This window comes from Leisingera sp. SA32 (genome assembly GCF_056033425.1).
Genome location: NZ_JBVYHB010000013.1, coordinates 1 through 55587 on the forward strand (window position 1 = coordinate 1; position 55587 = coordinate 55587).

The window sequence follows — 55587 nt, forward strand, 5'->3', positions numbered from 1 at the left end:
TGAACCGCGCCGGGTTTGCCGGAGGCTGATTTCAGTTAGTTACGCGGCTCGTGCCTCAGTTTCCAGAGCGGCGTAGAAATTGGCCTCTGCTTCTGCCGGCGGAATGTTCCCGATAGGCTCGAGCAGACGGCGGTTGTTGAACCAGTCCACCCATTCGAGTGTTGCGTATTCCACCGCTTCGAAGTTTCGCCAAGGACCGCGGCGGTGAATGACCTCGGCCTTGAAGAGACCGTTGATCGTTTCGGCCAGCGCGTTGTCATAGCTGTCCCCAACGCTGCCGACAGAGGGCTCGATACCAGCTTCTCCCAACCGCTCTGTGTACTTGATCGACAGGTATTGGCTGCCGCGGTCGGAGTGGTGAACAAGCCCCATCGCCTTTGTCGGCCGCCGCTCGTGAACAGCCTGCTCCAGCGCATCGAGAACGAACCCGGCATGCGCCGAGGTGCTGACACGCCAACCAACGATCTTGCGGGCATAGGCATCGACAACGAAGGCGACATAGGTGAACCCCTTCCAGGTGGCGACATAGGTGAAATCGCTCACCCGGAGCATATTTGGAGCAGGCACCCGGAATTGCCGGTTCACTTTATCCAGCGGGCATGGGGCCTTCTTGTCGGGCACAGTCGTCTTGTGCGGCTTGCCCCGGATGATACCTTGAATACCCATGCTCCTCATCAGCCGGGCGACCGTGCAGCGGGCGACGTCGAAACCTTCCCGTTGCAATTGCCGCCAGACCTTCCGCACGCCATAGACTCGCCAGTTCTCTTCGAAAACCCGCCGGATCTCGGGCCGCAATGCCGCGTCACGCCGGGCACGGTCCGACCACCGGGCCGGATCAGCCCGCTTCGCCAGGTGGTCGTAATACGTGGAAGGGGCAATCGGCAGGACAGTGCAGATCGGCTCGACCCCATACTCCGCGCGATGCATGTCGATAAATGACACCATCACTTCGACCGGCGGTCGAGCTCCGCCATCGCAAAATACGCTGATGCCTTGCGGAGGATCTCGTTCGCCTGGCGCAGCTCGCGGTTCTCCCGCTCCAGCGCCTTCAGTTTGTCGGCCACATCGGTTGGAACGCCCGCCCGCTTGCCGCTGTCGACCTCTGCCTTCTTCACCCACTCATTCAGAGTGTGCGCCGAACAGCCGATCTTCGCGGAGATCGACATGATCGCCTGCCAGCGGGAACTGTGCTGGCCCTGGTTGTCCAGCACCAGGCGCACCGCACGCTCGCGAACCTCAGAAGAATACTTGTTTGTTGTCTTGCTCATTGTGGCTTCATCCTACTCAGGAGTTGAAGCCTCCGGCAAACCCGGTGCGGTTCACAGCAGAGACGTCACCGGAGCAGCCAATGGCGGCAATCACCGGCCGCACTGCAGCATTCTTGACCGTTGGTAGATGGCGACTCGGGGCCGACCCTACTAGAGCGAGTTTGGTACGGTTGCGAAATGCTACAACTGCTCGCCCGATATGATGGGCTCACTGCCGCCTTGCGGCGCCGCGGGGCGCTGATCCGCGGTCTAGATGGCTGCCGGCACTTCCGCAGGTGACCGCAGGCAGCCCAATCACGACATTCGAACTTGGCGCAGGGAAGGCTCCGTTGTAGTGGCAAAACACTTCCCGAGGGCGGACCTTCGAGTTGCTCAGATGGCCAAGGCGATGCTGCGCCTGACAAGGATGTCAGCGAAGCGCAGAATGCTTCTTTTGGGAAGTCTGCGGATCTGCCATACGGACGGCGGTTCCATGCCACAGAAGCAATGAAAAGACCAGACCTTCGCCTCAGATGCAGCCGCCAGGCATCATCGAAAGGAAGGGATGCGGGACATCCGCCAATCACCTATACAGTTCAGCCCGTGAAGCTTGAGGAGCACTTTCTAGCTTTCCGGACAGCAGTCGATGTGCATTGACACGCTCAATGATTGACTTCAGGCACTTGGGAGCTACAGCACAACAATCATTCAAAAACGAACTCAGGTATTCGTTTGCAAATTGTTCAGGTTACGGAACCGTATGGATATCGTCGTCATCACCACCGTCATGGCATCGCTCTTCCTGGTGATCGGGCTGGCCGAGCCGATGGCTGCAAGGTTGCGCTTGCCGTACAGCGTGATTCTCGCGGTTCTTGGAAGCCTGATTGCGGTCGGGGCGGCATTCTTCCTGCACACTGAACTTACAGATGCGTTGAACCCGGTGGCCGAGGCGATCTTGGGGCTGCCGATCCGGTCTAATGTGTTCCTGTATGTGTTTCTGCCTACACTGCTGTTTCAGGCGACGCTCGGGATGGAGCTCAGGCGGATGCTGGATGATTGGGTGCCCATTCTCATGCTGGCCGTCGTCGCGGTGGTGGTCGCGACCCTGAGCGTTGGATATGCGCTGGCCTGGACAAGCGCGCTGCCGCTTACAGCCTGTCTGTTGATCGGCGCCATTGTTTCGACAACGGACCCGTCGGCGGTGGTATCGATCTTTCGCTCGATCTCCGCACCGCGCCGTCTTGCCCGTATCATCGAAGGAGAAAGCCTGCTGAACGATGCCGCAGCCATTGCGCTGTTCGGGCTGTTTATAGGCTTTGTCATGCTGGGGCTGCCGAATCCAAATCTGTTAGACTCGCTGGCGCGTTTTCCACTCCTGATCCTTGGCGGCGCAGGGACAGGCTGGCTGTTGGCGCGGATTGCAGTCTGGATCATGGGGGTGTTCCGCCGCCATGAGCTGGCGCAAGTATCCATCTCTGCGGCATTGCCATATCTTGCGTACATCATTGCCGAACAAAGTGTCGGAGCCTCAGGTGTAATTGCGGTCGTCGCCAGCGGTCTGACACTGAACCTCACAGCACCTGGGCGGCTGCCGCCGCAGGCCTGGGCCAACATGCGCGAACTCTGGGATGTCCTGGCTCATTGGGCTGGCGCGTTGATTTTTATCCTGGCAGCGCTGCTGATCCCCCGCTTGCTGGAAGAGGTGGTGCTGCAGGATATACTGCTTGTCGGTGTTGTTGTCCTAGCGGCGATTGCGGCGCGGGCGGTGATCCTGTTTGGGCTGCTTCCGCTTCTGACCAAAGCCAAGCTGTCACCGAAAGTCGAGCGCCCCTACCGGGTGGCGATCCTGTGGGGCGGGCTGCGCGGCGCCGTGACGCTGGCGCTGGCCCTCGCGGTCACAGAAAGCTTCCGCGTGCCCGACGGAATCCAACGGATAGTAGGCATCTTGGCGACCGGGTTCACCCTGTTTACGCTGCTCGTGCAGGGGACGACGCTCCGCTGGGTCATCGGGCGTTTAGGCCTCGATCAGCTTTCGCCGATCGATCAAGCCCTGTCCCGGCAGGTTGTGGCTGTGGCTCTTCAGTCCGTGCGAGAAAATGTCGCCAAAACGAATGACAGTTACGACCTAAGCAGGGATACTGTCCGGAAAGAAGCAATCCAGTTTGGCGACCGTCTGGAGGCCGCGGTAAAGGCTGCCGAGGACAGTTCCGATATCCTGGACCGCGACCGGATCACACTCGGGCTGATTGCCCTGGCCGGGCACGAGCGTGACAGCATTCTGGAAAGAGTGCGCGAACAGACCATGTCGGCGCGTATGGCAGAGCTTGCACTTGCGGATGCGGACCGGCTGATCGAAAGCGTGCGTCTGCATGGCCGCAGCGGCTATCAGCGAGCAGCCCGGCGCAGCTTGGCCTATGGCCCGATCTTCCGGACCACGGTGTGGCTCAACGCACGGCTGGGCATTTCCGGCCCCTTGGCGCGGATCACGGCCGACAGGTTCGAACTGCTGCTATCACAGCGGTTGATCCTACGCGACCTTGGAGCCTTTATCGACAACCGCATTCGCCGCATTCATGGCCGCCGGGTGGCCGAGCTAATGGGTGAGCTGCTGTCACGGCGCGTGGAAGCCGTCGAGACGGCGCTTGAAGGCCTGCGGCTGCAGTATCCGGGCTATGCCGAGGAACTGGAGCACCGTTTCATCCGGCGCACCGCATTGCGGCTGGAAGAGCGCGAATACGTCATGATGCGCGAAGACGGGTTGGTTGGTGCTGAGGTCTATTTGTCATTGATGCAGGATCTTGAGGTTCGGCGCGAGCAGGCGGAAGAGCGTCCTCACCTTGATATTGCGCTGCAAAAATCTGCCCTTGTGCGCCAGATGCCGTTGTTTTCCGATCTGGATGAAAAGGCGGTCAAGCGTTTGGCGCAACTTCTCAGAACGCGATATGTCAATGCAGGTGAGGTGGTGCTTCGCAAGGCATCTCCGGTTCGCAGCGTGTTCTTCATTGCGTCTGGAGCTGTAGAGGTTGAGGCCGCCCGCCAGACTTGGCGGCTGGGACGCGGGGACATGTTTGGACAGATGGCCATTCTGGCCAAAAGAGCGCTGCCCACTGAAGTGCGGGCAATTGCGCCCACCACACTGCTGGAACTGGATGAAATCCGGTTCAGAAGATTGCTGAAACGAAGCCAGACTCTGCGTGCGGCAGTATCGGAGAACGCCCGTAAAAGGGGCGTAATCCTGCCGGACCTTGATTGAGCGTATTGGGCAAGTAGGCGGGATTGACAACGTGGCTGCCAAGCGCCAGATGGCAAGTATGGAAAACCGCGCCCAGTTGACCTTTGCCTGTATCAGGACCGTATTGGTGCTGGCGTTTCTGATCGCGGGAGTTCTGGGGCAAACAATCCGCCAACCCCAGATCGTCTCATCTGTCCAGATTGAGCAGATGCAGAACCCTCTGGTTCACATTTCCAGCGCGGCGGACAAGGAACGGGCAAGGATGCCGCGGTCCGTTCCAGCGGCGGCAGCAAGCGGTCCGGCTGACGATGATGCCGTTCTGCAAGCCTCGGCAGGGCAGCACGCGCTCCCTGTGCGCCGTATTCTTCTGTTGGCAGCGCCGCGCGCGCCGCCACTTTCCTCGTCAACGATCCCCCTAGCGTACCAGTCTCGTGCGCCCCCTTCTGACATGATCTGACAATAAGCCTCTGTGCCCCCACTTGCGCGGGTTCTCAGGCGTTTGCCTTCCCAAATGCTTATTACCGGAAACCGGCAGGGTCGCCAGGGCTGAGCGCCCGCACCTGCCGAGGAGAGATCATGAAACGACCGACTATCCTTAAACGCCTCGGCGTTTGGGGCATCTGCCTACTGTGTATGTGGCTGGCACTGCCCAACCTATTTTACGCGCGCATGGAAGCGCTCCACATTGCAACTGAACAAAGCCAAGAGACGAGGTGGCAGAACTGGCTGCCATCCGGGCTGATCAAGCTTGGCCTTGACCTGCGCGGCGGCGCGCATTTGCTTGCTGAAGTCGACGTGGCGGATGCAATTGATCAGCGTCTAGCAGCACTGTGGCCGTCTCTACGGGATGCCTTGCGCGACGGAGGGGGCGGTTCTGTTCAGGTCAGAAAGCTGCACGCTCAGTCCGGTGTGCTGCGCATTGCTGTGTCGCCCGCCAGTTTTGCGCACCAGGCACAGGAGATTGCAGAGAGTTTTGCCACCCAGGTCACAGCCCCCGCGGGCAGAAGCGGCTTGGATCTTGAGGCTTCTGCAAAAGATGGCGTTCTAGAGGTGCGATATTCTCTTGCAGGCAATGAGGCTCTGACCAACCAGCTTGTTTCGCAAAGCTTGGAAACGGTTCGGCACAGAATTGACGAGGCCGGGACCAGAGAGCCGACGATCCTGCGTCAGGGACAGGATCGCATTGTGATTGAGGTGCCGGGGTTTTCCGATGCCGATGCCTTGAAGGACCTTATCGGAACAACCGCTCAACTGTCGTTCCATCCAGTTCTGCAGGCTTCCGGTGCAGCGCGTGGTGACACGCTGACCTTGCCGCAGGTCGGCAACCCCCAAGTGACCTACCGTCTTGACCCCAGGCCAGTCGCGTCAGGAGACCAATTGACGGATGCGCAAGCAAGTTATGACCAGAACGGACGTCCTGCGGTGTCATTTCGGTTGGACACGGCCGGCGCCAGGGCTTTCGGTGATTTCACGGCGACCCACATCGGCAGTCCCTTTGCCATTGTGCTGGACGGTGAGGTGCTGTCCGCGCCGGTGATCCAGTCCCACATTCCGGGCGGCAGCGGCATCATCACCGGTCAGTTCACAGTTGACGAGACCACGCATTTGGCGACCATGCTGCGGTCTGGCTCTCTTCCGGCAAAGCTGACCTTTCTTGAAGAAAAGACGGTTGGCCCAGAGCTTGGCAGCGACAGCATCGCGGCGGGGCTTCGGGCTGCCATGGTTGGCTTGGCAGCTGTCTGCGTTCTGATGGCGACCTGCTATGGCGGAATGGGACTGGTGGCCGTGGCCGCGCTGGCGGTCAATATGGTGATCCTAATAGCTGTGCTCACGCTCGTGGGCGCGACCCTGACCCTGCCGGGGATAGCGGGCATCGTACTGACGCTGGGCATGGCAGTAGACGCAAATGTGTTGATTTTTGAACGCATACGCGAGGAAGCGAATGGCGAGAAAAACCTGTGGCGCGCTGTTGGAAAGGGGTTCGGCAAGGCATTTTCCTCGATCCTCGATGCAAACCTTACAGGATTGCTGACAGCCGGGCTGATGTTCTGGCTGGGAGCCGGGCCGGTGCGCGGATTTGCTGTAACGCTGGGACTGGGCATCCTGACATCCATGTTCACGGCACTGGTGGTCACAAAACTCATCCTGCAAACCTGGCTGGAATGGCGCCGCCCTGCGCGGCTGCCTATTAGAGGAGTGTTTCAGTTCCTTGGGCGCCAGTCGGCAATCGACTTCTTCCGATTGCAATGGGTGACTTGCGGCGCTTCGGCCATGGCAATACTGGCCTCAATCCTGCTGGTCGCGACGCTTGGCCTGAACCTGGGAATAGATTTCACGGGGGGAACCAGCCTGCGGATAGAAACTCCGAATGCCCTGCAGCTTGAGGATTACCGAACGTCTCTGAATGAACTGGGCCTTTCCGATACGGTCGCCTCAGAGGTGTTTGGAACCGGTAGCGATAGTGGCGCCAATACCGCCAGTCTACGCATCGCTGCCGGTGGTGAAGATGGCGCGGCGCTTTCGTCCGGACAGCTACAGCAAGTGCGCGCAGCGTTGCTTCAGATTGATCCCGATCTTAGCTTCACAGCAAGCGAAAGCATCGGCGGCAAGGTGTCTCCGCAGCTCATTCGAGCCGCGGTTCTGGCGATTGCGGGCGGCGTTATGGCAATCCTCGGCTATGTCTGGATACGTTTTGAATGGCAGTTTGCGGTTGGCGCTATTGCGGCACTTATCCATGATATCCTGCTGACACTCGGACTGTTTGCACTGCTTGGATTGAAAATCGATCTGGCCTTCGTGGCGGCTCTGCTTACGATCCTGGGCTATTCGATCAATGACACTGTTGTCGTCTTTGACCGTGTTCGGGAGAACCTGAGGCGTCATACAACCAAACCATTGCGCGCCGTGCTGAATCTCTCAGCCAATGAAACCCTGAGCCGGACGCTGATGACCTCGGCGACCACCTTGGCTGCCTTGCTGGCCCTATTGGTGTTCGGCGGGGATGTGATTCGAGGCTTTGCCTTGGCCATCGCCTTCGGTGTGGCCGTTGGCACATACTCGTCGGTCTATGTCGCGATGAACATCGTCCTGTCCCTCGGCGTTGATCGCAGCCTGCCAGAAACCCGCATTCCCGCCGGACCATTCGACCACGTCGAAGCTTAAACCTCCGCTCTCCGCCCGGACCGCGAGTCGGAATGGGCGGGGGTATGAATCTCCAATCTGTTCAGGAGAAGGTTTGTGCGTACTGAACACTCCAGCCAGCGCGCGCGAAAGACCGCGGGGACCAATATCCCGGTCTGGGACCGGCGCCGCCCGAAGACGCGGTTCTCCGGCCTGTTGGCCTGCGCCTGCTGCGGCGGCGGCTTTGCGAAGATCTCCAAAGACAGCTTCGGCTGCTCCCCGGCCCGGAACACGGGCGCCGCAGTCTGCAGCAACATGCGCACGATCAAACAGCCCGACCTGGAAGCCCGCGTTCTGGATGCGCTGGCGAACCAGCTAATGGATCCGGAGGCGGTGCAGGTCTTCTGCGAAGAATACACCGCGGAACGCAACCGGCTGAACGCCGAAGTCGCCGGGAAGCCTTCCTGCCTTCTACGAGGCACCCGTCGCACCGGGAAACGACCCTTCACGGTCTGCTCCTCCTGACAGCATCGCAGCCCAGTTCCCAAACGGATGTCTTCCTAGGCTCAGGACCCATTGATTTCCGGTAGGTGGCGTGATTCACGGTTCGAAAAATGAGCGGTGATATGTCTGATCTTTTCTGGCTGACGGATGCGCAGATGGCCCGTCTTGAGCCTTATTTTCCAAAGTCCCACGGCAAGCCGCGTGTTGATGACCGGCGTGTTTTGAGCGGAATTATCTTCATCAATCGCAATGGCTTGCGCTACCGTGATGCTCCCAAAGATTACGGCCCGCGCAAGACCTTGTACAAGCGTTGGAAGCGGTGGAGCGACAAGGGCATCTTTGCCCAGATGATGGCCGGTCTGGCTGCTGATCACAGTGAGGAAAAGACCGTGATGATCGACGCAACTGACCTGAAAGCACACCGTACAGCCTCCAGTCTTGGGGTTAAAAAGGGGGGCGTGGGCGTCTGATCGGGCGCACTAAGGGCGGCATGAACGCCAAGCTGCACGCAATCTGTGACAGCCAGGGGCGTCCACTGAACCTGTTCGCGACCGCCGGACAGGTCAGTGATTACACCGGTGCAGAGGCGCTGCTGAGTGGCCTGCCTGACGTCCAGTGGCTTCTCGGAGATCGCGAATATGATGCCGATTGGTTTAGAGAAGCGTTGAAAGACAAAGGGATACGCGCCTGCATCCCCGGCCGAAAGCAGCGCAAGAAAGCCATCAGATACGACAAACGCCGATATAAGCGGCGCAACCGCATTGCGATTATGTTCGGCAGGCTGAAGGACTGGCGGCGGGTTGCGCCACGATACGACAGATGCCCAAAAGTCTTCCTGTCAGCAATCGCGCTTGCAGCTCTCGTTATCTACTGGCTTTGAAACTCAATGAGTCCAGAGCCTAGGCGCTGGGCGTGCGATGGACTACTGCGCCCCGCAACCCGGCTTCATTGGCAGTGGAGGAATGATGAGAGAACCACCGCGTCTATTGAAGTGTGGATCGAAACACGCCACGCCTTACGCCTGAACTATCGCAGCCGATCACCCGGCACAGATTGGATGGGCTTTGATTACCCGGTCTTGATGGATTGGACCTCTTGCCACTTCGGCGGCGAAGCCCTTGGTTCCGCTGCCCAGCAAAGGGCTGTGGAAACCGCGCTGCCAAGCTGTTTGGAGGAGCGTATTCGCATTTCGGCGCTGCCATGACCTCGCCTACCCTTCACAGCAAGAATCTGCCCCCAACCGCGCAGCACGGCGCTGCGAACGCCTACGGGCGCGCCTTGGTTGGCATGGTGGTATATTTGACTTCCCGGAGGGCAAACCGAAAGGAACGCACTGGCGAACCTATGAACGCTTGCGACGCAACGCAGATGATGCCGCGCGGGAAGCCTGCGCCTTGTTCTTGGAGCGCTACGGACACGACCCCGCGACTAGACGCTTGATTACGAGCCTGATGGATTTTGACGACACAGCGACACGTCAAAGGGGGACTAAAAGGGGGACTCGGCGCGCACCCCCTGAAAATACCTGATATTTATCATGTAGTTGAGGTGGTTAAGTGGTGCCCCCACACGGACTCGAACCGCGGACCTACTGATTACAAATCAGTTGCTCTACCAGCTGAGCTATAGGGGCACTCTCAAAACGATAATCCGGCTCGGCACACATGCGCCCTAACCACCGGCAAGGTGGCCTGCGGATCAATTGCGCGACTGGTACTAAACCCCGCAATGACCGTCAAGTCGCTAACCGACCCGCGCGTAGAAAGTTTTTGGCGCGGGCCAGGATGGCGTCAAGCGGCGCAGGGCAAGGCCGTGCGACCGTGTCAGGGGCGCGGCTGACCATTTCGGCCGAAGGTTAGCGTTTCGGTGCTGAGATCATCATAGGTAAGTTCGACCGTGACCGCGCCGATGGTCCCCGGCGGGTAGCCGCGATAGGGCGTCCCGTCCCCGGGCTTGATCATATTGGGAACCGCCTCGTCTAGATGGCAGGCGGGCAGCGGCCAGATCTCTGGCATGGCGCCATTTACCCCCAGCCGTATCTGCAACAGGCCGCAGCGCCAGGACCACAGATGGGTCACATAGAGCAGATCCTGCCCGTTGAACGCCCGCACGTGGATCCAGCTGCCCCGGGTGGCGGTGAGGATGGGCCGCACCTCCAGCGCGGTGGTGAAGCGGCCCGAAGCCACCTGCGGCTCCGCCAGCAGGGCCGGGACGGTGGGCGGTGGCGCGACTGTCAGGGCGGGCAACCGGGCCTTGGGGGCAACTTCCGGCGCAGGCTCAGCTGGCGCGGATGATGCGGCAGGCGCGGAAGACGAAGGTGCGGTCAGAACCGGCGTCTGGGCCGCGGCCGCAAGGATCGTCAGAATCACGTCAAGCATCGCATCTCTCCCCATGACACGCCGGGGCACGCGGGCTGGCGGCGGCCAGAATCCCGCCCGTAGCGGTTGCACGGCCCGGCGTTGGCGCGTAGCTGTTTCGTGAAGCAAGTCTAGCCGCCAAGCTGCGGCGGAACACGGGGAAAACCATGGCAGATGCCCCCTTCAACATTCTGATCGTTGGCCAGGCTGGCCGGTTGCAGTTCGAGGCCGTGCTGTTTGCGGCCTCGCTGCGCCGCTGTTCGCCCGGATTTTCCGGCCAGCTCTACGTGGCGGTGCCGCAGCCCGGGCCCTTGTGGGAGAAGGATCCGAGCATCCGGAACCCACAGGTTCTGGCCGCGCTGGAGGAGCTTGGGGCGAAGATCCTGCCTTTTGACAGCCAGGTGTTCGGCAGCGCCTACCCCTATGGCAACAAGATCGAGGCGTTGCAGGTGATGCCGGAGGGCCAACCCTTCGTGTTCTTCGACACCGACACGCTGATCACCGGCGAGCTGACGGAGGTGCCGTTTGACTTCTCCCGCCCCTCGGCCTCGTTGCGGGTGGAGGGCAGCTGGCCGAAGCCGACGCTGTACGGCCCCGGCTATGGGGGGATCTGGCGATCGCTCTATGACCGCTTCGGCTTGGATTACGCCAGCAGCCTGGATCTCAGCCAGCCGGATGAATTCTGGAAACGGTATCTGTATTTCAACGCCGGGTTTTTCTACGGAGCCTGCCCGCGGGCGTTTGGCGCAGTGTTCCTGCAGTATGCGCAGTCGGTACGGGACGACCCGCCGCCGGAACTGATCGGTCAGGCACTGGACCCCTGGCTGGACCAGATCGTGCTGCCGCTGGTGATCCATGGGCAGGGAGGTGGGCGCGATGCGCTGCCTGCGGGGTATCTGGACGGTGATGTGAGCTGCCATTACCGGCTGTTTCCGCTGCTATATGCGCGCGAGAGCGACCGGGTGGTGGCGCTGCTGCAGGACATCGCAGCGCCGAACCGGATCAAGAAGGTTCTCAAGGCCTACGAGCCGATCAAGCGGATGGTCTACCAGGGGCGCGGCGAGAAGGTGCGCGCGCTGTTTGATCGCAACAACCTGCCAAAACGAGAGCAGGCGATCCGCAACCGGATCAAGTCCGAAGGGTTCTGGATGCGCTGACGCCACCGGTTGCCGCTCCCGCCTGCGCCAGCCGCGCCTGTGCAGGCGGGACCGATCCGCGAGATCTGCGGCCTGGCCGTGGCAGCTCTTAATGCCATTCCCACCGCGCCGCTGCGGCCTGCGACAGGCGCTGCCGCGCCGGGCGCCAGCCCGGCGCCCGGCCCAACTGGCGGGGCCGCCGACAGGTGGCCCAACGCCGGGCGGGAGAACTTGCGAGGTGGCGCGACATTCGCGCAATTGCGTTCCGGCCTCGACCATGCTGAGGTGCGCGCGAAACGAACGTCCTTACAGGGAGACATACCGATGACCGACGCCCCGACCCACGGCTTCGACACGTTGCAGATCCACGCCGGCGCCCGCCCGGACCCTGCCACCGGAGCGCGGCAGACACCGATCTATCAAAGCACGGCCTATGTGTTCCGCGACGCGGAACATGCCGCCGCGTTGTTCAACTTGCAGGAGGTCGGCTACATCTACTCGCGCCTGACCAACCCCACCGTTGCGGTGCTGCAGGAGCGGCTGGCGACGCTGGAGGGTGGCGTCGGCGCGGTCTGCTGCTCCTCCGGGCATGCGGCGCAGATCATGGCGCTGTTTGCGTTGATGGAGCCGGGCTGCAACGTGGTGGCCTCGACCCGGCTCTATGGAGGCACCGTCACCCAGTTCAGCCAGACCATCAAACGGTTCGGCTGGTCGGCCAAGTTCGTCGACACCGACGACCTTGAGGCGGTGAAGGAGGCCATCGACGAGAACACCCGGGCGGTGTTCTGCGAATCCATCGCCAATCCCGGCGGCTATGTCACCGACATCCGCGCCCTGGCGGATGTGGCGGATGCGGCAGGTCTGCCGCTGATCGTCGACAACACCTCGGCGACGCCGTATCTCTGCCGCCCGATCGAACACGGCGCGACGCTGGTGGTGCATTCCACCACCAAATACCTGACCGGCAACGGCACCGTCACCGGCGGCTGCATCGTCGATTCGGGCAAGTTCGACTGGTCCGCCAATGACAAATTCCCGTCGCTGTCCCAGCCCGAACCCGCCTATCACGGGCTCAAGTTCCACGAGACCTTCGGCCCGCTGGCCTTTACCTTCCACGGCATTGCCATCGGGCTGCGCGATCTGGGCATGACGATGAACCCGCAGGCGGCGCATTACACCTTGATGGGGGTCGAGACCCTGTCCCTGCGCATGCAGCGCCACTGCGAGAATGCGGTCAAGGTGGCTGAGTGGTTGGAGAAGGACGACCGCGTCGATTACGTGACCTACGCAGGCCTGCCCTCGTCGCCCTATTACGAGCGCGCCAAGAGCTGTTATCCCAAGGGCACGGGCGGGTTGTTCACCTTTGCCGTCAAGGGCGGCTATGAGGCGTGCGTCAAGCTGGTCGACGCGTTGGAGATCTTCTCCCATGTTGCCAACCTCGGTGACACCCGCTCACTGATCATTCACTCGGCCTCCACCACCCACCGACAGTTGACCCCCGAGCAACAGGAGGCCGCGGGCGCCGGGCCGAACGTGGTGCGGGTCTCCATCGGTATCGAGGATGCAGACGATCTGATCCGCGATCTGGATCAGGCGCTGGCCAAAGCCTGCGGCTGACGCGTCGGCCCCGCCGATATCGAAGACCTAAAAAGCAAATAAGGCCGGGCGCCCTGCCCGGCCTAATCCTTTTGCCCCGCGGCCACTGCCAGCAAGCAGCAGCCCCTTAGGCAACGATCATTGGCCTTGCGGCACAGCCATGTCGAACACGACCGAGACACTGTGGCTGAAACTCAGCTCGCCTGCCTCGATCGGCATTGCGTCGCTGCGCGCCATTTCCATCGCCATCATCGGCCGCGGCCCGCCGCCGCCGCCATGCTCGCTGATCGAGCGCACCGGCCCCAGCTCCATGCCCGCGGCCTCTGCCAGCTGGGCGGCCTTGCGGATCGCATCCTTGACCGCCTCGCCGCGGATCCGGTCGGCAATCGCCTCAGGATCCTCGACGCCAAAACTCAGGCCCTGGAAATTATTGGCGCCCGCCGCCAGCACCGCGTCCATCACCGGACCCAGCCGGTCCAGATCGCGCACCCGCAGCATCAGCGTGTTGGAGGCCTGGAAACCGGTGATCTTGCGCTTGCCGCCGCTGTCATAGGACCGGTCCTGCGACCAGACCGGATGCATCGAGACCTGCCGGGTCTGCATGTCCTCGGCGGCAATGCCCGCCTCCTTCAGCTCCGCGATCACCGCGCCCATGGCTTCGGAGACCGCCCGCATGGCCATGCCGGCCTCCTCGGCTTCTTCGGTCACACCCAGCGTGATAGTGGCCAGCTCCGGCGCCACGGTAATCGTGCTGTCGCCGGTGACGGAGATCTGGCGCGGCGGTGTGCCCTCAGCTGCGACCAGGCTGCCCGCGCTCATCGACAGCATCAATGCCGCCGCCAAAAGTGTCTTTGCCTTCATGCTCAAAAGCTCCTCTTGCAATGCTCCCTAGATGGGGGTGGCAATCCCCCGCTCGCAAGCCCCGCTGCCTGTCTTTTCCTTTCACTCGGCAGGTTCCTGCTTTATGGTCCGCGCAAAAGAACGGGCATGGCGGGCAGGCCCGGAGTGATGGATTTGGATGGTTTGACCCAAGGCATGAAACCGGCATTTGCGCTTTCGCTTTCCTCGGACGGTATTGCAGTGTTCCACCGTGCAGCAGACGGCTGGCGCAGCGTGGGCGAGACCGCGTTTGACACCGACGACCTGCCGCAGGCGCTGGCGGCGTTGCGCGCCGAGGCCCAGCGGCTGGAGCCCGAGGGCGTGCAGTGCAAGCTGATCCTGCCGCGCGACCAGATCCGCTATCTGACGGTGGAGACCGGCGATGCGGATGAGGCCGGACGGATGGCCGCGGCCCGCCAGGCGCTGGAGGGTGCGACGCCTTACGCGGTGGAGGAGCTGGCATTTGACATCTGCGCTGACGGCCCCCTCACCCATGTTGCCGCAGTGGCGCTGGAAACGCTGGACGAGGCTGAAACCTTTGCGGTGGAGCACGATTTCCACCCGGTGAGTTTTGTCGCCCAGCCCGCGGCGGCGCTTGGCGATGGTTTCCACGGCGAGCCGTTTTTTGGCACCACACGGGCGATCCGCGGCACTGAGGTGATCCCCGACAGCGCCCCCGTCCCGGTACAGGGGGCGGACAGCCTGCCCGGCGCGGCTGCGGAGCTGGTCGAGCGTCCGGAGACAGAACCAGACGCAGCCTCCGGTGCAGAACCTGTTGCAAAACCTGTCGTAGAACAGGTCGAGGCCCCCCTCGCGGAAACCGCGGCAACGGCGGATGCCCTGGCGACAGGCCACGCAACCGGTGCAGAGGGAACCGCAGATCCCGAGCCGCAGCCTGAACAGGACCCTGCGCTGGCGCTGGAGCTTAGCCCGGCAATGGATCTGGAGCCGGAACTGGATCTGGAACAGGCCCTGCAAGAGGCTGCCAACCCGGCGGTGACCTCTGACCGGCCGTACGTGGACGAGGACAGCGACGCCGATAACCCGGAGGATCAGACTTCTGCCGCACCGTCGGAGCCGACCTCCAGTGCCGGGCCAGCGCAGGCATCCGCTCAGGCCTCGGCTTCTGCACCGGCCGCAGGAACCACACTCGTCGCGCCGCAGCCCGACGCTGCGCCGGACCAGCCCGCGTCGGCAGAGCCGCAGCGCGATGCGCCTGGCGGCTCAGCCACGAAGGTAGAAGACCGCAAAGCCGCAGAACCTGCCGAGCCAAGCAGCGCAGAAACCAAAGCCGACAGCGACCCGGACATGAGCAAGAACCAGACTGCGCGCGTCACGCTCACAGCCACGCCGAAGACTGGAGCGCCCGCCGTTGCCCCGATTGCTGCCCCGGCTGTTGCGCCTGTTTCCGCGCCTGTTGCCACCGCCGCGCCCGCACTCTCTGGCAAGACACCGCCGGTGATCCCTCCGGCGCCGCGGGCTAAACCCCTGGCCGCGGCGCTGGCTGCGGGGCAGATCCCCGCAGCCTTTGCCTCGCGGCGCAACAGCACCAGCGACGCGGGCACCGCAAAGCCCGCGGCTGCCGTGCCGGTGCCACCGCCAGCCGCTGCCGGACCGCTTCTCGCGCCGGGACATCTGGCCGCGGTGAAGGACGCGAAAACGCCGACCGCTGCGGCATCAGCTGAGATCGGGTCTTCGGCCCCATCTGTGACCGCGCCCGCAGCCGCCTCTGCCGCCCTGCCCCCTGCCCCCGCGCCGCTGCCGCAGCGCGCTGATAGCGCGGCGCCCGCACCCGGTTCCGACGCATCGAACGGCGGCACAACTGGCCGCAGGATTGGCGGCAAACCAAAGTTTCTTGGCGTCATCCTCACCGCTGTTCTGCTGCTGTTCATGGCGACGGTGGCCGTCTGGGCCGTGTACGGCACGGATGGGTTCTGGTCCGCGCCTGATGCGGCGGACAGCCCCGTGACATCTCCGGACAGCCCTGAAGACGCCGCGCCGCAGGAAGACCGCGGGCCGGGCATTTCCTCCCCGCCGCACAGCGGGCAAGCAGCCCCGGAGACGCCCGCCATCGCGCCACAGGTCAGCGTGCTGCCGGACCAGCCCGATCCCGGTGTGCGGGAGATCATCCCGCAGCCGCCAGAAACCGCGGCCGCACCTCTGGACGTGGCAGGTCGCGGGGATGGTGCTGACGATGCCGTAACCCCGATTGACATAGAGCTGGCAACGGTTGATCCCAGCGCCGAAGACGAAGCCGCGGCCGATGGCGTGGTGCTGCCCGAGGCGGACGCGGGCGCTGTTGGTCCGGATCCGGCTTCACCGGCGCCCGACCAAGTCCAGACCGCCGGTGAAGCCGGGCGCGCACAGGCCACGGAAACCGCAGCGCGCGAAGCCGCGGACATCCGCATGGATGCCGAGAACGCGGCGCTGGATCCACTGGCCGCCGCCGCGCGCTATGCCGCAACCGGCGTCTGGCCGTCGCCGCCCGAGCTGGACACCGCGCCGCAGAGCGCAGCGATGGATCAGCTTTATGCCGCCTCAATCGATCAGATCGATCTGGCGGCGGATGCGGTCGCCCTGCCGCAGCCCGACAGTTTCCAGCGCGATCTGGAGCCTGCCGCCGTGGCCTCGCCCGCTGCGGCGGGCGGTGCTTATGAGCTGGATGAACGCGGGTTGGTCAAGGCCTCCCCCGATGGCACGCTGAACCCCGATGGGGTCATGGTTTACCTGGGCCGCCCGCAGAAAGTGCCGCCGCCGGCGCCTGCGCGCAGCGATCCCGATGCGGAGGCGCTGGCTGCGGCCGTTGCCCGCGACCAGGTTCTGTCCCGCCTGCGTCCCAAGGCACGGCCTGGCGATCTGGCGGAGCGTATCGAACGCGCGCAGCTGGGCGGGTTGAGCCGCGAAGAACTGGCCCGCGTCCGCCCGAAACCGCGCCCGCCCAGCCTGAAACCCGCCAATGAAAACCTGCTGCCCGTGACCGCCCAGGCGGTCGCCGCATCGGTGGTGCCGCGGGCCCGCCCCGCCAATTTTGCCAATCTGGTCGACCGGGCGCGACGCAACTCGCAAAACAACACCAGCCGCACCACCGCCGCCGTTCCTGCTGCGGCGGCCGCGGTCGCGCCGGGCATCCCGACCACCGCCTCGGTGGCCCGCCGCGCCACGGTCAACGGCGCAATCAACCTGCGCAAGGTCAATCTGATCGGCGTCTACGGCACCCCGGCCAACCGCCGCGCGCTGGTCCGGCTGCCCTCGGGCCGATATAAAAAGGTCAAGGTCGGCGACCGCATCGACGGCGGCCGCATCATCGCCATCGGCGAAGGCCAGCTGCAATATCAAAAGGGTGGCCGCAACCGCACCCTGACCATGCCCAAGGGCTGAGCCCGCCCCGAAAGCGCGCCCGGCACCGTTCAGCGCCCCGGCTGTGCCGCGGATCCTGACGAGACAACAGGCGGCGGCAGCGGCAGCGGAAGTAAAAAGACCGGGCCTGCACTGCAGACCCGGTCCAGTTTTTCTTCGCTTTGCCGGTTATTCGGCGGCTTCGATCTCGCCGTTGTTGATCTGCTCCTGTTCAATGGACTCGAACAGCGCCTTGAAGTTGCCCTCGCCGAAACCATCGTCGCCCTTGCGCTGGATGAACTCAAAGAAGATCGGGCCGATCACGGTTTTCGAGAAGATCTGCAACAGGATCTTGGTCTCGCCACCGTCCACGACACCTTCGCCGTCGATCAGGATGCCGTGTTTCTTCATCCGGTCGATCGGCTCCTCATGGCCGATTACGCGGTCGTGGCTCAGGTCGTAGTAGGCATCCGGGGGGGCCGGCATGAACTTCAGCCCCTTTTCGGCGATTGCATCGGTGCTGGCATAGATGTCATCCGAACCAACCGCGATGTGCTGGATGCCTTCGCCTTTGTATTTGTTCAGATAGGCCACGATCTGGCCGGTTTCGCCGCGGTCCTCGTTGATCGGGATGCGGATGCGACCACAGGGCGAAGTCAACGCGCGGCTCAGCAGGCCGGTGTATTTGCCCTGAATGTCAAAGAAGCGGATTTCCTTGAAGTTGAACAGGTCGCCGTAGAACTTGAACCACTTGTCCATGTTGCCCTTGTAGACGTTGTGGGTCAGGTGATCGAGGTAGAAGAACCCGTCGCCACGCGGCTTGGACTGGGCAGTCCACTCAAATTCCTCGTTATAGGGCGAGGTCTCGTAATACTGGTCGATGAAATAGATCAGCGAGCCGCCGATGCCCTTGATCGCGGGAACGTTCATGGTCTTGCCCGGCCCATCATAGGGTTCCGCGCCCTTGGACACCGCGTGCTCGTAAGCCTTTTGCGCATCCACCACGCGCCAGCCCATTGCCGGGGCGCAGGGGCCGTGCTCGTCGACGAATTTGGCGGCAAAACTGTCCGGATCGGCGTTCAGGATATAGGTCACGTCGCCTTGCTGCCACAGCTCAACCAGCGGCTGGTCCTTGCGGTGACCCACCAGTGCATAACCCATGCGGGTGAACAGATCGCGCAGCTCCTGCGGGTTGGGGCTGGCGAATTCGACGAATTCAAACCCATCGGTGCCAGCCGGGTTTTCCGGGGTGATTACGGATTTCGGGGCATTGTGCGGGAACGGGCCCATGGCATGTCTCCTTTATTGATGTTTGGGGACAGGTGATGTGTCGCATCCAAGATACCGCATTCATCATACGTAATATCCGCATTATGACGCGCCGCGACCTTGATCTATGCGTGAACTTCGCGCACTTTTGAGCGATGATGGAAAAATCTCGCATGCTGGATCCCACTGACACCCGCCTTCTGGCGGCGTTGCAAAAGAACGCACATCTGACCGCCCAGGATCTGAGCGACCTGTTGAACCTGTCGCCCAGCCAGGTCGGGCGACGGCGACAGCGGCTGGAGGCTGAAGGGTACATCCAGGGCTATGCCGCGCAGTTGGATCCGGCCAAGCTGGGGCTGGCGGTGCAGAGTTTCGTACAGGTCCATCTGGGCAGCCACGGCCCGGAACAGTCGCAGGGCTTCGCCCGACTGGTTGCCAACCAGCCGGAGATCACCTCGGCCTGGACGATGACCGGCGAGGCGGATTACCTGCTTCGGGTGTATTGCGCCGATTTGCAGGCGCTGAATGCCCTGATCCACGACATCCTGCTGCCGCATCCGGCGGTGTCGCGGGTGCAAAGCCAGATCGTCATGGCGCAATTAAAACGGGACGCGCCGCTGCCGACTTAACCAACGGGGAAGGATTTCTATGTAGAACAGACCCCAGGCCAACTGCAGCAATAATGGGATATGCCGTGTCTTTTATCGACCGCCGCGTGGAAACGCGTCCAACCAGTGGTGAGGCGCCCTTTGGCCTTCATGAGGTTTTTTTTTCGCGCACGGACAGTCGCGGTGTCATTGAGGCGGGCAACCACGTGTTCCGCCGGGTCGGCGCCTACGACTGGGAAGAGCTGATCGGCGCGCCGCACAAGCTGATCCGCCATCCGGACATGCCCAAGGGCGTTTTCTCGCTGTTCTGGGACACCATCCAGCGCGGCGAGACCATCGGCGCCTATGTCAAGAACAAGGCCAAGGACGGGCTGTACTATTGGGTTTTTGCAGTGGTCGCCCCCTGTGGCGACGGCTATATGTCTGCCCGCATCAAGCCCAGCAGCAAATTGTTCGACGAGGTGCGAACGGTCTACGCCCAGATGCGCAAGCTGGAACAGAACGAAGGTCTGAGCCCGGAAGACAGCGCCAGCTATCTGATGGAGTGGTTGCATGGCCAAGGCTATGAGGATTACGAACAATTTGCCACCCATGCGCTGAGCCAGGAGCTGCTGGCGCGCGACGCCGGGCTTGGCAACGTGCCGCAGCCCCGCATCCAGGAGCTGACGGCCATGCTGCGCAAGGCCGAAGCGCTGGCGGAGGAAACGGACGGGCTGATTTCCGACTTCGATGCCATGCACACGATTCCGCACAACCTGCGGGTGCTGGCGTCACGGATCGAGCCTTCTGGCGGGCCGGTGACGGTGCTGTCCCAGAACTATGGGTCGATGTCCCGGCAGATGTCGGACTGGTTCGGCGCGCATGTGATGGGCGAAAACAGCAACTTCTCCAAGATCAAATCATCCGTCACCGGCAGCCTGTTCATCGAGGGCCTGGCCCGGATCCTGAGCGACTGCGACAGCCAGTTGCAAGAAGAGCGCCGCGGCCTTGGCGAGATTGACATGGAGGCCGAGCGGCGCATTCTTGGTGATCTGGTGCGCTCGCAGGTGGCCAAGGCCAAAGCCAGCATGCGCGAGGTCGATGAAGAATCGGCCCGCATCACCGGGGCCTGCCAGATCATGCACCGGCATTTTCTGGGCCTCAGCTCTACCCGCGTCCTGCTCAAGATCGAAAGCGCGCGACTGACCGCCTCGGGGGAGACACTGGCCGACATCATCGACCAGCTTGGCGGCTTTCAGGAGCGGATTTCACAGCGTCTGGACCGGATCGGCAAGCTGAGCGAAGACATCCGCCAGCCCGACCAGTAACCGGCAACGGGGCTTTCCGCCCCGGCCCACCGGGCAATGCGCGGCGCTGCTGCCCCCCAATCGGGCAGCAGCAGGCGTCCGATCGCCGCAAATCTCGCCGCCGCGCCGCAAGCCCATTGCCAAGCCCCCGGCCCGCTTGTCATACCTGATCCATGGAAGAGTTTTTTTACCAGGCGACAGTATACCTTGCCGCCGCCGTCATCGCGGTGCCGCTGGCGGCACGGCTGGGACTGGGTTCGGTGCTGGGCTACCTGGCGGCGGGCATTGCCATTGGTCCGGTCCTGGGGCTGACCGGGGCCGAGACCGAAGACCTGCGCCATTTTGCCGAGTTCGGCGTGGTGATGATGCTGTTCCTGATCGGGTTGGAACTGGAGCCGCGCGCGCTGTGGGCGATGCGCAACAAGCTGTTGGGCCTGGGCGGATCACAGGTTGCGGCCTCGACGCTGGTGCTGATGGGCGCGGCGATGCTGATGGAGCAGCCCTGGCATGTCAGCCTGGCGATCGGGCTTGCGCTGTCGCTGTCCTCCACCGCCATCGTTTTGCAGACGCTGTCGGAAAAAGGGCTGATGCGAACGGAGGGCGGGCGCGCCGCCTTTTCCGTTTTGCTGACCCAGGATATCGCGGTCATCCCGATTCTGGCCTTTCTGCCGCTGCTGGGCAGCTATGCGATCCCTAAATTTGCCGGTGGCACCCTCGGCCATGACACGGGGGGGCACAGCGGCCATGGGTCGCTGTCGCTGGTGGACGGGCTTCCCGGCTGGGCAGTGGCCCTGGTCACCCTGGCGGCCATCGCCTTCATCATTCTGGCAGGCATCTACCTGACCCGCCCCCTGTTTCGCTTCATCCATGCCTCCAACCTGCGCGAGATGTATACCGCGCTGGCGCTGCTGATCGTGGTGGGCATCTCCTTTGTCATGACTTTGGTCGGGCTGTCGCCCGCACTGGGCGCTTTTCTGGCGGGGGTGGTGCTGGCCAACTCCGAGTTCCGGCACGAGCTGGAAAGCGATCTCAACCCTTTCAAGGGGCTGTTACTGGGGCTGTTTTTCATCACTGTGGGGGCGAGCATCGACTACCGGCAGTTCCTGGCTGATCCCGGCGATCTGATCGGGCTGGCGTTGCTGGTGATTCTGGCCAAGGGGGCCGTGCTGTTTGCGGTTGGCCGTGCCTTCGGCCTGCGGCGGCGGCGGCTGTGGCTGTTCACACTCAGCCTCGGACAGGCGGGGGAGTTCGGCTTTGTGTTGCTGACGTTCTCGACCCAGCTCAACGTTATTCCCGTGGCGTTGTCGGAAAAGCTGCTGCTGGTGATTGCCCTGTCGATGCTGATCACGCCGCTGCTGTTCATCGCCTATGACCTCTTGTCCAAACGCATGGGCGAGGCCCGGCAGGAGTTTGTACCGGACGAGATCGACGAAGAAGGCCCGGTCATCATCGCGGGCATCGGCCGCTTTGGTCAGATCGTCAACCGGCTGGTGCAGGCCAGCGGCTTCAAGACCGTGGTGCTGGATCACGACATGGAGGCGGTGCAGCTGATGCGCCGTTTCGGGGTCAAGAGCTTTCTGGGCGACCCCACCCGGCCAGAGCTTCTGAAAGCGGCAGGCATCGCCAAGGCCAAGGTATTCGTGGTGGCGCTTGATGACCCGGAGGGCGTGGTGAAGATGGTGTCCTACATCCGGCGCAATTACCCGGAGCTGCACATCATTGCCCGCGCCAAGGACCGAAACCATGTCTATGAGCTGTACCAGGCCGGCGCCGATGACATCGTGCGCGAGATGTTCGACAGTTCGGTGCGCGCCGGGCGCTATGTGCTCGAGAACGTTGGCCTTAGCGAATATGAGGCCGCGCAGGCGGCGCAGACCTTCTATGCCCACGACCGCCAGAACCTGCGCGATCTGGCGCAGCACTGGATCCCCGGCGTGCCCGCCAGCCAGAACCCGGCCTATATCGAACGGGCACAGGAGCTGGAGAAAGCCATTGAGAGCGCCATTTTTGAGATGGCCGAACGGCGGCGCAAGAAATCGTCCGAGGCTGCCGAATGACGAAGCCCCGGTCGCAGGGCCGGGGCTTTCAGGTTTTCAAGGTCGCAGACCAGCTCAGCCGTCGCTGACGCCGGCCTCGGCAAAGGTCGCCATGCCGCTGTGGCAGGCGATCGCCCCCTTCAGGATCTGGATCGCCAGCGCCGCTCCCGAGGCCTCGCCCAGACGCAGCCCCAGCGACAGCAGCGGCTGTTTGCCAAGTTTCGCCAGCAGGTCGGGATGTGCACTCTCGGCGCTCTCATGTCCTGCCAGCGCGTGATCCAGCGCGCCGTCCGCGGTCTGCGCCAGGCAGGCCGCCGCGGCACAGCAGATGAACCCGTCGAGGATCACCGGAATGCGCAGCACCCGTGCTGCGGCAATCGCCCCCGCCATGGCGGCGATCTCGCGCCCACCGAGGCAGGCCAGCGCGTCCAGACCATCGCGGATGGCGTCCTGGTGGCGGGCAATGCCCTCAGCCACGACACGTGTTTTGGTGGCCAGACCCGCGTCATCCACTCCGGTGCCGCGCCCGGTCCAGTCCGCGGCGTCACCGCCAAACAACGCGCAGGCCAGTGCCGCGGCGGGGGTGGTATTGCCGATGCCCATCTCGCCCACCACCAACAAATCGGCCTGCGGGTCCACGGCAGTCCAGCCACATTGCAGCGCCGCCAGAAGATCATCCTGGCTCAGCGCCGGGGCTAGGGTGAAGTCGGCAGTGGGGCGGTCCAGCTCCAGCGCGTGGACATCCATCCGCGCGCCCGCCAGTTTGGCCAGCTGGTTGATCGCCGCGCCGCCGTGTTCAAAGTTCAGCACCATCTGCGCGGTCACCTCCGGCGGGAAGGCGGAGACGCCCTGCGCCGTCACCCCGTGGTTGCCGGCAAAGACGATCACCTGCGGGGCGGCGATGTCGGGCCGGTCACTGCCGCGCCAGCCGCCATACCAAATCGCCAGATCCTCCAGCCGCCCCAACGCGCCCGGCGGCTTGGTCAGCTGGCCGTTGCGCGCCGTGGCACCGGACAGGGCGGTTTTATCTTGGGCGGGTGCAGCGGCGAGGGCCGCGCGGAAATCATCCAGAGTGGTAAGCTGTGGCAGCATCGGTAAAGCCTCGTTGCATCTGATGCGTCTGACGCGGATAAAGCGGTTGGCAATCTGTTTAACCTCTGGCCGCCGTGCCGCAAGCCCTGCAACAGGCCCGATCATGCGAAAAAACGACATCCAGGCAAAAGACATCCTGCTGGCGCTGGTGCTGCTGACGCGGCTGCCGCTGCCGCATCTGCCCGCGGTGGCGTTCCAGCGTCAGGCACGGGCCGTCTGGGCCTTCCCGTTGGCGGGACTGGCGGTAGCCCTGCCCGCGGCCCTTTTGGCGGCGCTGGCGCTGGCCTGGGACCTGCCGGCCGCCGTGGCGGCGGGGCTGGCATTGGCAGTGCAGGTTATGCTGACCGGCGCCATGCATGAGGATGGGCTGGCCGACACGGCGGACGGGTTGTGGGGCGGCTTCGACCGCGTCCGGCGGCTGGAGATCATGAAAGACAGCCACATCGGCGCCTATGGGGTAATCGCCCTGATCCTGAGCTTCGGGCTGCGCTGGAGCGCGCTGGCCGTGCTGCTTGAGACCGCGGGCGTCTGGCCGCTGCTGGCATTGGCGATGCTGAGCCGCGCGGTGATGCCCGCGCTGATGGCCGCCCTGCCCCATGCGCGCGCAAGCGGCCTGTCGCAATCCGTTGGCCGTCCGCGCGCGCTGCCCTGCTTCGTTGGTGCAGGATTGGCGATGGTGTTGGCCATGCCGGTTATCGGAGCAGCCGCCGTTCCCGTGTTTCTGGCCATGGCCGCAAGTGCCGCAGGGCTCGCCAAGCTGGCGCGGATCAAGATCGGCGGCCAGACAGGCGATATTCTGGGTGCAGCACAGCAGGTTGCGGAACTTGCGGGGCTTTTGACGCTGCTGGTGGTGCTGACCTGACCCCACAAAAAAGGCCGCGCCAGTTCAGGCACGGCCCCGGTCATCACGTTGCGTCGGCCTAGGCGGCGCGAGAGGTCAGAACCTCGTCCACCTGCTTGGCGGCGGCGATTTCATCATTCCCGGACACGGCGGCGACTTCGCGGGTCAGCCGCTCCAGTGCGGCTTCATAAAGCTGGCGCTCGGAATAGCTCTGCTCGCGCTGGTCGTCCGTGCGGTGCAGGTCGCGCACCACCTCGGCGATAGAGATCAGGTCGCCGGAGTTGATCTTTTGCTCATACTCCTGGGCGCGGCGCGACCACATGGCGCGTTTCACCTTGGCCTTGCCCTTGAGGGTCTTCATCGCCTGCGCAATCACGTCCGGCGAGCTGAGCGAGCGCATGCCCACCTCGGTTGCCTTGTTGGTCGGCACCCGCAGGGTCATCTTGTCCTTCTCAAAGGTAATCACGAAAAGCTCCAGCGAAAAGCCGGCCACTTCCTGCTCCTCGATCGAGATGATCTGGCCTACGCCATGCGCCGGATACACCACGTATTCGTTGGGGCGGAATTCGAGCTTCTTCGATTTGGTCATCCAGGTCTTCCTCACTCATCGCCGGGCGGCACCGGCATTGACGCGAAACACCGTCCGGCACCGGATGGAGGATTCCAACCAGCCCAACGGGCGCTATCCGCAGAAATTCCGCCCGGAATGCGCATGTTGCAGGTACGCGCTGGAGCGGAGTTCGGTTTGTTTATGTCTACTGAGATGCATTGTAACACAAAAATGGCCCGCCCGAAAGACGGGCCGGCATCTGCAAATTGTCATTCACATCTGCCAGCGGCGCAAAGCTGCCGGTTTGAGACGCGGGGCCACCCGTGCGCCATTGCAGACGCGCGGGGTCTCAGCCGCCTTCGCCGGGCGCTTCGGAGAAGTATTTCTCCAGCTTGCCCTCTTCGCCGTCGCGTTCCTCGTGGCCCGGAAGGGGGTCTTTCTTGGAGACGATCACGGGCCAGAGCTCGGCATATTTGCGGTTGAATTCAACCCATTGATCCATGTCCGGCTCGGTGTCGGGGCGGATTGCGTCGGCTGGGCATTCCGGTTCACAGACGCCGCAGTCGATACATTCGTCGGGGTGGATCACCAGCGTGTTCTCGCCCTCGTAAAAGCAGTCCACCGGGCATACCTCGACGCAGTCGGTGTATTTGCAGGCGATGCAGTTATCCGTCACGACATAGGTCATAATACCGAGTCCCGTTTTCCGTTTGCGCCTAGCTAATCCAGACAGGCCGGGGCTTCAAGACGTCAAAGCGTATCGCGCCTGCGAGTAAGATCAAGCGCCCTGCGGGCCTTTTTGTCCGGCCGGCCCTTTCCCTCGAACTTTGGGTTTGCAGGAATTTTTTCCTGTTTTTCCGTCATATCGACGTACAGCCCCTGGGCCTCAGGGGCCGGACCGCGGCGCTCGCCGATGGCTGCGACGCGCACCACCCGGATCACGCGCCCTTGCGCAAAGGTCAGAACGTCGCCCGAGACGACGTTCTGAGCCGGTTTCAAGACCTTGGCCCCGTTGAGGCGCACGTGCCCCGCAGCGACCTGTTTGGCGGCCAGGCTGCGGGTCTTGAAGAACCGCGCATGCCACAGCCACTTGTCGATGCGGGTCTTCGGCGCGCCCTCGGCCATGGCGGGATCAGTCGCCCCGTTTCAGACCCATCAGTGCCGCGGCAAAGGGGTTGTCCGGGTCGATCTGCTTTTCCTTCTTGGCAGGACGCGCGGAGTAGGTCTTGGCGCCCTTGTCCTGGCGCGGACCGCCCTTGCGGCCCGGTTTGCCGCGGCCACCCTCGCGCTCGCCGCCCTTGGCGCCGCGCGGCTTGCCCTTGCCACCACCGGGCTTGCCCTCGCCGCCCTGCTGGCGCCGACCCTGCTGGCGCTGGCCGCCCCGATTGCCGCCCCAGGTGAAAGTGTAGAACACCTCCAGCTCCGGCTGGTCCAGGGTAGCATCAGCCGCCTCCCCCACCGGGGTTTCATCCGCGGCGGTTTCCGCAACCGGTGTCTCGGCGACCAGCTCGGCCGGTTCTTCGACGACCGGTGCGACGCCTGCGTCCTCGATCGCCTCGGTGCCAGCGGGCACGTCCGCGGGCGCGGTCTCTGCGCCCTCGTCCGGGGATGCCGCGGGGGTGGTCTCCACCGCGGCGGCGGCGTCCATCACCGGTTGATCTTCGGAGGGGGTGCCGGTTTCCGTGACCACGGCGTCGACGGGTTTCACCTTCTGGCGCTCGCCCTTCTCGGCCTTGTAGCCCAGCCCCTGCATCAGGTCGGCGAATTGCTCCAGCGTCATGCCGGTGATCGACAGCATGTCGGCCTTGGCCTCAAAGCCGCCGCGGCTATCTTCGGCGCGCAGCATGTCGGCGAGGCGCTCCAGCATGTCGATGCGGATCATCCGCTCACCTGCAGCGCGATAGCCGGCCATGGTGTCCTGCCCTTCCGGCGCGTCCTTGACCGCAGGCACGGTCACCAGACCCGGCGGCGGCGCTTCCGGGAAGTCCTGCAAGCCATTGGCCAGCGACCACAGCACCAGGCGCAGACGGGTCGGCGCGGGCTTCAGCAACAGCGGCATGAAGATGGTGAACTGACCAAAGCGAATGCCGTGCTTGCGCAGCGCACCCCGGGCGTCCTGATCCAGGTCCTTGACCTCCTGGGCCACCTGCGCGCGCGGCAGTACACCGAGGTTTTCCACCATGCGGAAGGCAAAGCCGCGGGCCAGGCCGGTCAGCTCTTCGTCTTTTTGCAGGTTCAGCAGCGGCTCAAACAGCGCGCTGATCTTGCGGCTGATGAAATGCAGCAGGCGGCGTTCGACCTTCTGGGCCACCTCCGCCCCGGCGGTGTCATCAACAAACACCTCGATCTGCGGGTTCAGCGGGTCGGGGCCGGCAACCAGCTTGCCCACCGCATGTTCGCCCCACATCAGGCCGCCCTGTTCGGTAAAATCAATTTCGGTATCGGGCGCATTGTAGAACCGATCCGCACGCAGATGGAATTGCGGCGCCAGAGCTTGCAGAGAGGCCGCTTTCAAGGCTTTCGCCTCAGCGCCCTGCTGACCCTTGTCCGGGCTGAACCGGAATCCTTCCAGACGGCCGACGAATTCGCCCTCGACCATCACTTCACCCTTGTCATTCACTTCGGCCAAAAGGGCCTCCTTCTGTTTGAGCCGGCGCAAGAGCACGGATGTGCGCCGGTCCACAAATCGCTGAGTCAGGCGCTCGTGCAGCGCGTCTGACAACCTGTCTTCTACAGCGCGCGTCTCGCCGCGCCAATGGCTTTCGTCACGCAGCCAGCCGTTTCGCTGCGCCACATAGGTCCACGTGCGGATAAACGCCAGCCGCTTGGACAATGTGTCGATGTTTCCGTCGGTGCGGTCAATCCGCTTGATCTGGCGGGCCATCCAGTCGTCCGGAACCACGCCGCCACCGTGCAGATGCTCAAAGATAACGCCCAGCAGCGAAGAATGTTCCGCGTGACTGATGCCGCGGAAATCCGGGATCCGGCAGACATCCCACAGCAGTCGCACCGACGGGGCGTTGGTGGTGCGGGCGATGATTCCGGGTTCGCGGGACAACATTTTCAACGCGCCGAGGTCATCGGCCTCGCGCGCCTTCAGAAGATGTTGGTTATCAGGACTTGATTCGAGTGAGTTGATGAGCGCCTCAACGGTGCCGAACTGCAGATCGGCGGAGCGCCAGTTCAACTTTTTCAACGGCGTGAACTGGTGGTTCATGATCGCCTGTGCGGTGCCCTCGTCCAGCGGTCGCGCGTCCCCCGTGACACCAAAGGTGCCATGGCTCATCCCGCGGCCGGCGCGACCCGCGATCTGGGCCAGCTCATTGGGCGCAAGCTCGCGCATCCGGCGGCCGTCGAATTTGCTGGTCGAGGAAAACGCCACGTGGTCGATGTCGAGATTGAGCCCCATGCCAATGGCATCGGTGGCCACCAGGTAGTCGACCTCGCCGTTTTGATACAGCTCCACCTGGGCGTTGCGGGTGCGCGGCGACAACGCGCCCATCACCACCGCCGCTCCGCCTTTCTGGCGGCGGATCAGCTCTGCGATGGCATAGACATTATCGACAGAAAAGCCGACGATCGCGGTGCGTGGCGGCATCCGGCTTATCTTTTTCGAACCTGCGTAGACCAGATCGGACATCCGCTCGCGGCGATGGAATTCCACCCCCGGCACCAGCGCCGAAATCGGCCCGCGCATGGTGTCGGCGCCCAGGAACAGGGTTTCATGGGTGCCGCGGGCGCGCAGCAGACGGTTGGTAAAAACGTGGCCGCGCTCCGGATCGGCGCAGAGCTGGATCTCGTCGATGGCCAGAAAATCGCAGCCCATGCCTTCCGGCATCGCCTCGACCGTGCAGATCCAGTATTGCGCGCGCGGTGGTACGATGCGTTCCTCGCCGGTGACCAGCGCCACAACCGAAGGGCCGCGCGCCGCCACCACCTTGTCGTAGACCTCGCGCGCCAGCAGGCGCAGCGGAAAGCCCATCACCCCGGTGCGGTGGCCCAGCATCCGTTCGATGGCGTAATGGGTCTTGCCGGTGTTGGTCGGGCCAAGAACGGCGACGATCCGCGATGTGTTTGACATGTATTTCGCCCCCGCCCCAGCGGCGCTCAGAGTTCCCGGCCCTCGACCAGGGGGGCCAATCGGTCAAGGGCGCTGCTTACTTCCTCATGGTGCGGATGTATAGACTTGGCGCGCTGATAGGCGGCAAATGCGCGATCCGGCATGCGGAACTGCTCAAACACCGTGCCCAAAGCGTAGATTGCGTTATAATCCATAGGGTTGAGTGCCAGTGCCCGTTCCAAGTCCGCCACCGCCGGACCGTAGCGCCCCAATAGGTGAAAGACCCGGGCGCGTTCGTACCAGCCGCGGGCAAAGCCCGGCGCGTGATCGGTGAGCGCGGTAAGATGCTCTGTCGCGGCGCGCAGGTCACCCCGTTCTGCTGCGTCACGGCCGCGCCGCAGCAGCAAATCCATCGCGGCAGAGCCGCTGCGCGACCACAGCGCCTGCAGTTCGCGGTCGATGGCGGCGGTTTCAGACGGTGCGGCCAGTGCGAGATCTTTCAGCAGCACCTCCGCCGTCAGCGCGGGCGGCGGCCGCTCGTCGGCTGCGGAACTGTCCGCCCACACGGCAGCGGGCGGAAAAAACGCGATCGCAGTTGCCGTTGCCGCCACGATAGCTTTGAGGTTTGGGAAATTTGTCAGCATGATGCCCCCAGTGTAATCCCGCGCGCGGCATATTCCAGTATTGGATGCACAAGCCTCACAGCTTTGTGCTATAAGCGCGCCAAACAGACCGAGGACAGAAGATGAGCGTTACTCTTGAGCAGGCGGCAGAGGCCCTGAACCAGAAGCTGGACGCGGGCGAGTTCGACTCCACCGCCAAGTTCCAGATCGAAGACCTGGGCGCGATCATGCTGGACGGCACCGGCGCCCGCGTTGGCGACGAAGAAGCCGAGGTTACCATGACCGCCGATGCCGACACCTTTCAGTCGATCCTCGATGGCGATTTGAACCCGACCGCCGCTTTCATGTCCGGCAAGCTGACCATCGACGGCGACATGGGCACAGCGATGAAACTGGCCTCGGCGCTGGCCTGATGGACGGCGCCCCGGTGGATCTTCCGCCCGCCCCCCTGTTCGCCGACATCGCGCAGGGGCCGGCGGATGGCGTGGCCCATTGGGTGCAGACCGCTGACGGGCTGCGGATCCGCGCAGCCCTTTGGCGCCCCGAACACACCGCACGGGGGACAGTGCTGCTGTTTCCCGGCCGCACCGAATATATCGAGAAATACGGGCTGACCGCCGCGGCCCTGGCGCAGCGCGGCTATGCGACGCTGACCGTGGACTGGCGCGGCCAAGGGCTGTCGGCGCGGCTGCTGGCGGATCGGCGGTTGGGCCATGTGGTCCGCTTTGCCGATTACCAGCTGGACGTGGATGCGCTGGCGAGGCTGGCCGACCAGCTGGACGCGCCGGGGCCGCGGTTCTTGGTCGGACATTCGATGGGCGGCGCGATCGGGCTGCGCGCGCTGATGCAGGGGCTCCAGGTCAGCGCCTGCTGTTTTACCGGGCCGATGTGGGGCATCCAGATACCGCCGCTGCTCCGCCCCGCCGTCAGCCTGCTGGGCCGCGCAGCTCCGCTTTTGCGCCTGGACGGGATGCTGATGCCCACCACCGCGCCGGAACAATATGTGCAGGTCACCCCGTTCGAGGGCAACGCGCTGACTGGCGACGCGCAGATGTACCAGCTGATGGCCGATCAGCTGACGGCGCAGCCCGATCTGGCGCTTGGCGGCCCCACCGTGGGCTGGCTGCGCGAGGGTTTGCGCGAATGCGCCGAACTGGCGCAGCGCCCCTCGCCCGATCTGCCCTGCACCACCTTTCTAGGCTCCGAGGAGCAGATCGTCAGCGCCACCGCCATCCGCCACCGCATGGACCGCTGGCCCGGCGGCGACCTGGAACTGGTCCACAAGGGCCGCCATGAGGTGCTGATGGAAACGCCTGACATCCGCACCCAAGTGATGGCGCGCATCTGCGATCTGTTCGATCAGCACGGCGGCTGATCCACCGGCGACGGGGGCGTCTCTGTCGGCGGCCTGCGGTTTCCCGGCCCGTCTGCGCCGGTCTGGTCGCGGCTGCTTGTGATCCCGCGACACGCCGCATAGATGTTGTGCAGCACATATCTTTTGACAGGAGCCCGCATGTTCCAGCTTCCCTTCCCCGTACGCGACGCAAACGCCTCAGCCGGGTCCGATGGCCTCGGCAATCTGCCGGAGTGGGATCTCAGCGATCTTTACACCTCGGACGAGGCCCCCGAGCTGGTCCGCGACCTTGACTGGCTGGAGCAGGAATGCGCCGCCTTTGCCGCCGACTACGAGGGCAAGCTGGCGGAACTCGATGCCGATGGCCTGCTGACCTGCGTTCAGCGCAACGAGAAGATCAACAACATCGCCGGGCGCATCATGTCTTATGCGGGCCTGCGCTACTACCAGCTGACCACCGATGCCGACCGTGCGGCGTTTCTGTCCAATTGTCAGGAAAAGGTGACCATCTCCACCACCCCGCTGGTGTTCTTCACGCTGGAGCTGAACCGCATCGAGGACAGCGTGATGGACGCCCATCTGGCCGCCAACGCCGAGCTTGCACGCTATGGCAGCGTGTTCCGCCGCATCCGGGCGATGAAGCCCTATCAGCTGTCGGATGAGCTGGAGCGGTTCATGCATGATCTGGGCATCGTTGGTGACGCCTGGGAAAAGCTGTTTGACGAGACCATCGCCGGCCTCACCTTCACCGTCGATGGCGAGGATCTGGGCATCGAAGGCACATTGAACCTGCTGACCGAGCAGGACCGCAGCAAACGCGAGGCCGCCGCCCGCGAACTGGCGCGTGTCTTTGCCGACAACATCAAGACCTTTGCCCGGGTGCACAACACGCAGGCCAAGGAGAAGGAAATCATCGACCGCTGGCGCGGCATGCCCAGCCCGCAGACCGGCCGCCACCTGTCCAACGATGTGGAGCCCGAGGTGGTCGAGGCGCTGCGCGAGGCCGTGGTCGCCGCCTACCCCAAGATCAGCCACCGCTATTATGAGCTGAAGCGCAAATGGCTGGGGCTGGACGTGATGCAGGTCTGGGACCGCAACGCGCCGCTGCCGCTGGAAGACAGCCGCACCGTCAGCTGGGATGAGGCCGAGCAGATCGTGATGGAGGCCTACAGCGCCTTTGATCCGCGCATGGGCGCGCTGGCAGCGCCGTTCTTCTCCAAGGGCTGGATCGACGCGGGCGTGAAACCCGGCAAGGCCCCCGGCGCCTTTGCCCACCCCACCGTCACCAATGTGCACCCTTACGTGATGCTCAACTATCTGGGCAAGCCGCGCGACGTGATGACGCTGGCGCATGAGCTGGGTCACGGCGTGCATCAGGTGCTGGCGGCGGAACAGGGTGAAATGCTGTCCTCCACCCCGCTGACGTTGGCGGAAACCGCGTCTGTGTTTGGCGAGATGCTGACCTTCCGCAAGATGCTGGAGAAGGCCGAGTCCAAGACGCAGCGCAAGGTGCTGCTGGCGGGCAAGGTCGAGGACATGATCAACACGGTGGTGCGTCAGATTGCGTTTTATGACTTTGAATGCAAACTGCACGCCGCCCGCACCGAGGGCGAGCTGACCCCAGATGACATCAACGCCATCTGGATGTCGGTGCAGGCGGAATCGCTGGGTGAGGCGTTCGAGTATATGGACGGCTATGAGACCTTCTGGGCCTACATCCCGCATTTCGTGCATTCGCCCTTCTACGTCTACGCCTATGCTTTTGGCGATGGCCTCGTGAACGCCCTGTACTCTGTCTATGAGAGCGGCGCGGAGGGTTTTGAGGACAAGTACTTCGACATGCTCAAGGCAGGCGGCTCCAAACACCACAAGGAGCTTCTGGCGCCCTTTGGTCTGGATGCCACCGATCCGAAATTCTGGGACAAGGGCCTGTCGATGATTTCTGGCTTCATCGATGAACTGGAAGCGATGGAAGAGTGAGGACCCTTCGCCTGCGCCCGGTCGAGGTTGATGAATGTGATCTGGTTGGCCACATTCAGGTGCAAGCCGACCAGATCCGGTTTTCCGGAACCGTGGCGCAGGCCTTTACAGAAAACGAGGACGGCGTCGAATTCCATGCCATCCTCGACGATAGCCGCGCCGCTGGTTTTTAAGGTCGACCGACTGAGTCGCGACAGCACGACTTTGCCCGCCGCGATGCGTTCGACCTGCGCGCCTTTGCGATTGACCGCAACGCCCAGTGTCGCGGCATCGCCACCGCGGTGGTGGCAGCGCTGCCTGCCTATCGGGCCGATCAATACCCCAATCGCAGCGCCGTGGTGTTAACGGTCAACCTGCAAGTTCCCACTGCCAACCGCCTTTAACTGAAGGGCGGTTTCACCAACTTCCGCAGCATTTTTCCGCACGGCAATGCCGACCTCCAGCATATCCTGCGACAGACGTTCAGCCGCGGCCAACTGCCAAGTGCCCCCGCCTTACTTCAGCTGACTGTCCTTGGACCCGCGCCGGTTGATGCCGCCGCGGGCCTTTTGCGCGCCGTCGCGCTCTTGCTGGCAGTCGATGCACAGCTTGACGCCGGGCAGCGCCAGACGACGTTTTTCCGGAATGGCTTCCTCGCATTCGGCGCAGTGGGTCAGGCTTTCGCCCACCGGGCGCTTCTGTGCCTTCAGCCGCGCCAGCTCGTCGCTGATCGAGGCTTCGATCTGTTCACTCACGGCACCGTCCTGTGCCCATCCTCCAGCCATGGCGCGCCCTCCCAATAGGATTGGACCAGCTTAGCGCCTGGGCCTCGCTGTTACCAGCCGGACCGCTAGGGTCGGACCTCTGCAAACTTTACTCGCGCTGACAGCTATTTAGGCTCGCCATCGCGCGGTCAACATAATTCCCGATTCTTTCGCTTGGCGATAAAGCCCGAGTAAAACTGTCAACTTATTGATTCTAAACACTTTTTAGATTGACCCAGCGCACGCCAGCACCTACACAGGTTACAGAGATTGCAAGCAAGCCAGAATCATCAGGCCGCACGCAGCCAGCTCTCCAGCCATCCTTCGGGACAGCCAGATCGCCGGCGACGCCAGCCACCGGATTGACTTCAGCCAGCCACGCATCCTCGGCGGAAAACGCCAGCCTTTTGCCAGCCTAACCGCTTGCGACACCTGCCAGCCTACGCGCCAGCCCAGTTTGCCAGCATTCGCGTCCACACGTTCGCCAGCACAATCTTCCAGCCAACCCAAAAGCAGCGTCGCCAATCGCTGCCAGTTTTGACGGCCAGCTGTCGCCAGCCCCATCCCGCCACGCACCCAGGCCCAAGGCCAGGCCCGCGCCAGACCGGACCCATGCGCCAGCACCCGCCCGCCAAACATCAGACCCGCCAGCCCCGCGCCATCCGACTCCGTCGGACAAGGCCCGTGCCAGCAACGAAAAAAGGCGGTGCCGTCGGGCACCGCCTTTCACACTTTAAATCAGCTCTAGAGCTCAGGCGCTGGTCAGCATACCCTTGTCCGAGGCCAGTTCGCGCATTTTCTTTTGCAGCTTTTCAAACGCCCGCACCTCGATCTGGCGGATGCGCTCGCGGCTGACATTGTACTGACCGCTCAGCTCTTCCAGCGTGACCGCCTGATCCATCAGGCGACGCTGGGTCAGAATGTCCTTCTCACGGTCGTTCAGCACGTCCAAGGCAGCCGACAGCAGCTCGCGCCGCGCCTCCAGCTCGTCCCGCGCTTCATAATCGCTGGCCTGGTCGGCGTCTTCGTCTTCCAGCCAGTCCTGCCATTGCATCGTGCCCTCGCCCTCAGAGCCGACGGTGGCGTTCAGCGAGGCGTCGCCCCCGGACATCCGCCGGTTCATCGAGATCACCTCGTCCTCGGTCACGCCGAGATCCGTGGCAATGCGCTTGACGTTTTCGGGGCGCAGGTCCCCGTCTTCCAGCGCCCCGATGCGGGCCTTGGCCTTACGCAGGTTGAAGAACAGCTTCTTCTGCGCCGAGGTGGTTCCCAACTTCACCAATGACCAGGACCGCAGGATGTATTCTTGGATCGAGGCGCGAATCCACCACATCGCATAGGTCGCCAGACGGAACCCCTTTTCCGGATCAAAGCGTTTCACTGCCTGCATCAAGCCCACGTTGGCCTCAGAGATCACTTCAGCCTGCGGCAGACCATAGCCGCGATAGCCCATGGCGATTTTGGCCGCCAATCGCAGATGCGAGGTCACCATCTTATGCGCCGCCGTCGCATCCTGCTCTTCGACCCAGCGCTTGGCCAGCATGTATTCTTCCTCGGGCTCCAGCAGCGGAAACTTCCGGATCTCCTGGAGATACCGATTCAGGCCGCCTTCGGGTGTCGGGGCAGGCAGGTTTGCGTAATTCGCCATTTTTGGTGTCCCTCCCTAATGTATAAGGACTTAACATTAGCGCATATGGGGCAGCGCCAAATCCTTTTCAAGGACCACGTGAGACACGGCCTACCCTACCGGGTGTTCCGGCGTCTGTGAAATGTATCACAGGCGTTTACACGAAGATGCTACAGGGATAACGCGCAATTGCACGCCTGTGTTCCCACTTTATGTGCGCAGCGCCTCCAACAGTGCGGACATGTCCGGCGGCAACGGCGCTTCGAAGCGCAGGGCGGTGCCCGTAACCGGGTGGTCAAACCCCAGAACGGCGGCATGCAGCGCCTGACGTGGGAATGCGCGCACCGCCGCCTGGGCGGTCTCTCCCAGCGCCTTGGCGGCCAGCTTGCGCCGTCCGCCATAGGTGGGGTCCCCAATCAGCCCGTGGCCGGCATGTGCCATATGCACCCGGATCTGATGAGTGCGGCCGGTCTCCAGCCAGCATTCTACCAGTGCCGCCACCGGCGGGGTGCCAAAGCTCTCGCAGATCCGCGCCCGTGTCACCGCATGGCGCCCACCCTGAAACAGCACCGCCTGACGCTGGCGGTCGGTTTTGTGACGCGCCAGCTGGGTGGTCAGCTTGAGGATATTGCCCGCCTCGAAACTGGCGCCCCGCACGCCGCGCAAGCGCGGGTCGCTGGCATCCGGCACGCCATAGCACACGGCCTGGTAATAGCGCTCCACCGTGTGTTTCTCGAACTGTACAGCCAGCCCCTGATGCGCCGCGTCGGATTTAGCGACCACCAGCAATCCACTGGTTTCCTTGTCGATCCTGTGGACGATGCCGGGACGTTTGACGCCCCCCACCCCAGACAGCGCGCCACCAAAGTGATGCAGCAAAGCGTTGACCAGCGTGCCCGAGGGTGAGCCCGGCGCCGGATGCACCACCATGCCCGCGGGCTTATTGATGACGATCAGGTCATCATCTTCGAAAATGATCTCCAGCGGGATGTCTTCGGGGCCGATGTGACTGTCCTCGGCTTCCTCGACCTCAATCACCACCTGCGCACCGGACGCGACCCGCGCTTTGGCGTCTTGGATCACCGCGCCGTCCACTGTCAGTGCACCAGCTTCGATCAGCCGCGCCAGACGGGTGCGCGACAGGGAGGCCTGCTCTGGCACATCGCGCGAAACCGCTTTATCAAGCCGCTTAGGCGGGTTTTCCGCGATGACAAATTCAATCCGGCGGCTGCCCATGACTGATCCTTCCGAGACCGAAATCCAACAGGAGCCCCCGCAGATCCGATTCCTGCGGCGGCTGGTGACCACGTTGACCGTGGCGATGATTGGCGGGGTTCTAGTGATTATCGCGCTGCTTGTCATCCGCCTACAAGCAAAGGAAGTGCCGTTGCCTGCGGAAATCACGCTGCCTGCAGGCGTCACGGCTGACGCCGTTACCCTTGGCCGTGACTGGATCGCGGTGATCAGCGGCGATGACCGGATCCTGATCTTTGACCGCAAAACCGGTGCGCTGCGCCAAGAGGTCCAAATCAACCACTGACCCGCCCCCCCTGTCGGCGTCTTAGGCAGCATTTCGCCGCATCCACGAAAGAAAGCTGCGCTGTGTTTGTCTAGTAAGACATTTTAACTAATGTGGAGGCCGTACGAGTAAGAGGGTTCCCTGTTTTGTTTACCAGTATCCGGTCGCATATCGCGCCGTACCGTACGCATGTCCAGCGGCCCGCACAGACCGGGATACAGACGGCCCCTGCGTCTGTTTGGCTGGCGGCACCTTTTGTTTTCGCCCTCACCATGACGTTGGCCCCGCCGCCCGCCGCGGCCCAAGGTGCCGGGGTGGCGCTGGAGGCAGCCAAGCAAATGCAGGTCTGCGGCAGCGGCACGGCCGTCGCGGCCAATTACCTGCCGGATGGCTCGCTCCGGGTGTCCTGCCGCGCCGCTTCCACCAGCCAAGTCGCGCAGGCCGGGACCGGCGGCCTGCCGGCTACCGGGCTGTCAGCCGGGTTGGCGGCCGGGATTGCTGCCGGACTGCTGGTTCTGGCGGTGATTGCCAACGACGAGGACACCACAGGCACCACCACGACCTCTACCACAGGCACGGGCAACTGATTCTGCGGCCCAGCCGCCACCGCGTCCACGGTCAAAAAGAAAACGAGCCGGGAAAACCCGGCTCGTTCTTACCCAGACGCTCTGGAAGTATCAGTCTTCAAATTCCGGCATCTTTTCCAGCTGCTCCTCGGTGACGTCGATGAAGACGCGCAGGTCGCCGACATCGCCCGACTGTTTCAAGGTCAGCGAGTCAAAGCCGACTTTGACCGGCTTCTCGCCAATGCCCAGGAAACCGCCAACGTCGATCACGGCATCCGTCACGCGGCCATCGCTGTCCACGATCAGGTTGGAGACTTCACCGATCCAGTCGTTCCGGGCATCGTAGACCGCGGCACCCGTCAGGGTCTCCGCCTTCAGGTCATCGACGATCACGGTCTGGTAGCCGTCCAGTTCCATTTCGGGGGCGGCGGGGTAGCCATCGACCGGCCGTTCGGCATCCGTCATCCCGGTGTCCGTAATCCCGGCGTCAGTACCCAGCGTTGCGGTCTGATCCATCGGCTGTTCGCTGTCGTTCATGTCACCGGTTTTCGCCATCTCGGACATGTCGCCATGGTCCTGGAACGCGGGGGCATTTTCAAGCGCTGCGCGGTTTGCGCTAAACACCACGAAATACTCATCCGGGGCGTCACCGTCGGAGACGAGGTTCAGACGATCCATCTGGACCGCAACGGTTTTCTCACCGACCCCAAGGAAGCCACCGATATCCACCAGGATGGAGTCCAGCTTGCCATCGCGGCTCAGCAGCACGTCACTGATCTCACCGATGTCTTCCCAATCGGCGCCAGCGTCATTCATGGTGGTTTCGGTCACGTCGCTTTCGGAGACATACACCCGCGCGCCGATGAATTCGGACGCGTGGATTTGATTCTCGGCGGGCATGTCACGGAAGGTATCGGTCCAGTCGGCGGTGTTCTCGCCTTCTGCGGCCAGAGGGGTGGCCAGCAGTGCAGCCAGAGCGGTGGTTGTCAGAATGCGTTTCATAATCGTCCTCCTTTGAGGTCATGTTCGGCGCCCGCAGCGCCTGTACCGTGACAACCGCCGCCTGACCGGAAAGTTCCCGCAGAACGCAATTTTCTGGCCCCCTGACGCACATATCCGATCCGATGCACAGGGTGGAAAAACAGGGCGTTATAATGTGCGGCCCTCCACGGCATGGGGCGGGTACTGGCGCGCAAGCGCCAAGGCGCTTTGTTGCCGATGCTATGCCGCGTCGGAACTTGCGCTGCACGCTGTTCGTTGGGCCGCTGTCGAAAGGAGGAACGTATCATGTCTATCAGCACTCTCGTATCATCCGCAGACGTGACCGGCACCGAGGTCTACGGCCAGGACGGTGCCCACATCGGGTCGATCGATCACCTGATGATCGACAAGCAGTCCGGCAAGGTCGCCTACGCGGTCATGGGGTTCGGCGGTTTTCTGGGTCTCGGCGAGGATCACCATCCCGTGCCCTGGAGCAAGCTCAACTACGACCCCGAAAAGAACGGCTTTGTCACCGACATCAAGGAAGAAGAGGTGAAAGGCGCCCCGGCCCGGCATGACGGCTGGTACGCAGACCGCGACTGGGAACGCCAGATGCACGACCACTACCGGGTGCCGGTGTACTGGCTCTGACGGCCCGAAAAAACCACGCCGCTGCCCTGACCCGGCGCTGCGGCCCAGGCGCCCGCGCGGAACCTATAACCCGCGTGGGCGTTTGATTGTCAGAACACAGGCAGCGCATCGGAGTTCTCGTGGATATCACATTCGCCGACATCACCACCCCCATGGAAATGCATTGGACCGTTTGGCTGGCCCGACTGGTTGCCGCCCTGGTCTTGTGCGGTGTGATCGGGTTTGAGCGGGAAATCGGCAAACGCCCGGCCGGGTTGCGGACCCATATGCTCACCGGTCTGGCAGCGGCGCTCTACACGTTGGTGATGTTGCATATGACCACGACCAGCGTCTTCGACGCCGACAAGGTGCAGACAGATCCCATCCGCGTTATCGAGGCCGTGACCCAAGGCGTCGCCTTCCTGGCCGCCGGTCTGGTGGTGTTTTCGCAAGGCAACGTGCTGGGGCTGAAGACCGGTGCGACGATGTGGTTGTGCGCCGCCATAGGGGTCTGCTGTGCACTGGGTCTGTTGCCGCTCGCGGCCACCGCCACCGCAACCGCGGTGATTACCGTGGTGGTGATCCGCTTTGCCGAAAAAAAAGCCGACACGCATTCCGAAAGCCACGCGTCGCACGATGACGAAAGCGCGGACTGACCGGAACAGCGCGCCGCAACGGGAACCAAACCGCCTTCTGCGCGTTTCTCATGGTGGACCAACCTGCAAGGAAGCGGGGAAGCTTTTTCGGATGCAGCGGCAGATTGGCCGGGGCCGGTGGCAAAGCGGTCCGGCCCCAAACCGGGGCACCTGCGACCGGGCCTGTGTGGGCCGCAATTAGAACACTTGAAGAGACAACTTGGTGATACAGTCATACAAACCGCCCGCGCTGTGGCCGACAGTGGCACAGCAGGCGGGCCGCAGGACGGCGCAACCGACCGGCCGCGCAGCCGTCTCCTCTGATAAATTCGCCCCCACAACCGGGCAAGAACCAGCACAGGGCAATAACAAATGTGGCAAACAATAACCGCCCGGCGTGCGATAAGGGTCATGCTTCTGATCATCACCCTGGTTACCTTGGCGGCGGCCCTGTATTTCGCCAAGCCCATCCTGGCACCGGCGGTTTTTGCCCTGGTCGTCGGCATCGTCGTGGCACCGCTGGCCGATCGGTTAGAGCGTATCGGCGTCAGCCGGGTGGTGGTCGCCAGCAGCCTGCTGATCCTGTCCACGGCCCTTCTGGCCCTGCTCATCCTCTCTCTCGACCCACTGGTATCGACGCTCGCCAGCAACATTCCCCGCATCCAACAGGAAATCCGCGGCTGGCTGGAAATGGCCTCAGGGTTGCTGCGCGGCATCGAAAGCATCAGCAGCGAGCTGGAGGAAACCATGGGCAGTGCGGCCCCCGATGCCGAGGGGAGCGGTCTGCCGACGCTGATGGACGCGCTATGGCTCGCGCCCAACTTTGGCGCGCAGATGTTCATCTTTGCCGGCACGTTGTTTTTCTTCGTCCTAACCCGAAACGAACTTTATGAACAATTCGGGCAACATGCCGTCCGCTTCTTTCGCGCCGAGCGGGCGGTGGCACGCTACTTCGCGGCGGTGACGATCGTCAACGGCGGCCTCGGCGTGGCCACCGCGGCCGCGCTGGCTATGATCGGCCTGCCCGGCGCCCTAATCTGGGGAATGGCGGCGGCGATGTTGAATTTCATTCTCTACCTCGGTCCTCTGCTCATTCTGGCCGGACTGACGGTGGCCGGGCTGACCCAGATCGGCGGCGCCGGCGCCGTGTTACCGCCGCTGTTGTTTCTGGTGCTGAACCTGACCGAAGCGCAATTCGTGACCCCATATTTTGTTGGCCGCCAGCTGCAACTGGACCCCTTGTTCGTGTTCTGGGCCATCGTCTTTGGTCTGTGGATCTGGGGGCCGCTGGGTGCGATTGTCGCGCTGCCGGTATTGTTGTGGTGCGGGCGCATGCTCATGCCCCCGCCTGAGCCTGAGGACACGGCCGACACAACCGCGCCTCTTCGCTGAGCGCCGAGCCGAAGCGGTTTCACGCGCCCTCGTGGCGGTGTCTGTGCGATATTGCGGGCAGAACCGCGCAGCGCGCCGCCCCTTTCCCGCCAGCGGCAGGGAGACCTGCGACCGGGCCATGCATAAACCCGCCTCGGCCAGCGCCCAGATCCGCCTGAAAACCATATATTTTCCCGCACAGGCGCGATGCGAGATTTAATTTTGAAAAAATTTCTGCCTCGCTGGAACCATGACCCCTGACGATGAGTTGAGTGGCTGTAACTCAAGCGCGCTGACGAGTGAAACATGAAGGAGATCAAACCGATGAAACGTCTTTTGCTCACCAGCTCACTGATTGCCGCGACCGTGGTGCCCGCCTATGCCGGAACCGAAGCCAACCTGTCCGGCTCTGCCAACACCAGCGCCGAGGTGACCACCCAGGGCGCAGATGTCTCGGCCGATGCGAGCGCCATGGGCGATGCCAAAGCCGCCTCCACGCCGCTGATGCCCGCGACGGAAGAGCCGAACACCGCCGAGAGCAACAGCGACGCAAAACTTGACGCAACGCTAAACGCCGAAGCCGATGGTCCCGCGATGGAGCCGCTGGACATGAACGAAATAACCGCAGCCGCCCTGACTGGCGCGCCCGCCTATGACGCCAAGGACGAACACATTGGCGAGGTGTCCGAGGTGATCGTCAACACCAATGGTGCGGTCGAAGCGCTGATCGTGGATGTCGGCGGCTTCCTGGGTCTGGGCGAGAAGCCGGTGGAACTGCCGATGTCAGACCTGATGATCCTCGAAGCCGAGGGTGACCTGCGCGTGAGCACCCGGATGAGCCAGGATCAGCTGGACGGGCTGCCTGAATATCAGGGGTCGTAACGAAACAGGTTTCAAAGGGGTTGCCTGACCTCTTTGAGAGCCGCCCTTCTGCCCCGTCCCTTCACCGGTTTTCCTGCCTCGTACCGGTTTGGGCAAAAGGGCGGCCATATGGACCGGGTTCCGAATTGGAACCCGGTCTTTTTCTGTTTAATGCACGAAGCGGGCCGACCATACACCGTCGGCGCACGCCCGTAGGTCGGCGGCAGTGGGGTCAGATCAGCCCCACCATGAGCGCGGCGGCAGCGCAGGCAAGCGCCGCCAGGGTTAGCACCGCGATCAACCCGTCATGGGTCAGCATAGCAAAGGCGAGAAGCGCTACCGCGACCCCCAGAATGGAAGAGGAAAACGGAACCACTTCCAGCATCGGCATCAGCGCACCGCACAGCAGGCAGACAAACCGGAGCAGCGATACGAACGGCTGCGCCATCACGAATGTCAGCCGCTCGGATGCGTGCCGGTCCAGCCAGTCAGCAGCGCGGCGCATGGCTGAAACCGCCTTGTCGGCGCGCGCGCCCTCGATCTCCTTCTGGGCCAGCCATCGTGGCAGCCACAAGTTCGAGCGACCAAAAAGCATCTGCCCCGAGACGAGGCAAATCAACACCCCGCAGGTGGAGGAAAACAGCGGCACACCGCTCAGCGGGGAGACCACTGCCAATGCCGGAACCGCCAGCACCGCCGACAGGGACTTGTGGCCCAATTCCTCTGTCAGGCGGGCAACGGTGAGCGGACCGTCATTATCGTGCGTGATACGGGCAACGTCGTCGAGCACCTCGGAGGCGGGGTGATTAGATTTATCCATGGTGTCCTGCATTTTGTTTGTACGGTTACTCGGGCTCAACGCGTGGGCCCGATGCGCAGTTCCGCCTCCCCCAATGGAGCCGGCAGCCCGGCGGAGGCCCGGTCCGGCGTGTCCGATTTATCCCTGAAATCAGGAACTATTTCACAGATCAGAGCGTTTCAAACCCGTACCCCAGGACGGGGAAGATATGGAAAGGAACATTGAAAATGACTCATCTGATCCGAACCACTGCCCTCGTTACGGCCATGGCCACCGCGGTTTCCGCCAACACAATGGTCGCGGATATTGAGGTGACCGCCGATTTGACCGCGATTGAAAATTACAGCGCCGCGGAAGCCTGGGCGACCCTCGAGACCGATCTTGAAACCGCCCTGGCGGCGCAGCTGGTCAATCAGATTGCCGACCCTGACGCAAAAGAAGCTGCTGAAATCGAGATCGAAATCGACTCGGTGTCCCTGGCGAACAATTTTGAGAAGTCGCTGGGCGTCGGCGAATGGGTCCTGAAGGGGGATGTGGATATCGACATGCCGGATGCCGCAGATGACCTGCGCTACGACCTGACCGTGTCGGCGGACCAGCTGAATGCATATTATCCGGAAGGCACGGACATGGCCCAGGTCAGCATCGACAGCGAAGTATTCTACAACGCCATCATCGAAGCTTTCGCGGCCAACGTGGCCTCGAAACTGAAGTAATTCAGACCCTCAACAAGGAGGTACTACTATGCGCACCCCATTGATTCTGGCCCTGCTGTTCGGCCTGGCGGCCTGCGAGACCACCGAAGGTTTTGGCCGCGACGTGTCCAATTTGGGAAATGAAATCACCGAGGAATCGCAAGAGGCGCAATAACCGCGCACCTTTCTCTCGCACGTTTCCCCGAAGAAGCCCGGCGACTGGTTTGTCGCCGGGCTTCATGGTTTGCATCACCCCGCCGGTGCCCCCCCGCCCGGAACTTTTCCCGCCAGAGGTGCGTTTCATCTTCGACACGGGCACGGCGCGCACACAGCCGCGCACCACTTTGTGCCCCGGTAACACAGGAGATATCCCATGGTTGAACTCGCAGGCCTCGGCGGTCTTATTCTATTGGTCCTGGCCATTTGGGCCATCGTCTCGATCATCGGGTCCTCCGCCAGCACTGGCGCCAAGGTGCTATGGGTTCTCTTCGTGCTGGTGCTGCCGCTGATCGGCTTCATCTGCTGGCTGCTGTTTGGTCCGAAATCCTCGCCTCGCCAGATCTGATCTGGGTCAGGTTTGACCCGTTGGACGACAACGAAGAAACACCCGGCGCGCTCGGCGCCGGGGGTTTCTGTTGGTGCGCGCGACCAATTTGCCGACGGTTGAAACGAAACCCGCTGTCGGGTCTCAGACAATGTCTTCGGTGGCGCCCGGCAGATGCTGCTGCATCTCGGCCATGTTGTCCGGATCATGTGGAACCAGCAGCCCGCGCCGCGCTTCGGGGCGGCACACCTGGTTGCGCTGGATCTGCTGTTGCCACCAGCCAGCAGCACGGACAGGGTCCAGCGCTGCCTCGGGCAGATCTTCCTGCCACCAGTGCCGGGCGAGCGCGTGCCACAACCGGCTGATCCGTTCCGGCCGGGTAATACGCAGCGCCGCCTCGGTGTCCCAGCGCAGCGAGCGGCCGTTCAGGTTGGCAGAGCCAATCATCGCAAAGTCGCGGTCGGTCAGCAAAACCTTGCTGTGGACATAAATCACCGGCGAGCCTGCGAGAACCGAAGGCGCGTCCCGCGCCGCCATGCGCCGCTGCACGGGGCTGGCCACGCAGGCGCGCGACCCGAAGGCCTCCATCACCTTGCTCAGCGCCTCCGCTTGCAAGGCCATGCCATAGCGCGCGTCCAGTTCCTCGTTTCCGTCGAAGGCAACATCCTCCGGCAAAGCCGGCAGGATCAGGATCAACGACAAATCCGGATTGCGTCTCGCGGCGGCGGCCAGACCCTCGGCGATGGGGCCAGAGCGCAGGAACTGGGTCTCCAGATAGATCAGGTTCTGCGCCTGCTCAAAGGCCGCCAGGTGATCCTCCTCTATCTCGCGTAGCGCGGTGCGGGGCGACAGCGCCCAGAACGCGGCGGGGCGCGGCACCGACAGCGTGCGACGGACGTATTCCCCCTGCCGCGGAGACTGGCGCAGCGCGATTTCATCCTGAAAACGGTCCAGATGATCCGCGGCTTCGGCGGCCTCGGGCCCGCTCAGCATCAGTTGCACATCGGCCCAGGTCTGATGCGCGTGCTGGTCGTGCTTCAGCGTGTCATATCGGCGGCGGTTCATATCCAGCCCCCCGATGTACAGCCGTTCGCGGTCAATCACCGCGACCTTCTGATGATGTGTCACCGGATGGATCTGCGGCACGCCCTGCCGCCGCGCCGCGCGAGGTTGCAGTCGTTTCGGCAGCTTGCGCAACTTGCTGATCACAAACGGCGAGAGCGCCAGACGCGGCAGCAATCCCGCCCGCGCCGGATGCAGCGACGCCACCACCGACAGGCGGGCGGCGGCGTCCCGGTCCAGTCCGTCCGCGATCTTTTGCGCCTGCGACAGGGTGTCTTGCGCCGCGTCATGCAACGGCGCGCCGACCACAGGGTCAAAATCGCTGACCACCAGCCGCACCCGCACCCCGCGCCGCAGCGCGTCAGCAAAGAGATCGGCCCAGGTGTCGCCAACGGCCCGCGCTTGCGGGCTCAGCAACTCGGTGCTGAGGTCAAACAGGCGGAAGCTGGCCGTCACCTCCCGGCGGGCCTCCAGCACTGCGCGTTCGAAGGCCGGCCAGGCCTGCTCAGCGGTGATCAGTACCTGGAAATCGTCGTCCTGTGTCTCAGCTTGCTGCTTGTTCAGCATCGTGCTCTTGCTCCAACTGGGGGGCTTGGGGCGGAACCGCCCCGTCAACCGCAGGGAAGCCAAGCCGGTAGACAAACCACCCTTCCGTTTCACGGGTTTCGGTCTGGCCGTCCAAGTGGGACGCGAACGCCGTCATCAAGCGCGCACCGATGCCGGTGCCGTCCATCGTTTCTTCCTCCGCCAGCAGCGGCTCGCCCGTTGTGTTGCTGATTTCAAGTTCCAGCCAGCCCTCCGCAGGCTCACGCAGGCTGACCCGGATCTCCGGGCGGCCCTGTTCCGGTGTGCCGACATATTTGACGGCATTGGTCATCGCCTCCGACACCAGCATCGACAGGGTTACCGCCTGATCCTGGCTCAGCGGCGCCTGCACAAGGTCTGTCTCAATGTTCAGCGCCTTCCCGGATCCCGTCGCCATCAGGCCAATTTCGCCGATCAACTCCTCGATCAGTTCGCGGCTGCCGACGGTGGTCACATCCGGGTTGGTGTTGAGGCTGCGGTGGATGGTGGCCAACCCCCGCACGCGGCGCTGCAACTGCGACAGCATTCGCCGTGCCTCTGGCGTTCGCGCACCGCGCGCCTGCATGTTCATGATTGAGGCGATCAGTTGCAGGTTGTTCTTGACCCGGTGATGCACCTCGCGCAGCAAAATGACCTTTTCCTCCAGATCCTGTTCACGCCGCCGTTCCGCTTCGCTCAGGATCAGGACCATCCGGTTGAATGACTGGCGGGCCTCCTCAAATTCGCGCGGCGGCGCGTTCAGAACCAGCTGCGGCGCTTCGCGTTCACCCAATGCATAGCGCCGCATGGCCCCGCGCAGCGCGCTGAGATGGCGGATCACCATCTGCTGAAGGCCAAAGATCGCCACTGCAATGCCAGCCAGCCACATCACGACCGGAAACGCCAAGGTCATCAGCGAGGACGGGCTCGAGCTGACCAGCATCGCATCTTCGACGGGCCAGCTGCCGAGAACCGCGACCTCGCCGGGCAGAATGCGGCTGACGGCAAAGAAGCGTTCGCGTCCGGTGCGCGCGTCCTCGAAGAAACTGCCGCCCGCGCGGCCCACCAATTCCTGCAGAGGCACCGTCTTCGGCAAGGCCTTGCCCGCCTTGTCCATCGGCAGACTGGCGGCCAGCACTTCGCCCTGCGCATCGACCGTAAAATACTGAATACCCTCATCGTTGCCACGGGCGCCCGGCAGCGTCCCCGTGAGCTGATGCGGGATCGCGATGGAGACATAGCCGAGCAGGATACCATCCCGTTGCACCGGGCTGGTTGCCAACAGTTGCGGACCGTCACTGCCGAGCAGACCGCGGTCAACCGCGAACGACAGGCGCGTTGCCTCCCGCGCCTTGAGAGACAGCCATTTTTCCGAAGCCCGCTTCATCTCGCCGCCAGAGGCGCATTGCACCTGCCCCTGGGGCGTCAGGAAGGCCGCAAATGTGAATGGATTGGGCCCATCGGTAAAGGTGCGCATCAGGGCAGAACAACCGTCAGGATCCTCCAGCACCGGCACAATGGCAGATGCCAGCCCTTCGGTCGCGCCCCCGGCGCGCTGCAACAGCTCGCGCTGGCGCGCCGCAGCCCGCTCTGTACGGGCCTGCAGCGACGCATGCGACAGCCGGGTGGCTTCATCCACCACCGCATTGGTCTGGTACACCGCGATCATGCCAAGTGGCAGCAGCGCAACCGTCATCAGCGCCGCAAGCCGTATCAGCAAGCCGCCGGATTGCAGCCGGGAAATTTTTATCATGCGGCGCCCTGTTGGGCCACGATCCCCGCGGTAACCGTGTCTGTCAGTTCCATCTGACTGTTGCCGTCCATCTCCATCAGTTCGCTCAACCGCGCGCGCGCCCGGTTGACGCGGCTTTTGATGGTGCCGGTCCGAACACCGCACATTTCGGCAGCTTCTTCATAGGAGAACCCGCTGGCCCCAACCAAAATAAGTGCTTCGCGCTGTTCGTCGTTCAGCTGGGCGAACGCGACGTTGAAATCGCGCATGTGCAGTCGACCATCGTGATCGGGCTTTTGTGCCAAGGCGCCGGATAGCACCCCATCGGCGTCCTCAACCTCGCGTTTGCGTTTGCGACGCAGCGAATAATAAGTGTTGCGCAAAATCGTGAAAAGCCACGCCCGCATGTTGGAGCCGACTTCGAACTTCTCGATGTTGGTCCAGGCCTTGATCAGCGTATCCTGCACCAGATCGTCGGCCGTGGCACCGTTGCGGGTCAGGCTGATGGCAAAGGCACGCAGCGCGCCCAGGTGTTCTACCAGTTCATCTCTCGGGTCGCTGGATCCGGCCGCGGGTATCATCTCAGCCATTGGCTCCGGCTCCCCCATTCTGGTCGCGCCCGGGGACCGATCCGGCCTCCTTTTGCTGCAACTGTTTCAGCAATTCGGTGAATCGATCCGGGACGGGCTCATTCGCCAACTGGTCGAATGCCCGCTTTAGGTTTTCATCGATTTCGCGATCGGCCTGTTCATCGCGTGGCCGGGCGCGTTGTGCCTGTGTCATGCAATCCATCACTTTTTTACGCAGTTTCTGGAACCAAACGCACGGCAGTGCGTATTGTTCCATATATATTGCAAAAAAAGGGACATCGCAAAATGACCGATCAACCGGGAAATCTCATCGCCAGTCAGATCGGGGCCAACCTGCCATACCTGCGCCGCTACGCCAGGGCGCTCACCGGCAGCCAGACCAGCGGCGACAACTATGCGCTCGCGGCGCTGGAGGCTATTCTGGCAGATCAGGCGGACTTTGACAGCTCGTTGCCCCCGAAAGTGGCCCTGTTCCGGGTGTTCCATGCGATCTGGTCGACATCGGGCGCGCTTGCCCAGGATGACGACGACAGCTCCAGCCTTGCCGCGAAGGCCAACCGCTATCTCAAGCGACTGACCCCGAACACCCGCGAGGCCCTGCTGCTGCACACCATCGAGGAATTCAGCGCCGCCGACACCGCCAGGGTCATGGGCATCGACAGCGACGAAGCCTCGGAACTGATCTCGATCGCCTACCAGGAGATGTCGCGTGCCACCACCGGGCGGGTGATGATCATTGAGGACGAGGCCATCATCGCGATGGATCTGGAAGCCATCGTCACCGACATGGGGCACCAGGTCACCGGTATTGCCCGTACCGAAGCCAGCGCGCTGGAGCTGGCCGCCCAGGAACCCGCCGATCTGATCCTTTCGGACATCCAGCTGGCGGACAAATCCAGCGGTATCGACGCGGTAAACGGCATCCTGGCAAAGCACGGCGATCGTCCGGTGATCTTTATCACCGCCTATCCCGAACGGTTGCTGACCGGCGAAGGGCCGGAACCCGCCTTCCTCATTTCCAAACCCTATGCCGAGGAACAGGTGCGTTCCGCGGTCAGCCAGGCCATGTTCTTCTCCTCGACCGAAACATTGAAGGTCTGAGCACCGGGGCCAGTGAGGAAGCCCCACAGCTACCCAAGTTCTGGACGGGCCGCGTTGCGCGGCCCGTTTCATTTTGCGCATACCTTGCTGGTCGGCCGCATCGCAGCGCCGCGGTCGCCCGCGGTCAGTTCGCAAACCCAGGCCGCTCCGTGCTTGGTCGGTCGGGGTACAGGCCTAATGGCAGGCGCTGCGCGCCTGCCACCTTCCGCCACTCAATCAGGACTTGGCGATTGCCCGCAGCATCCAGGCAGCCTGCTCGTGGAAAGCGGAACGCGCGGTGGCGAGGTCTTCGGTCACGATATCGCGGCGCCCCGACGCAACTTCCGCAAGGGCATGCAGGCGGTGGGCGACGCGCTCGTGGTTGGCGACGAGATCTTCGGCCATCTCCCGCGCGGTCAGCTCACCGTCCGCATCCTCAATCCGAGACGAGCTCAGGATCTCCTCCATCCGGGACGGGGCCAGATGCCCAAGTGCCCGCACCCGTTCCGCCAGTTCGTCAGCGGCAGCAAACATGTTCTCGTAGTGCTCCTCGGTCAGCTTGTGCATCGAATAGAAGGCCGGGCCTTCGACGTTCCAGTGATACGCGTGGGTCTTGAAGACCAGGCGATAGGTATCCGCCAGCACATCGGACAGCCCCTTGGCGATCGCACTGGTGTCCCGAACGCCAGTCTTTACGGAATCGGCGCTCGGCGTGATGGAAAGCGTGTCAGTCATGGTTGGCTCCTTGCCTAAAGTGTCTGGTGTTCAGTTCGTAAGACAAAGACCCAACGTCGGCGCTTTGCCATGGTTCCGGTTGCTCTGAAAGATTGACAGCGCCAACCGAAGGAAGATGGCTGTGGGCCGACCGCAGCTGGCGGCCCGAGGCCCGCGCAGGTTCAGCGTCTGGCACGAAAGACCAGCGCGACCACGAACAGAACAAGAAAGATGAAAAAAAGGATCTGAGCGATCCCGGCAGTGGCCGCAGCGATGCCGCCAAATCCGAAGATACCGGCGATGATTGCGACGACCAGAAATATCAAGGCCCAGTTTAGCATGCCGTATCCTTTTCAGTGACGTCTTGTGTGGGACCAACCCGCGGTCTTGGCAAAAGTTCCCGCCGCCTGTCTACGCCGACGCCGCAGGGACCGCCCCCAAGCAAGCCCACCCGGGGCGTGGACACACGCGTTGCCCCCGCGGTTGCCACCTTCGTCCCGCCCCGCTGGTTGCCCCTGCGGCCTTCTGTCCCCCCCCCTCTACTCGTGACGGCTCCTCCAGTCCGGACGTTTACCTGAGGCGGAACTTTTTCTGGGGCTGCACTGTTAAGGTTGCGAAAGGAGAACAGACATGGCTGAGGCAAGAACACTTACATCCGTCAAGACCGAGGTGTCCGAAGCAGGCGCATTTGCACGGGAGGCGGCAGCATCGCTGACCAAGGCCGCAAAAACCGCTGCCGATGCGGCGGTTGAAACAGGCGAGCAGGCCCGTGGCCGGGTTGCAGCAGAGACCCAGGAGGTCGTGAAATCATTGCATAGCGTTGCGGACGGGGGGCGCAGGTTTATGCGTGAAAACCCCGCACTGACGCTGGCCGCCGCTGCAGGGGTTGGCGTGCTTATCGGCCTGGCGGCCCGCAAGAAGCGCTGACCGCCCCCCCCCCAGATAAGACTGTAATCGCGCCCCCGCCGCAGCCGGGGACGCACGTGCTGGCAGTGCCGCCACGCTCTGGGGCGCAGACTGACGATCCCTGAATGGAGCCGAGCGGCACTTGCCGAAATCTGGTTGGAACCAACCGGCATCCGACTGCGTTAGGACGGTGAACCCACGCGCCGGAGGTGACTATGCAACTCCCAAACGAACGGCTCGAACAGTTACACACAGAGCTTCGCACTGCGCTCAGCGAGCGGCAGAGCGAACACGCGCGCACGCAGCACGCGTACGGTGAGGTTCCCCGTCAGCTCGACCAGGCTGAGACAGAAATCCGCAACTGGACAGAGGATGCCCAAACGGTCCGGGCTGACACCCGCGACGACCGTGCAATTGCCGATCTGGTGGAGCGCGCGAAACAGATCAATCAGAAGCTTTGCCAAAGCTTTGGATAGATATCCGCCCTATGACCGTCCCCCCGTCATACAGGCGGACCCGAGGGACGCACGGCCCTCCCCCCCGGAATTCAGCCGGGCGCCGTGCGTCCCGTTTTTCTTGGCCGCGCCTGTCGTCAAGGGCGAGTTTGGCGGCGCATGCCGACATGACGTCCATTGGTCCGGCAAACGCATACGGGGGTAACCCAGGTTAATGAACAATATGGACGCCACGGAGTTCTTCGGCCTCGCGCCCTATCACATGATGCTCGCGGCCGTGGGTGTGATTATCATCCTTGCCCATTGGGGGCCGCGCTTCGTCTCGTCGCGCGAACCCGCCTCCGCGCCGTTGCTGATCCTGTTGGGGGTGGCCAGCGCCTGGTTGGTCCCGTGGCTGCCGGAGATGCCCGACCCGCGCAGCTCCCCCAAACCTTGGGAGATCGTCAGCGAGCTGACCGTGATTATCGCGCTGTTCACGGCCGGACTGCGCCTGGACAGCCTGAGCCCCTGGCAGAAATGGATACCGACAGCCCGGCTGTTGCTGATCGGCATGCCCCTGACCATCTTCGCCATGGCGCTGATGGGCTGGGGGCTGGCCGGGATGACGCTCGCCGGGGCGGTTCTCCTGGGTGCGGTTCTGGCGCCGACCGACCCTGTCTTGGCGGGCGATGTGCAGGTGGGGCCCCCGCAGGAAGGCGACGAACATCCGGTGCGCTTTACCCTGACCACAGAGGCGGCGCTGAATGACGGGCTGGCCTTTCCCTTTGTTTATCTGGGCATCGCCATCGCGTTGCAGGGGGCCGACCCGCAGGGCTGGCTAGTTGAATGGGTGGCGATTGATGTGATCTACCGGATTACCGTCGGCGCGGTGATGGGAATCTGTGGCGGCTGGGCGTTGGGACAGGTGCTGTTCAACGTGCCCCGCCGCGCGGTGCTGGCCGATACCGGGTCTGGTGTCGTGGCCATTGCCGGTGTGCTGCTGTGCTACGGCTCCACCGAATTGGTCGAGGGGTACGGCTTCATCGCCGTCACGATGATGGGCCTCACCCTGCGCCGCATCGAGAGCGCGCACCGGTTTCATCGCCGCTTGCATGATTTCTGCGAAACCATCGAACATGCGCTCACGGCGCTGCTGCTGGTAGCGCTGGGTCACATTCTGCCCACGGTTCTTGCGGACCTGACCTGGACGCATTTTGCGATGGCGCTGTTGCTGATCGTCGTCGTGCGGCCCCTCGCCGGGTGGATTTCGCTGGTCGGCTCGCAGCTGCCGCGCCGGGACCGGCAGGTGGTGTCAGTGTTTGGCGTGCGTGGGATCGGGTCGATTTATTACCTTTGCTACGCCGGTACGCATCTTGAGTTCGTGAATGAGCTGGATCTCTGGGCCTTGATCGGTTTGTCCATCCTGCTGTCGACCATGCTGCATGGGTTCTCGATCGGTTGGGTGATGGACAAGATCAGGAGTTGAGCCACGCCAACCGGAGCCGTCAACAACAAAGACCCAGCGGGGGTACCGCTGGGTCTTGTGCAATTTTTAGATCCAAACCGAACTTCAGACCGGAGGCTTGCCCTTGATCGCCCGCGCCACCAGCGCGACAACAAAGAGCACCAGAAAGACCAGGAACAAGATCTTTGCGATCCCGGCCGCGGTGCCTGCTACACCGCCGAAGCCCAGCAGCGCCGCAATAAGTGCAATGACCAGAAATGTAAGTGCCCAACCAAGCATGTTCTTACTCCTTTCAGAAGGGCTGCAATGAACTGCAGTTAGCTGTTCAACCCCCAAAGCGGCCATTTGGTTCCCAGCGCGCGCCGCGGCTGCACGCGGACGACCGGTCGGCTGGCGGCACAGCGACGGGTCAGGCGGCACCCAATGCGCTTTATCCTATTGGCAGGACTGGCCTTCTCGGAGAGCGGCTGCCGGGGCCCGTTCCGCGCCGAACTGGGCGCGCGTCCGGTTGGCGACCCATACCAGCGTCAGCATCACCGGCACCTCGACCAGCACCCCCACCACCGTGGCCAGCGCCGCACCAGAGTGCAGGCCGAACAGGCTGATCGCCACCGCCACCGCCAATTCAAAGAAGTTCGAGGTGCCGATCAGCGCGCAGGGGGCGGCGATCCGGTGTGGCACCCGCAGCGCGAAGGCCGCGCCATAGGCGATGAAGAAGATGCCGTAGCTCTGGATCAGGATCGGCACCGCGATCATCGCGATCACCGCGGGACGGTCCAAGATCACCTGCCCCTGAAGCCCGAACAGGATCATCACCGTGGCGATCAACCCGATCACCGATACCGGCTTGATCCGGGACAGGAAACCGGCGATCCGCACGTCGCTGCCCAGATGCGCACGGGTCCACAGCCCGGCCGCCAGCGGCAAGGCCACGAACAGCACCGCAGACAAGATCAGCGTGGTCCAAGGCACAGTGATGTCCGTCACCCCCAGCAGAAAGGCGACGATTGGCGCAAAGGCAAACACCATGATCAGGTCGTTCACCGACACCTGCAGCAGGGTGTAGTTTTCATCGCCCCGCGTCAGCTGGGACCAGACAAACACCATCGCGGTACAGGGGGCCGCCCCCAACAGGATCAGCCCGGCAATGTACTGCTGCGCATCGGCGGGGTGTACAAAGCGCGCGAACACCACCTCAAAGAACAGCACCCCCAGCGCCGCCATCGAGAAGGGCTTTATCAGCCAGTTCACAGCCAGCGTAATGGCCAGCCCCTTGGGCTGGCGGGCCACGTCTTTCAGGCTGGCGAGGTTCACCCCGATCATCATCGGATAGACCATCGCCCAGATCAGCACCGCCACCACGAGGTTGACGCGGGCGACCTCTGCCGCAGCAATGGCATTCATCAGGCCGGGCGCCAGATTGCCAAGCGCAATGCCCGCCGCCATCGCCAGCGCCACCCAGACGCTGAGGTACTTCTCGAAAATGTTCATGACAAGACCTCGTTTTCGGTCGCGGCGGACAGGCGTCCGGCTGCCAGCGCGCTGAGCGCCACCATCACCGCCGCGGTGCCGAGGCAGGCCGACAGGCCGCCGATCTGATAGGTCAGCCCGGACAACACCGTGCCCAAGAGCCGCCCGCCCGCGTTGGCCATGTAATAGAACCCGACATCCATGGTGACCCGCTCCTCCTTGGAGAAGGCAAGGATCAGATATGAATGCAGCGCGGAATTAACTGCAAACAACCCACCAAAGATCAAGAGCCCTGCCACCAGAACCGCGGTCAACCACCCCGCCGGCGCGCTGGCGACCAGCACGGCTGCGGCCAGACCCGCAGGCACCGCCGCCAGCACCGCAGCCCAGGTGCGCGCTGCGGCAATCAACTCTGCTTCGCTGCGGTCGGCCGCCCGCAGCAGACGCGGTGCGGCGGCCTGTACGGCGCCGTACAGGATGATCCAGACCGCCATGAAACTGCCGATCAGGAAAAACGTGGCGCGGTTGCCCGCCTCGCTGCCATCCGACAGCACTGCGTAGAAATAGACCGGAATGCCGACCACGAACCAGACGTCGCGGGCGCCGAACAGGAACACCCTCGCCGCCGACAGCCAGTTGATGTTCGCAGATTTGGAGAACACCTCGGAAAACTTGGCGCCCTTGCGTCCGCGCGGAAGACCCGCAGGCATCGCCACAAGCACCGCGATCAGGATCACCGCCAGCACCGCCGCCATGCCCAGCGTGGCCCAGGCAAAGCCCGCCGTCGCCAACAGCCCCGCCCCCAGGAGAAAGCCCAACCCCTTGACCGCGTTCTTGGACCCGGTCAGCAGCGCAACCCAGCGAAACAGCCCGTCGCCTTCCTTGGGCGCCAGCACCTTGACCGCGGATTTCGAGGCCATCTTGGCCAGATCCTTGGCGACGCCCGACAGCCCCTGCACCCCCATGACAAAGGCCACCGAGGTGGCGATCTGCCAGCTCGGATCCAGCTGCGACAACGCTACCAGCGCCACCACCTGAAGCCCAAGCCCCGCATAAAGCGTCGACGTCAGACCGAAGCGCGCCGCGATCCACCCTGCCGACAGGTTTGTGGCCATGCCCGCGACTTCATACAGAACAAACAGATAGGCCAGCTGCACCGGGCTGAAACCCAGCGTGTGGAAATGCAAAAGCACCAGCATCCGCAGCGCACCGTCTGTCAGCATGAACGCCCAATAGGCCGCCGTCACCGCCGCATAGGCCGCCAGCCCGCTGGGCGGCACGGCGCGTGTGTCAGGGCGCGGTGTCACAGGCTGTCCCCCACCATACGCGCCACGTCCACCAGCCGGTGGGCATAACCCATTTCGTTGTCGTACCAGGCGTAGACCTTCACCTGGGTGCCGTTCACCACCATGGTCGAGGGCGCATCCACGATAGAGGAGCGTGTGTCGTTGGTATAATCCGCGGACACCAGCGGCCGCTCCTCATAGCCCAGA

The 55587-nt window shown here is 63.2% G+C and carries 54 protein-coding genes, 1 tRNA gene and 1 other annotated feature (1 of these 56 only partly in view); of the genes, 29 read left to right on the forward strand and 26 right to left on the reverse strand.

Annotated elements, in window-relative coordinates:
• Positions 1-39: 39 nt before the first annotated feature.
• Positions 40-1268 (reverse strand): IS3 family transposase gene (locus AC0IPL_RS16495; RefSeq protein ID WP_474274872.1). Its coding sequence is split into 2 segments (ribosomal slippage): positions 40-980 and positions 980-1268, totalling 1230 coding nucleotides; the frame shifts between segments, so codons are not numbered across the junction.
• Positions 871-987: a sequence feature (AL1L pseudoknot), on the reverse strand. Its footprint overlaps the gene before it by 117 nt.
• Positions 1269-2007: 739 nt before the next feature.
• Between AC0IPL_RS16495 and AC0IPL_RS16500 the strand changes: the two genes are divergently transcribed.
• From AC0IPL_RS16500 to AC0IPL_RS16520, 5 genes are all read left to right on the forward strand, one after another.
• Positions 2008-4500, forward strand: coding sequence for a cation:proton antiporter (locus tag AC0IPL_RS16500; protein WP_474275771.1), 2493 nt, complete (start codon positions 2008-2010; stop codon positions 4498-4500).
• Between the two features lie 31 nt (positions 4501-4531).
• Positions 4532-4936: a hypothetical protein gene (locus tag AC0IPL_RS16505; protein ID WP_474275773.1), complete on the forward strand. Its 405-nt coding sequence runs from the start codon at positions 4532-4534 to the stop codon at positions 4934-4936.
• A 119-nt stretch (positions 4937-5055) separates the two neighbouring features.
• On the forward strand, positions 5056-7641 hold the full coding sequence (gene secD, locus AC0IPL_RS16510) for a protein translocase subunit SecD (protein ID WP_474275775.1): 2586 nt from the start codon (positions 5056-5058) through the stop codon (positions 7639-7641).
• A gap of 75 nt (positions 7642-7716) precedes the next feature.
• Positions 7717-8124, forward strand: a complete 408-nt coding sequence (locus tag AC0IPL_RS16515; RefSeq protein ID WP_474275778.1) for a recombinase zinc beta ribbon domain-containing protein — start codon at positions 7717-7719, stop codon at positions 8122-8124.
• 101 nt (positions 8125-8225) lie between these two features.
• A protein-coding gene (locus AC0IPL_RS16520) for an IS5 family transposase (RefSeq protein WP_474275781.1) occupies positions 8226-8983 on the forward strand; the annotation gives its coding sequence in 2 pieces (ribosomal slippage) (positions 8226-8550 and positions 8550-8983; 759 coding nt in all).
• A 677-nt stretch (positions 8984-9660) separates the two neighbouring features.
• On the opposite strand, the gene AC0IPL_RS16525 is transcribed toward AC0IPL_RS16520, so the two are convergent.
• Together AC0IPL_RS16525 and AC0IPL_RS16530 are read right to left on the reverse strand one after the other, a co-directional pair.
• Positions 9661-9736, reverse strand: a tRNA-Thr gene (locus AC0IPL_RS16525).
• Between the two features lie 190 nt (positions 9737-9926).
• A complete protein-coding gene (locus AC0IPL_RS16530) occupies positions 9927-10481 on the reverse strand; it encodes a hypothetical protein (protein WP_474275783.1) in 555 nt (184 codons plus the stop codon).
• A gap of 146 nt (positions 10482-10627) precedes the next feature.
• Here AC0IPL_RS16530 and AC0IPL_RS16535 point away from each other — a divergent pair, with 146 nt between their 5' ends.
• Both AC0IPL_RS16535 and AC0IPL_RS16540 read left to right on the forward strand, forming a co-directional pair.
• Positions 10628-11617: a hypothetical protein gene (locus tag AC0IPL_RS16535; protein ID WP_474275786.1), complete on the forward strand. Its 990-nt coding sequence runs from the start codon at positions 10628-10630 to the stop codon at positions 11615-11617.
• 303 nt (positions 11618-11920) lie between these two features.
• Complete coding sequence (locus tag AC0IPL_RS16540) at positions 11921-13213, forward strand: O-acetylhomoserine aminocarboxypropyltransferase/cysteine synthase family protein (protein WP_474275788.1); 1293 nt, start codon at positions 11921-11923, stop codon at positions 13211-13213.
• Between the two features lie 117 nt (positions 13214-13330).
• Here AC0IPL_RS16540 and AC0IPL_RS16545 read toward each other — a convergent pair whose 3' ends face one another.
• Complete coding sequence (locus tag AC0IPL_RS16545; RefSeq protein ID WP_474275791.1) at positions 13331-14053, reverse strand: SIMPL domain-containing protein; 723 nt, start codon at positions 14051-14053, stop codon at positions 13331-13333.
• A 174-nt stretch (positions 14054-14227) separates the two neighbouring features.
• Between AC0IPL_RS16545 and AC0IPL_RS16550 the strand changes: the two genes are divergently transcribed.
• Complete coding sequence (locus AC0IPL_RS16550; RefSeq protein WP_474275794.1) at positions 14228-17449, forward strand: DNA polymerase III subunit gamma/tau domain-containing protein; 3222 nt, start codon at positions 14228-14230, stop codon at positions 17447-17449.
• 147 nt (positions 17450-17596) lie between these two features.
• Here AC0IPL_RS16550 and hppD read toward each other — a convergent pair whose 3' ends face one another.
• Positions 17597-18697: a 4-hydroxyphenylpyruvate dioxygenase gene (gene hppD, locus AC0IPL_RS16555; protein WP_474275796.1), complete on the reverse strand. Its 1101-nt coding sequence runs from the start codon at positions 18695-18697 to the stop codon at positions 17597-17599.
• Between the two features lie 152 nt (positions 18698-18849).
• On the opposite strand from hppD, the gene AC0IPL_RS16560 reads away from it, so the two are divergent.
• The 3 genes from AC0IPL_RS16560 (at position 18850) to AC0IPL_RS16570 (ending at position 22627) form a co-directional block, all read left to right on the forward strand.
• On the forward strand, positions 18850-19305 hold the full coding sequence (locus AC0IPL_RS16560; RefSeq protein ID WP_474275798.1) for an Lrp/AsnC family transcriptional regulator: 456 nt from the start codon (positions 18850-18852) through the stop codon (positions 19303-19305).
• Positions 19306-19370: 65 nt separating this feature from the next.
• Positions 19371-20591: a PAS domain-containing protein gene (locus AC0IPL_RS16565; RefSeq protein WP_474275800.1), complete on the forward strand. Its 1221-nt coding sequence runs from the start codon at positions 19371-19373 to the stop codon at positions 20589-20591.
• A 152-nt stretch (positions 20592-20743) separates the two neighbouring features.
• Positions 20744-22627 (forward strand): monovalent cation:proton antiporter-2 (CPA2) family protein, encoded by a 1884-nt coding sequence (locus AC0IPL_RS16570; protein ID WP_474275802.1) that lies wholly within the window; start codon positions 20744-20746, stop codon positions 22625-22627.
• A 54-nt stretch (positions 22628-22681) separates the two neighbouring features.
• Here AC0IPL_RS16570 and cobT read toward each other — a convergent pair whose 3' ends face one another.
• The gene (gene cobT, locus AC0IPL_RS16575; protein ID WP_474275805.1) at positions 22682-23698 is read right to left on the reverse strand and encodes a nicotinate-nucleotide--dimethylbenzimidazole phosphoribosyltransferase; all 1017 of its coding nucleotides are present in this window, start codon (positions 23696-23698) and stop codon (positions 22682-22684) included.
• Positions 23699-23801: 103 nt separating this feature from the next.
• On the opposite strand from cobT, the gene cobS reads away from it, so the two are divergent.
• Positions 23802-24560 (forward strand): adenosylcobinamide-GDP ribazoletransferase, encoded by a 759-nt coding sequence (gene cobS, locus AC0IPL_RS16580; RefSeq protein ID WP_474275807.1) that lies wholly within the window; start codon positions 23802-23804, stop codon positions 24558-24560.
• A 58-nt stretch (positions 24561-24618) separates the two neighbouring features.
• On the opposite strand, the gene AC0IPL_RS16585 is transcribed toward cobS, so the two are convergent.
• The 5 genes from AC0IPL_RS16585 to AC0IPL_RS16605 all read right to left on the reverse strand — a co-directional run bounded on the left by AC0IPL_RS16585 (position 24619) and on the right by AC0IPL_RS16605 (position 29793).
• Positions 24619-25128: a CarD family transcriptional regulator gene (locus tag AC0IPL_RS16585; RefSeq protein ID WP_474275809.1), complete on the reverse strand. Its 510-nt coding sequence runs from the start codon at positions 25126-25128 to the stop codon at positions 24619-24621.
• A gap of 310 nt (positions 25129-25438) precedes the next feature.
• Positions 25439-25777, reverse strand: a complete 339-nt coding sequence (gene fdxA / locus AC0IPL_RS16590; RefSeq protein WP_474275812.1) for a ferredoxin FdxA — start codon at positions 25775-25777, stop codon at positions 25439-25441.
• Positions 25778-25839: 62 nt separating this feature from the next.
• On the reverse strand, positions 25840-26214 hold the full coding sequence (locus AC0IPL_RS16595; protein WP_474275815.1) for an RNA-binding S4 domain-containing protein: 375 nt from the start codon (positions 26212-26214) through the stop codon (positions 25840-25842).
• 7 nt (positions 26215-26221) lie between these two features.
• A complete protein-coding gene (locus AC0IPL_RS16600) occupies positions 26222-29170 on the reverse strand; it encodes a helicase-related protein (RefSeq protein ID WP_474275817.1) in 2949 nt (982 codons plus the stop codon).
• Between the two features lie 26 nt (positions 29171-29196).
• Positions 29197-29793, reverse strand: a complete 597-nt coding sequence (locus AC0IPL_RS16605; protein WP_474275819.1) for a tetratricopeptide repeat protein — start codon at positions 29791-29793, stop codon at positions 29197-29199.
• 101 nt (positions 29794-29894) lie between these two features.
• Between AC0IPL_RS16605 and AC0IPL_RS16610 the strand changes: the two genes are divergently transcribed.
• The 4 genes from AC0IPL_RS16610 (at position 29895) to AC0IPL_RS16625 (ending at position 33279) form a co-directional block, all read left to right on the forward strand.
• The gene (locus AC0IPL_RS16610; RefSeq protein ID WP_474275821.1) at positions 29895-30185 is read left to right on the forward strand and encodes an SCP2 sterol-binding domain-containing protein; all 291 of its coding nucleotides are present in this window, start codon (positions 29895-29897) and stop codon (positions 30183-30185) included.
• The gene (locus AC0IPL_RS16615; RefSeq protein WP_474275823.1) at positions 30185-31147 is read left to right on the forward strand and encodes an alpha/beta fold hydrolase; all 963 of its coding nucleotides are present in this window, start codon (positions 30185-30187) and stop codon (positions 31145-31147) included. Before AC0IPL_RS16610 ends, AC0IPL_RS16615 begins: the two co-directional genes overlap by 1 nt.
• Positions 31148-31285: 138 nt before the next feature.
• Positions 31286-33106, forward strand: coding sequence for a M3 family oligoendopeptidase (locus AC0IPL_RS16620; RefSeq protein WP_474275825.1), 1821 nt, complete (start codon positions 31286-31288; stop codon positions 33104-33106).
• Complete coding sequence (locus tag AC0IPL_RS16625) at positions 33103-33279, forward strand: hypothetical protein (RefSeq protein WP_474275827.1); 177 nt, start codon at positions 33103-33105, stop codon at positions 33277-33279. Before AC0IPL_RS16620 ends, AC0IPL_RS16625 begins: the two co-directional genes overlap by 4 nt.
• A 321-nt stretch (positions 33280-33600) precedes the next feature.
• Here AC0IPL_RS16625 and AC0IPL_RS16630 read toward each other — a convergent pair whose 3' ends face one another.
• From AC0IPL_RS16630 to AC0IPL_RS16640, 3 genes are all read right to left on the reverse strand, one after another.
• The gene (locus tag AC0IPL_RS16630; RefSeq protein WP_474275830.1) at positions 33601-33870 is read right to left on the reverse strand and encodes a DksA/TraR family C4-type zinc finger protein; all 270 of its coding nucleotides are present in this window, start codon (positions 33868-33870) and stop codon (positions 33601-33603) included.
• 730 nt (positions 33871-34600) lie between these two features.
• The gene (rpoH, locus tag AC0IPL_RS16635) at positions 34601-35497 is read right to left on the reverse strand and encodes an RNA polymerase sigma factor RpoH (protein ID WP_474275833.1); all 897 of its coding nucleotides are present in this window, start codon (positions 35495-35497) and stop codon (positions 34601-34603) included.
• Between the two features lie 189 nt (positions 35498-35686).
• Positions 35687-36712, reverse strand: coding sequence for an RluA family pseudouridine synthase (locus tag AC0IPL_RS16640; RefSeq protein WP_474275835.1), 1026 nt, complete (start codon positions 36710-36712; stop codon positions 35687-35689).
• Between AC0IPL_RS16640 and AC0IPL_RS16645 the strand changes: the two genes are divergently transcribed.
• Both AC0IPL_RS16645 and AC0IPL_RS16650 read left to right on the forward strand, forming a co-directional pair.
• Positions 36711-37016 carry a DUF6476 family protein gene (locus tag AC0IPL_RS16645; RefSeq protein WP_474275837.1) on the forward strand — a complete coding sequence of 102 codons (306 nt, stop codon included), beginning with the start codon at positions 36711-36713 and terminating at the stop codon, positions 37014-37016. The two genes, AC0IPL_RS16640 and AC0IPL_RS16645, sit on opposite strands and share 2 nt — an antisense overlap.
• Before the next feature lie 251 nt (positions 37017-37267).
• Positions 37268-37582: a hypothetical protein gene (locus tag AC0IPL_RS16650; protein ID WP_474275839.1), complete on the forward strand. Its 315-nt coding sequence runs from the start codon at positions 37268-37270 to the stop codon at positions 37580-37582.
• 90 nt (positions 37583-37672) lie between these two features.
• Here AC0IPL_RS16650 and AC0IPL_RS16655 read toward each other — a convergent pair whose 3' ends face one another.
• The gene (locus tag AC0IPL_RS16655; RefSeq protein WP_474275840.1) at positions 37673-38563 is read right to left on the reverse strand and encodes a PRC-barrel domain-containing protein; all 891 of its coding nucleotides are present in this window, start codon (positions 38561-38563) and stop codon (positions 37673-37675) included.
• A 285-nt stretch (positions 38564-38848) separates the two neighbouring features.
• Here AC0IPL_RS16655 and AC0IPL_RS16660 point away from each other — a divergent pair, with 285 nt between their 5' ends.
• The 4 genes from AC0IPL_RS16660 (at position 38849) to AC0IPL_RS16675 (ending at position 42060) form a co-directional block, all read left to right on the forward strand.
• Positions 38849-39193 carry a PRC-barrel domain-containing protein gene (locus tag AC0IPL_RS16660; protein WP_474275842.1) on the forward strand — a complete coding sequence of 115 codons (345 nt, stop codon included), beginning with the start codon at positions 38849-38851 and terminating at the stop codon, positions 39191-39193.
• 119 nt (positions 39194-39312) lie between these two features.
• The gene (locus AC0IPL_RS16665; RefSeq protein WP_474275844.1) at positions 39313-39828 is read left to right on the forward strand and encodes an MgtC/SapB family protein; all 516 of its coding nucleotides are present in this window, start codon (positions 39313-39315) and stop codon (positions 39826-39828) included.
• Between the two features lie 390 nt (positions 39829-40218).
• Positions 40219-41199: an AI-2E family transporter gene (locus AC0IPL_RS16670; RefSeq protein WP_474275846.1), complete on the forward strand. Its 981-nt coding sequence runs from the start codon at positions 40219-40221 to the stop codon at positions 41197-41199.
• A gap of 303 nt (positions 41200-41502) precedes the next feature.
• A complete protein-coding gene (locus tag AC0IPL_RS16675) occupies positions 41503-42060 on the forward strand; it encodes a PRC-barrel domain-containing protein (RefSeq protein ID WP_474275848.1) in 558 nt (185 codons plus the stop codon).
• 211 nt (positions 42061-42271) lie between these two features.
• Here the strand turns inward: AC0IPL_RS16675 and AC0IPL_RS16680 are convergent, their stop codons facing one another.
• On the reverse strand, positions 42272-42859 hold the full coding sequence (locus tag AC0IPL_RS16680; protein WP_474275850.1) for an exopolysaccharide biosynthesis protein: 588 nt from the start codon (positions 42857-42859) through the stop codon (positions 42272-42274).
• Positions 42860-43065: 206 nt separating this feature from the next.
• Here AC0IPL_RS16680 and AC0IPL_RS16685 point away from each other — a divergent pair, with 206 nt between their 5' ends.
• The 3 genes from AC0IPL_RS16685 to AC0IPL_RS16695 all read left to right on the forward strand — a co-directional run bounded on the left by AC0IPL_RS16685 (position 43066) and on the right by AC0IPL_RS16695 (position 44098).
• Positions 43066-43554, forward strand: a complete 489-nt coding sequence (locus tag AC0IPL_RS16685; RefSeq protein WP_474275853.1) for a hypothetical protein — start codon at positions 43066-43068, stop codon at positions 43552-43554.
• A 28-nt stretch (positions 43555-43582) separates the two neighbouring features.
• The gene (locus tag AC0IPL_RS16690; protein WP_474275856.1) at positions 43583-43708 is read left to right on the forward strand and encodes an entericidin A/B family lipoprotein; all 126 of its coding nucleotides are present in this window, start codon (positions 43583-43585) and stop codon (positions 43706-43708) included.
• Between the two features lie 198 nt (positions 43709-43906).
• Positions 43907-44098: a PLDc N-terminal domain-containing protein gene (locus tag AC0IPL_RS16695; protein WP_474275858.1), complete on the forward strand. Its 192-nt coding sequence runs from the start codon at positions 43907-43909 to the stop codon at positions 44096-44098.
• A gap of 123 nt (positions 44099-44221) precedes the next feature.
• Here the strand turns inward: AC0IPL_RS16695 and AC0IPL_RS16700 are convergent, their stop codons facing one another.
• From AC0IPL_RS16700 to AC0IPL_RS16715, 4 genes are read right to left on the reverse strand one after another with little or no spacing between them, the layout of a single operon-like run.
• Positions 44222-45706 (reverse strand): phospholipase D-like domain-containing protein, encoded by a 1485-nt coding sequence (locus AC0IPL_RS16700; protein WP_474275860.1) that lies wholly within the window; start codon positions 45704-45706, stop codon positions 44222-44224.
• Positions 45684-47456, reverse strand: coding sequence for a sensor histidine kinase (locus AC0IPL_RS16705; RefSeq protein ID WP_474275863.1), 1773 nt, complete (start codon positions 47454-47456; stop codon positions 45684-45686). Before AC0IPL_RS16705 ends, AC0IPL_RS16700 begins: the two co-directional genes overlap by 23 nt.
• Positions 47453-48025 carry an RNA polymerase sigma factor gene (locus AC0IPL_RS16710; RefSeq protein WP_474275865.1) on the reverse strand — a complete coding sequence of 191 codons (573 nt, stop codon included), beginning with the start codon at positions 48023-48025 and terminating at the stop codon, positions 47453-47455. The genes AC0IPL_RS16705 and AC0IPL_RS16710 overlap by 4 nt, the downstream gene beginning before the upstream one ends.
• Entirely contained in the window at positions 48018-48281 is a 264-nt protein-coding gene (locus tag AC0IPL_RS16715) for a NepR family anti-sigma factor (protein ID WP_474275868.1), read from the reverse strand. The genes AC0IPL_RS16710 and AC0IPL_RS16715 overlap by 8 nt, the downstream gene beginning before the upstream one ends.
• Before the next feature lie 29 nt (positions 48282-48310).
• On the opposite strand from AC0IPL_RS16715, the gene AC0IPL_RS16720 reads away from it, so the two are divergent.
• A complete protein-coding gene (locus tag AC0IPL_RS16720) occupies positions 48311-49126 on the forward strand; it encodes a response regulator (protein WP_474275871.1) in 816 nt (271 codons plus the stop codon).
• 216 nt (positions 49127-49342) lie between these two features.
• Here the strand turns inward: AC0IPL_RS16720 and AC0IPL_RS16725 are convergent, their stop codons facing one another.
• Positions 49343-49840: a Dps family protein gene (locus AC0IPL_RS16725; RefSeq protein WP_474275873.1), complete on the reverse strand. Its 498-nt coding sequence runs from the start codon at positions 49838-49840 to the stop codon at positions 49343-49345.
• 161 nt (positions 49841-50001) lie between these two features.
• On the reverse strand, positions 50002-50160 hold the full coding sequence (locus AC0IPL_RS16730) for a DUF1328 domain-containing protein (protein WP_474275876.1): 159 nt from the start codon (positions 50158-50160) through the stop codon (positions 50002-50004).
• Between the two features lie 289 nt (positions 50161-50449).
• Between AC0IPL_RS16730 and AC0IPL_RS16735 the strand changes: the two genes are divergently transcribed.
• The 3 genes from AC0IPL_RS16735 (at position 50450) to AC0IPL_RS16745 (ending at position 52645) form a co-directional block, all read left to right on the forward strand.
• Complete coding sequence (locus tag AC0IPL_RS16735; RefSeq protein WP_474275878.1) at positions 50450-50746, forward strand: hypothetical protein; 297 nt, start codon at positions 50450-50452, stop codon at positions 50744-50746.
• A gap of 194 nt (positions 50747-50940) precedes the next feature.
• Complete coding sequence (locus tag AC0IPL_RS16740; RefSeq protein ID WP_474275880.1) at positions 50941-51201, forward strand: hypothetical protein; 261 nt, start codon at positions 50941-50943, stop codon at positions 51199-51201.
• 193 nt (positions 51202-51394) lie between these two features.
• Positions 51395-52645 carry a cation:proton antiporter gene (locus AC0IPL_RS16745; RefSeq protein WP_474275883.1) on the forward strand — a complete coding sequence of 417 codons (1251 nt, stop codon included), beginning with the start codon at positions 51395-51397 and terminating at the stop codon, positions 52643-52645.
• A gap of 84 nt (positions 52646-52729) precedes the next feature.
• Here AC0IPL_RS16745 and AC0IPL_RS16750 read toward each other — a convergent pair whose 3' ends face one another.
• The 4 genes from AC0IPL_RS16750 to AC0IPL_RS16765 all read right to left on the reverse strand — a co-directional run.
• Positions 52730-52903, reverse strand: a complete 174-nt coding sequence (locus tag AC0IPL_RS16750) for a DUF1328 domain-containing protein (RefSeq protein ID WP_474275885.1) — start codon at positions 52901-52903, stop codon at positions 52730-52732.
• A 156-nt stretch (positions 52904-53059) separates the two neighbouring features.
• A complete protein-coding gene (gene arsB / locus AC0IPL_RS16755; protein WP_474275888.1) occupies positions 53060-54115 on the reverse strand; it encodes an ACR3 family arsenite efflux transporter in 1056 nt (351 codons plus the stop codon).
• Complete coding sequence (arsJ, locus tag AC0IPL_RS16760; RefSeq protein WP_474275891.1) at positions 54112-55401, reverse strand: organoarsenical effux MFS transporter ArsJ; 1290 nt, start codon at positions 55399-55401, stop codon at positions 54112-54114. The genes arsB and arsJ overlap by 4 nt, the downstream gene beginning before the upstream one ends.
• On the reverse strand, positions 55398-55587 hold the 3' portion of the coding sequence (locus AC0IPL_RS16765; RefSeq protein WP_474275893.1) for an ArsJ-associated glyceraldehyde-3-phosphate dehydrogenase. The gene runs 809 nt beyond the window's last position; 190 of the gene's 999 nt are visible here — the last part of the coding sequence; the start codon falls outside the window, past its right edge; the stop codon is at positions 55398-55400. The genes arsJ and AC0IPL_RS16765 overlap by 4 nt, the downstream gene beginning before the upstream one ends.

Bases quoted from the DNA above. Each gene is read 5' to 3' on its own strand.
- AC0IPL_RS16500 (WP_474275771.1), top strand. From the start codon at position 2,008: ATGGATATCGTCGTCATCACCACCGTCATGGCATCGCTCTTCCTGGTG.
- secD (WP_474275775.1), top strand. From the start codon at position 5,056: ATGAAACGACCGACTATCCTTAAACGCCTCGGCGTTTGGGGCATCTGC.
- AC0IPL_RS16530 (WP_474275783.1), bottom strand. From the start codon at position 10,481: ATGCTTGACGTGATTCTGACGATCCTTGCGGCCGCGGCCCAGACGCCG.
- AC0IPL_RS16535 (WP_474275786.1), top strand. From the start codon at position 10,628: ATGGCAGATGCCCCCTTCAACATTCTGATCGTTGGCCAGGCTGGCCGG.
- AC0IPL_RS16540 (WP_474275788.1), top strand. From the start codon at position 11,921: ATGACCGACGCCCCGACCCACGGCTTCGACACGTTGCAGATCCACGCC.
- AC0IPL_RS16545 (WP_474275791.1), bottom strand. From the start codon at position 14,053: ATGAAGGCAAAGACACTTTTGGCGGCGGCATTGATGCTGTCGATGAGC.
- AC0IPL_RS16550 (WP_474275794.1), top strand. From the start codon at position 14,228: ATGAAACCGGCATTTGCGCTTTCGCTTTCCTCGGACGGTATTGCAGTG.
- hppD (WP_474275796.1), bottom strand. From the start codon at position 18,697: ATGGGCCCGTTCCCGCACAATGCCCCGAAATCCGTAATCACCCCGGAA.
- AC0IPL_RS16560 (WP_474275798.1), top strand. From the start codon at position 18,850: ATGCTGGATCCCACTGACACCCGCCTTCTGGCGGCGTTGCAAAAGAAC.
- AC0IPL_RS16570 (WP_474275802.1), top strand. From the start codon at position 20,744: ATGGAAGAGTTTTTTTACCAGGCGACAGTATACCTTGCCGCCGCCGTC.
- cobT (WP_474275805.1), bottom strand. From the start codon at position 23,698: ATGCTGCCACAGCTTACCACTCTGGATGATTTCCGCGCGGCCCTCGCC.
- cobS (WP_474275807.1), top strand. From the start codon at position 23,802: ATGCGAAAAAACGACATCCAGGCAAAAGACATCCTGCTGGCGCTGGTG.
- AC0IPL_RS16585 (WP_474275809.1), bottom strand. From the start codon at position 25,128: ATGACCAAATCGAAGAAGCTCGAATTCCGCCCCAACGAATACGTGGTG.
- fdxA (WP_474275812.1), bottom strand. From the start codon at position 25,777: ATGACCTATGTCGTGACGGATAACTGCATCGCCTGCAAATACACCGAC.
- AC0IPL_RS16595 (WP_474275815.1), bottom strand. From the start codon at position 26,214: ATGGCCGAGGGCGCGCCGAAGACCCGCATCGACAAGTGGCTGTGGCAT.
- AC0IPL_RS16600 (WP_474275817.1), bottom strand. From the start codon at position 29,170: ATGTCAAACACATCGCGGATCGTCGCCGTTCTTGGCCCGACCAACACC.
- AC0IPL_RS16605 (WP_474275819.1), bottom strand. From the start codon at position 29,793: ATGCTGACAAATTTCCCAAACCTCAAAGCTATCGTGGCGGCAACGGCA.
- AC0IPL_RS16610 (WP_474275821.1), top strand. From the start codon at position 29,895: ATGAGCGTTACTCTTGAGCAGGCGGCAGAGGCCCTGAACCAGAAGCTG.
- AC0IPL_RS16615 (WP_474275823.1), top strand. From the start codon at position 30,185: ATGGACGGCGCCCCGGTGGATCTTCCGCCCGCCCCCCTGTTCGCCGAC.
- AC0IPL_RS16620 (WP_474275825.1), top strand. From the start codon at position 31,286: ATGTTCCAGCTTCCCTTCCCCGTACGCGACGCAAACGCCTCAGCCGGG.
- AC0IPL_RS16630 (WP_474275830.1), bottom strand. From the start codon at position 33,870: ATGGCTGGAGGATGGGCACAGGACGGTGCCGTGAGTGAACAGATCGAA.
- rpoH (WP_474275833.1), bottom strand. From the start codon at position 35,497: ATGGCGAATTACGCAAACCTGCCTGCCCCGACACCCGAAGGCGGCCTG.
- AC0IPL_RS16645 (WP_474275837.1), top strand. From the start codon at position 36,711: ATGACTGATCCTTCCGAGACCGAAATCCAACAGGAGCCCCCGCAGATC.
- AC0IPL_RS16640 (WP_474275835.1), bottom strand. From the start codon at position 36,712: ATGGGCAGCCGCCGGATTGAATTTGTCATCGCGGAAAACCCGCCTAAG.
- AC0IPL_RS16650 (WP_474275839.1), top strand. From the start codon at position 37,268: ATGACGTTGGCCCCGCCGCCCGCCGCGGCCCAAGGTGCCGGGGTGGCG.
- AC0IPL_RS16655 (WP_474275840.1), bottom strand. From the start codon at position 38,563: ATGAAACGCATTCTGACAACCACCGCTCTGGCTGCACTGCTGGCCACC.
- AC0IPL_RS16660 (WP_474275842.1), top strand. From the start codon at position 38,849: ATGTCTATCAGCACTCTCGTATCATCCGCAGACGTGACCGGCACCGAG.
- AC0IPL_RS16670 (WP_474275846.1), top strand. From the start codon at position 40,219: ATGCTTCTGATCATCACCCTGGTTACCTTGGCGGCGGCCCTGTATTTC.
- AC0IPL_RS16675 (WP_474275848.1), top strand. From the start codon at position 41,503: ATGAAACGTCTTTTGCTCACCAGCTCACTGATTGCCGCGACCGTGGTG.
- AC0IPL_RS16680 (WP_474275850.1), bottom strand. From the start codon at position 42,859: ATGGATAAATCTAATCACCCCGCCTCCGAGGTGCTCGACGACGTTGCC.
- AC0IPL_RS16685 (WP_474275853.1), top strand. From the start codon at position 43,066: ATGACTCATCTGATCCGAACCACTGCCCTCGTTACGGCCATGGCCACC.
- AC0IPL_RS16690 (WP_474275856.1), top strand. From the start codon at position 43,583: ATGCGCACCCCATTGATTCTGGCCCTGCTGTTCGGCCTGGCGGCCTGC.
- AC0IPL_RS16695 (WP_474275858.1), top strand. From the start codon at position 43,907: ATGGTTGAACTCGCAGGCCTCGGCGGTCTTATTCTATTGGTCCTGGCC.
- AC0IPL_RS16700 (WP_474275860.1), bottom strand. From the start codon at position 45,706: ATGCTGAACAAGCAGCAAGCTGAGACACAGGACGACGATTTCCAGGTA.
- AC0IPL_RS16705 (WP_474275863.1), bottom strand. From the start codon at position 47,456: ATGATAAAAATTTCCCGGCTGCAATCCGGCGGCTTGCTGATACGGCTT.
- AC0IPL_RS16710 (WP_474275865.1), bottom strand. From the start codon at position 48,025: ATGGCTGAGATGATACCCGCGGCCGGATCCAGCGACCCGAGAGATGAA.
- AC0IPL_RS16715 (WP_474275868.1), bottom strand. From the start codon at position 48,281: ATGGAACAATACGCACTGCCGTGCGTTTGGTTCCAGAAACTGCGTAAA.
- AC0IPL_RS16720 (WP_474275871.1), top strand. From the start codon at position 48,311: ATGACCGATCAACCGGGAAATCTCATCGCCAGTCAGATCGGGGCCAAC.
- AC0IPL_RS16725 (WP_474275873.1), bottom strand. From the start codon at position 49,840: ATGACTGACACGCTTTCCATCACGCCGAGCGCCGATTCCGTAAAGACT.
- AC0IPL_RS16730 (WP_474275876.1), bottom strand. From the start codon at position 50,160: ATGCTAAACTGGGCCTTGATATTTCTGGTCGTCGCAATCATCGCCGGT.
- AC0IPL_RS16735 (WP_474275878.1), top strand. From the start codon at position 50,450: ATGGCTGAGGCAAGAACACTTACATCCGTCAAGACCGAGGTGTCCGAA.
- AC0IPL_RS16740 (WP_474275880.1), top strand. From the start codon at position 50,941: ATGCAACTCCCAAACGAACGGCTCGAACAGTTACACACAGAGCTTCGC.
- AC0IPL_RS16745 (WP_474275883.1), top strand. From the start codon at position 51,395: ATGAACAATATGGACGCCACGGAGTTCTTCGGCCTCGCGCCCTATCAC.
- AC0IPL_RS16750 (WP_474275885.1), bottom strand. From the start codon at position 52,903: ATGCTTGGTTGGGCACTTACATTTCTGGTCATTGCACTTATTGCGGCG.
- arsB (WP_474275888.1), bottom strand. From the start codon at position 54,115: ATGAACATTTTCGAGAAGTACCTCAGCGTCTGGGTGGCGCTGGCGATG.